The organism is Nocardioides ginsengisegetis, assembly GCF_014138045.1.
GTDB lineage: Bacteria > Actinomycetota > Actinomycetes > Propionibacteriales > Nocardioidaceae > Nocardioides > Nocardioides ginsengisegetis.
In genome coordinates this window covers 2,041,109-2,095,764 of sequence record NZ_JACGXA010000001.1, presented here as the reverse complement: position 1 = coordinate 2,095,764, position 54,656 = coordinate 2,041,109, and the positions used below count along the sequence as shown (strand labels likewise).

The 54,656-nt window shown below is 71.8% G+C and carries 62 protein-coding genes (2 of these 62 running past the window's edge); 42 read left to right on the top strand and 20 right to left on the bottom strand.

Features of this window, described 5'->3' with window-relative positions:
• The 10 genes from FB382_RS10075 to FB382_RS10030 all read left to right on the top strand — a co-directional run.
• Positions 1-22, top strand: the 3' portion of a protein-coding gene (locus tag FB382_RS10075; RefSeq protein ID WP_182538835.1) for an MCE family protein. The gene continues 1,286 nt to the left of window position 1, outside the view; 22 of the gene's 1,308 nt are visible here — the last part of the coding sequence; its start codon lies beyond the left edge, outside the window; its stop codon occupies positions 20-22.
• The gene (locus FB382_RS10070; protein ID WP_182538833.1) at positions 19-1,287 is read left to right on the top strand and encodes an MCE family protein; all 1,269 of its coding nucleotides are present in this window, start codon (positions 19-21) and stop codon (positions 1,285-1,287) included. Before FB382_RS10075 ends, FB382_RS10070 begins: the two co-directional genes overlap by 4 nt.
• A complete protein-coding gene (locus FB382_RS10065; RefSeq protein ID WP_182538831.1) occupies positions 1,284-1,778 on the top strand; it encodes a hypothetical protein in 495 nt (164 codons plus the stop codon). Before FB382_RS10070 ends, FB382_RS10065 begins: the two co-directional genes overlap by 4 nt.
• A 3-nt stretch (positions 1,779-1,781) precedes the next feature.
• Positions 1,782-2,465, top strand: coding sequence for a hypothetical protein (locus FB382_RS10060; protein ID WP_182538829.1), 684 nt, complete (start codon positions 1,782-1,784; stop codon positions 2,463-2,465).
• Positions 2,466-2,522: 57 nt separating this feature from the next.
• Positions 2,523-3,488, top strand: coding sequence for an NAD(P)/FAD-dependent oxidoreductase (locus FB382_RS10055; protein ID WP_343055550.1), 966 nt, complete (start codon positions 2,523-2,525; stop codon positions 3,486-3,488).
• A gap of 1 nt (position 3,489) precedes the next feature.
• Positions 3,490-3,954 carry a pyridoxamine 5'-phosphate oxidase family protein gene (locus FB382_RS10050; protein WP_182538827.1) on the top strand — a complete coding sequence of 155 codons (465 nt, stop codon included), beginning with the start codon at positions 3,490-3,492 and terminating at the stop codon, positions 3,952-3,954.
• Positions 3,955-3,980: 26 nt separating this feature from the next.
• Positions 3,981-4,172, top strand: a complete 192-nt coding sequence (locus FB382_RS10045; RefSeq protein ID WP_182538826.1) for a ferredoxin — start codon at positions 3,981-3,983, stop codon at positions 4,170-4,172.
• Positions 4,172-5,071: a 3-oxoacyl-ACP reductase gene (locus FB382_RS10040; protein ID WP_182538825.1), complete on the top strand. Its 900-nt coding sequence runs from the start codon at positions 4,172-4,174 to the stop codon at positions 5,069-5,071. Before FB382_RS10045 ends, FB382_RS10040 begins: the two co-directional genes overlap by 1 nt.
• Positions 5,072-5,082: 11 nt before the next feature.
• The gene (locus tag FB382_RS10035; protein ID WP_182538824.1) at positions 5,083-5,838 is read left to right on the top strand and encodes a glucose 1-dehydrogenase; all 756 of its coding nucleotides are present in this window, start codon (positions 5,083-5,085) and stop codon (positions 5,836-5,838) included.
• A gap of 118 nt (positions 5,839-5,956) precedes the next feature.
• Complete coding sequence (locus FB382_RS10030) at positions 5,957-6,244, top strand: GIY-YIG nuclease family protein (protein ID WP_182538823.1); 288 nt, start codon at positions 5,957-5,959, stop codon at positions 6,242-6,244.
• 74 nt (positions 6,245-6,318) lie between these two features.
• Here FB382_RS10030 and FB382_RS10025 read toward each other — a convergent pair whose 3' ends face one another.
• Entirely contained in the window at positions 6,319-6,921 is a 603-nt protein-coding gene (locus tag FB382_RS10025; protein ID WP_343055549.1) for a TetR family transcriptional regulator, read from the bottom strand.
• Between the two features lie 144 nt (positions 6,922-7,065).
• On the opposite strand from FB382_RS10025, the gene FB382_RS10020 reads away from it, so the two are divergent.
• From FB382_RS10020 to FB382_RS10010, 3 genes are read left to right on the top strand one after another with little or no spacing between them, the layout of a single operon-like run.
• Entirely contained in the window at positions 7,066-8,328 is a 1,263-nt protein-coding gene (locus tag FB382_RS10020; protein WP_182538820.1) for a glycosyltransferase family 4 protein, read from the top strand.
• The gene (locus FB382_RS10015; RefSeq protein ID WP_182538819.1) at positions 8,315-9,031 is read left to right on the top strand and encodes a methyltransferase domain-containing protein; all 717 of its coding nucleotides are present in this window, start codon (positions 8,315-8,317) and stop codon (positions 9,029-9,031) included. Before FB382_RS10020 ends, FB382_RS10015 begins: the two co-directional genes overlap by 14 nt.
• On the top strand, positions 9,024-10,157 hold the full coding sequence (locus FB382_RS10010) for a glucosidase family protein (protein WP_182538817.1): 1,134 nt from the start codon (positions 9,024-9,026) through the stop codon (positions 10,155-10,157). Before FB382_RS10015 ends, FB382_RS10010 begins: the two co-directional genes overlap by 8 nt.
• On the opposite strand, the gene FB382_RS10005 is transcribed toward FB382_RS10010, so the two are convergent.
• Positions 10,150-10,803 (bottom strand): class I SAM-dependent methyltransferase, encoded by a 654-nt coding sequence (locus tag FB382_RS10005; RefSeq protein ID WP_182541451.1) that lies wholly within the window; start codon positions 10,801-10,803, stop codon positions 10,150-10,152. The genes FB382_RS10010 and FB382_RS10005 overlap by 8 nt on opposite strands.
• A 62-nt stretch (positions 10,804-10,865) precedes the next feature.
• Between FB382_RS10005 and FB382_RS10000 the strand changes: the two genes are divergently transcribed.
• Positions 10,866-12,956: an acyl-CoA dehydrogenase family protein gene (locus FB382_RS10000; RefSeq protein WP_182538816.1), complete on the top strand. Its 2,091-nt coding sequence runs from the start codon at positions 10,866-10,868 to the stop codon at positions 12,954-12,956.
• A 13-nt stretch (positions 12,957-12,969) separates the two neighbouring features.
• Here the strand turns inward: FB382_RS10000 and FB382_RS09995 are convergent, their stop codons facing one another.
• Complete coding sequence (locus tag FB382_RS09995; RefSeq protein ID WP_125036314.1) at positions 12,970-13,188, bottom strand: hypothetical protein; 219 nt, start codon at positions 13,186-13,188, stop codon at positions 12,970-12,972.
• A 25-nt stretch (positions 13,189-13,213) separates the two neighbouring features.
• On the bottom strand, positions 13,214-13,420 hold the full coding sequence (locus tag FB382_RS09990; RefSeq protein ID WP_182538815.1) for a hypothetical protein: 207 nt from the start codon (positions 13,418-13,420) through the stop codon (positions 13,214-13,216).
• Between the two features lie 157 nt (positions 13,421-13,577).
• Here FB382_RS09990 and FB382_RS09985 point away from each other — a divergent pair, with 157 nt between their 5' ends.
• Positions 13,578-14,774: a ScyD/ScyE family protein gene (locus tag FB382_RS09985; RefSeq protein WP_182538814.1), complete on the top strand. Its 1,197-nt coding sequence runs from the start codon at positions 13,578-13,580 to the stop codon at positions 14,772-14,774.
• 7 nt (positions 14,775-14,781) lie between these two features.
• On the opposite strand, the gene FB382_RS09980 is transcribed toward FB382_RS09985, so the two are convergent.
• Complete coding sequence (locus FB382_RS09980; protein WP_182538813.1) at positions 14,782-16,032, bottom strand: alpha/beta hydrolase; 1,251 nt, start codon at positions 16,030-16,032, stop codon at positions 14,782-14,784.
• A gap of 45 nt (positions 16,033-16,077) precedes the next feature.
• Here FB382_RS09980 and FB382_RS09975 point away from each other — a divergent pair, with 45 nt between their 5' ends.
• Complete coding sequence (locus tag FB382_RS09975) at positions 16,078-17,496, top strand: WS/DGAT/MGAT family O-acyltransferase (protein ID WP_182538812.1); 1,419 nt, start codon at positions 16,078-16,080, stop codon at positions 17,494-17,496.
• A 55-nt stretch (positions 17,497-17,551) separates the two neighbouring features.
• Positions 17,552-18,937, top strand: a complete 1,386-nt coding sequence (locus tag FB382_RS09970; protein WP_182538811.1) for a pyridoxal-dependent decarboxylase — start codon at positions 17,552-17,554, stop codon at positions 18,935-18,937.
• 9 nt (positions 18,938-18,946) lie between these two features.
• Here FB382_RS09970 and FB382_RS09965 read toward each other — a convergent pair whose 3' ends face one another.
• Positions 18,947-19,858, bottom strand: coding sequence for an alpha/beta fold hydrolase (locus FB382_RS09965; protein ID WP_182538810.1), 912 nt, complete (start codon positions 19,856-19,858; stop codon positions 18,947-18,949).
• 34 nt (positions 19,859-19,892) lie between these two features.
• Here FB382_RS09965 and FB382_RS09960 point away from each other — a divergent pair, with 34 nt between their 5' ends.
• Genes FB382_RS09960 through FB382_RS09940 form a run of 5 tightly spaced genes read left to right on the top strand, consistent with a single transcriptional unit; the run spans position 19,893 to position 25,019 of the window.
• Positions 19,893-22,091, top strand: a complete 2,199-nt coding sequence (locus tag FB382_RS09960; RefSeq protein WP_343055548.1) for an acyl-CoA dehydrogenase family protein — start codon at positions 19,893-19,895, stop codon at positions 22,089-22,091.
• Entirely contained in the window at positions 22,088-23,014 is a 927-nt protein-coding gene (locus FB382_RS09955) for a bifunctional MaoC family dehydratase N-terminal/OB-fold nucleic acid binding domain-containing protein (RefSeq protein ID WP_220481316.1), read from the top strand. Before FB382_RS09960 ends, FB382_RS09955 begins: the two co-directional genes overlap by 4 nt.
• A 17-nt stretch (positions 23,015-23,031) precedes the next feature.
• The gene (locus FB382_RS09950; protein ID WP_182538808.1) at positions 23,032-23,403 is read left to right on the top strand and encodes a hotdog family protein; all 372 of its coding nucleotides are present in this window, start codon (positions 23,032-23,034) and stop codon (positions 23,401-23,403) included.
• Positions 23,400-24,563 carry a lipid-transfer protein gene (locus FB382_RS09945; protein ID WP_182538807.1) on the top strand — a complete coding sequence of 388 codons (1,164 nt, stop codon included), beginning with the start codon at positions 23,400-23,402 and terminating at the stop codon, positions 24,561-24,563. The genes FB382_RS09950 and FB382_RS09945 overlap by 4 nt, the downstream gene beginning before the upstream one ends.
• A gap of 24 nt (positions 24,564-24,587) precedes the next feature.
• Positions 24,588-25,019 carry a hypothetical protein gene (locus FB382_RS09940; protein WP_182538805.1) on the top strand — a complete coding sequence of 144 codons (432 nt, stop codon included), beginning with the start codon at positions 24,588-24,590 and terminating at the stop codon, positions 25,017-25,019.
• Positions 25,020-25,275: 256 nt separating this feature from the next.
• On the opposite strand, the gene FB382_RS22540 is transcribed toward FB382_RS09940, so the two are convergent.
• Positions 25,276-26,787 (bottom strand): DUF222 domain-containing protein, encoded by a 1,512-nt coding sequence (locus tag FB382_RS22540; protein ID WP_182538803.1) that lies wholly within the window; start codon positions 26,785-26,787, stop codon positions 25,276-25,278.
• A gap of 161 nt (positions 26,788-26,948) precedes the next feature.
• Between FB382_RS22540 and FB382_RS09930 the strand changes: the two genes are divergently transcribed.
• The 4 genes from FB382_RS09930 to FB382_RS09915 all read left to right on the top strand — a co-directional run bounded on the left by FB382_RS09930 (position 26,949) and on the right by FB382_RS09915 (position 29,583).
• Entirely contained in the window at positions 26,949-27,449 is a 501-nt protein-coding gene (locus tag FB382_RS09930; protein WP_182538801.1) for a SigE family RNA polymerase sigma factor, read from the top strand.
• A gap of 83 nt (positions 27,450-27,532) precedes the next feature.
• Positions 27,533-28,663: a hypothetical protein gene (locus FB382_RS09925; RefSeq protein ID WP_182538800.1), complete on the top strand. Its 1,131-nt coding sequence runs from the start codon at positions 27,533-27,535 to the stop codon at positions 28,661-28,663.
• Between the two features lie 105 nt (positions 28,664-28,768).
• Complete coding sequence (locus FB382_RS09920; protein ID WP_182538798.1) at positions 28,769-29,158, top strand: hypothetical protein; 390 nt, start codon at positions 28,769-28,771, stop codon at positions 29,156-29,158.
• A gap of 20 nt (positions 29,159-29,178) precedes the next feature.
• On the top strand, positions 29,179-29,583 hold the full coding sequence (locus FB382_RS09915; protein ID WP_182538796.1) for a hypothetical protein: 405 nt from the start codon (positions 29,179-29,181) through the stop codon (positions 29,581-29,583).
• Here FB382_RS09915 and FB382_RS09910 read toward each other — a convergent pair whose 3' ends face one another.
• Both FB382_RS09910 and FB382_RS09905 read right to left on the bottom strand, forming a co-directional pair.
• Complete coding sequence (locus FB382_RS09910; RefSeq protein ID WP_182538794.1) at positions 29,584-30,954, bottom strand: NAD(P)-binding protein; 1,371 nt, start codon at positions 30,952-30,954, stop codon at positions 29,584-29,586.
• On the bottom strand, positions 30,951-31,865 hold the full coding sequence (locus FB382_RS09905; protein ID WP_182538792.1) for a DMT family transporter: 915 nt from the start codon (positions 31,863-31,865) through the stop codon (positions 30,951-30,953). The genes FB382_RS09910 and FB382_RS09905 overlap by 4 nt, the downstream gene beginning before the upstream one ends.
• A gap of 77 nt (positions 31,866-31,942) precedes the next feature.
• On the opposite strand from FB382_RS09905, the gene FB382_RS09900 reads away from it, so the two are divergent.
• From FB382_RS09900 to FB382_RS09875, 6 genes are read left to right on the top strand one after another with little or no spacing between them, the layout of a single operon-like run.
• Positions 31,943-32,851: a LysR family transcriptional regulator gene (locus FB382_RS09900; RefSeq protein ID WP_182538790.1), complete on the top strand. Its 909-nt coding sequence runs from the start codon at positions 31,943-31,945 to the stop codon at positions 32,849-32,851.
• Between the two features lie 9 nt (positions 32,852-32,860).
• Positions 32,861-33,292, top strand: coding sequence for a nuclear transport factor 2 family protein (locus FB382_RS09895; protein WP_343055547.1), 432 nt, complete (start codon positions 32,861-32,863; stop codon positions 33,290-33,292).
• A 34-nt stretch (positions 33,293-33,326) separates the two neighbouring features.
• Entirely contained in the window at positions 33,327-33,791 is a 465-nt protein-coding gene (locus tag FB382_RS09890) for a phage tail protein (RefSeq protein WP_182538788.1), read from the top strand.
• Positions 33,791-34,129 (top strand): YciI family protein, encoded by a 339-nt coding sequence (locus tag FB382_RS09885; RefSeq protein WP_182538786.1) that lies wholly within the window; start codon positions 33,791-33,793, stop codon positions 34,127-34,129. Before FB382_RS09890 ends, FB382_RS09885 begins: the two co-directional genes overlap by 1 nt.
• Before the next feature lie 32 nt (positions 34,130-34,161).
• Entirely contained in the window at positions 34,162-34,959 is a 798-nt protein-coding gene (locus FB382_RS09880; protein ID WP_182538784.1) for an SCO6745 family protein, read from the top strand.
• A 48-nt stretch (positions 34,960-35,007) separates the two neighbouring features.
• Entirely contained in the window at positions 35,008-35,577 is a 570-nt protein-coding gene (locus FB382_RS09875) for a GNAT family N-acetyltransferase (RefSeq protein WP_246377135.1), read from the top strand.
• A 7-nt stretch (positions 35,578-35,584) separates the two neighbouring features.
• On the opposite strand, the gene FB382_RS09870 is transcribed toward FB382_RS09875, so the two are convergent.
• Positions 35,585-37,240 (bottom strand): bifunctional 3'-5' exonuclease/DNA polymerase, encoded by a 1,656-nt coding sequence (locus tag FB382_RS09870; RefSeq protein WP_182538782.1) that lies wholly within the window; start codon positions 37,238-37,240, stop codon positions 35,585-35,587.
• 153 nt (positions 37,241-37,393) lie between these two features.
• Here FB382_RS09870 and FB382_RS09865 point away from each other — a divergent pair, with 153 nt between their 5' ends.
• Positions 37,394-37,666 carry a hypothetical protein gene (locus FB382_RS09865; RefSeq protein WP_182538781.1) on the top strand — a complete coding sequence of 91 codons (273 nt, stop codon included), beginning with the start codon at positions 37,394-37,396 and terminating at the stop codon, positions 37,664-37,666.
• 78 nt (positions 37,667-37,744) lie between these two features.
• On the opposite strand, the gene FB382_RS09860 is transcribed toward FB382_RS09865, so the two are convergent.
• The 5 genes from FB382_RS09860 to FB382_RS09840 form a co-directional block, all read right to left on the bottom strand.
• Positions 37,745-38,500, bottom strand: coding sequence for a hypothetical protein (locus FB382_RS09860; RefSeq protein WP_220481314.1), 756 nt, complete (start codon positions 38,498-38,500; stop codon positions 37,745-37,747).
• 13 nt (positions 38,501-38,513) lie between these two features.
• A complete protein-coding gene (locus tag FB382_RS09855; protein ID WP_182538780.1) occupies positions 38,514-38,876 on the bottom strand; it encodes a DsrE family protein in 363 nt (120 codons plus the stop codon).
• Positions 38,877-39,010: 134 nt separating this feature from the next.
• Entirely contained in the window at positions 39,011-40,582 is a 1,572-nt protein-coding gene (locus tag FB382_RS09850; RefSeq protein ID WP_343055546.1) for an HD domain-containing phosphohydrolase, read from the bottom strand.
• Positions 40,583-40,645: 63 nt separating this feature from the next.
• On the bottom strand, positions 40,646-43,048 hold the full coding sequence (locus tag FB382_RS09845; RefSeq protein WP_182538779.1) for a hypothetical protein: 2,403 nt from the start codon (positions 43,046-43,048) through the stop codon (positions 40,646-40,648).
• 52 nt (positions 43,049-43,100) lie between these two features.
• A complete protein-coding gene (locus tag FB382_RS09840) occupies positions 43,101-43,445 on the bottom strand; it encodes a hypothetical protein (protein WP_220481313.1) in 345 nt (114 codons plus the stop codon).
• Between the two features lie 49 nt (positions 43,446-43,494).
• Between FB382_RS09840 and FB382_RS09835 the strand changes: the two genes are divergently transcribed.
• A complete protein-coding gene (locus FB382_RS09835; RefSeq protein WP_182538776.1) occupies positions 43,495-44,253 on the top strand; it encodes a class I SAM-dependent methyltransferase in 759 nt (252 codons plus the stop codon).
• A gap of 3 nt (positions 44,254-44,256) precedes the next feature.
• Here FB382_RS09835 and FB382_RS09830 read toward each other — a convergent pair whose 3' ends face one another.
• Together FB382_RS09830 and FB382_RS09825 are read right to left on the bottom strand one after the other, a co-directional pair.
• Positions 44,257-44,544, bottom strand: a complete 288-nt coding sequence (locus FB382_RS09830) for a DUF1905 domain-containing protein (protein ID WP_182538773.1) — start codon at positions 44,542-44,544, stop codon at positions 44,257-44,259.
• Between the two features lie 27 nt (positions 44,545-44,571).
• Positions 44,572-44,973 (bottom strand): carboxypeptidase-like regulatory domain-containing protein, encoded by a 402-nt coding sequence (locus FB382_RS09825; protein WP_182538771.1) that lies wholly within the window; start codon positions 44,971-44,973, stop codon positions 44,572-44,574.
• Between the two features lie 49 nt (positions 44,974-45,022).
• Here FB382_RS09825 and FB382_RS09820 point away from each other — a divergent pair, with 49 nt between their 5' ends.
• The 4 genes from FB382_RS09820 (at position 45,023) to mraY (ending at position 48,260) form a co-directional block, all read left to right on the top strand.
• Positions 45,023-45,523 carry a 2'-5' RNA ligase family protein gene (locus FB382_RS09820; protein WP_182538769.1) on the top strand — a complete coding sequence of 167 codons (501 nt, stop codon included), beginning with the start codon at positions 45,023-45,025 and terminating at the stop codon, positions 45,521-45,523.
• A gap of 13 nt (positions 45,524-45,536) precedes the next feature.
• Positions 45,537-46,415 (top strand): phosphotransferase, encoded by an 879-nt coding sequence (locus FB382_RS09815; protein ID WP_182538767.1) that lies wholly within the window; start codon positions 45,537-45,539, stop codon positions 46,413-46,415.
• Between the two features lie 136 nt (positions 46,416-46,551).
• Positions 46,552-47,019: a YcxB family protein gene (locus tag FB382_RS09810; protein WP_182538765.1), complete on the top strand. Its 468-nt coding sequence runs from the start codon at positions 46,552-46,554 to the stop codon at positions 47,017-47,019.
• Between the two features lie 155 nt (positions 47,020-47,174).
• Positions 47,175-48,260: a phospho-N-acetylmuramoyl-pentapeptide-transferase gene (gene mraY, locus FB382_RS09805; protein ID WP_182538763.1), complete on the top strand. Its 1,086-nt coding sequence runs from the start codon at positions 47,175-47,177 to the stop codon at positions 48,258-48,260.
• Between the two features lie 28 nt (positions 48,261-48,288).
• On the opposite strand, the gene FB382_RS09800 is transcribed toward mraY, so the two are convergent.
• The gene (locus FB382_RS09800; protein ID WP_182538761.1) at positions 48,289-48,708 is read right to left on the bottom strand and encodes a VOC family protein; all 420 of its coding nucleotides are present in this window, start codon (positions 48,706-48,708) and stop codon (positions 48,289-48,291) included.
• Positions 48,709-48,776: 68 nt separating this feature from the next.
• On the opposite strand from FB382_RS09800, the gene FB382_RS09795 reads away from it, so the two are divergent.
• Entirely contained in the window at positions 48,777-49,709 is a 933-nt protein-coding gene (locus FB382_RS09795) for a hypothetical protein (protein WP_182538759.1), read from the top strand.
• 9 nt (positions 49,710-49,718) lie between these two features.
• On the opposite strand, the gene FB382_RS09790 is transcribed toward FB382_RS09795, so the two are convergent.
• Positions 49,719-50,567: a MaoC/PaaZ C-terminal domain-containing protein gene (locus FB382_RS09790; RefSeq protein ID WP_182538757.1), complete on the bottom strand. Its 849-nt coding sequence runs from the start codon at positions 50,565-50,567 to the stop codon at positions 49,719-49,721.
• A complete protein-coding gene (gene kstD, locus FB382_RS09785) occupies positions 50,567-52,246 on the bottom strand; it encodes a 3-oxosteroid 1-dehydrogenase (protein ID WP_220481312.1) in 1,680 nt (559 codons plus the stop codon). Before kstD ends, FB382_RS09790 begins: the two co-directional genes overlap by 1 nt.
• A gap of 35 nt (positions 52,247-52,281) precedes the next feature.
• Between kstD and FB382_RS09780 the strand changes: the two genes are divergently transcribed.
• The 3 genes in view from FB382_RS09780 to dmpG are tightly spaced (at most 7 nt apart) and all read left to right on the top strand, a layout consistent with a single transcriptional unit that may run on beyond the window.
• Positions 52,282-53,070, top strand: coding sequence for a 2-keto-4-pentenoate hydratase (locus FB382_RS09780; RefSeq protein WP_182538755.1), 789 nt, complete (start codon positions 52,282-52,284; stop codon positions 53,068-53,070).
• Between the two features lie 7 nt (positions 53,071-53,077).
• Positions 53,078-54,004, top strand: coding sequence for an acetaldehyde dehydrogenase (acetylating) (locus tag FB382_RS09775; RefSeq protein WP_182538752.1), 927 nt, complete (start codon positions 53,078-53,080; stop codon positions 54,002-54,004).
• Positions 54,001-54,656, top strand: the 5' portion of a protein-coding gene (dmpG, locus tag FB382_RS09770; RefSeq protein WP_182538750.1) for a 4-hydroxy-2-oxovalerate aldolase. It continues 403 nt past the right edge of the window; the window shows 656 of its 1,059 coding nt (coding positions 1-656); it begins with the start codon at positions 54,001-54,003; its stop codon lies off the right edge, out of view. Before FB382_RS09775 ends, dmpG begins: the two co-directional genes overlap by 4 nt.

The window sequence follows — 54,656 nt, the reverse complement described above, 5'->3', positions numbered from 1 at the left end:
CCTCTACGGGGGTGCGGCATGACCCGCGGCGTGCGCATCCGGATCGCGGCGTTCCTCGTGCTGAGCGCGGTCGGCATCGTCTACGTCACCGCGTCCTACCTCGGCTTCGTCGACAAGGTGCTCGGCCGCGGCCTGAGCGTGCACGCGACGCTCCCGACGTCCGGCGGCCTGTTCGAGGGCAGCGAGGTGACCTACCGCGGTGTCAAGATCGGCAAGATCAGCGCGATGCACACCACGCGCGACGGCGTACGCCTCGACCTCGCGCTCCACGACGGCACCCGGCTGCCCCTGGACTCGCCGATGTACGTCCACAACCTCTCCGCGGTCGGCGAGCAGTACCTCGACTTCGAGCCGCCGGACGACGAGGGCCCGTACGCCGCGAACGGCGACACGCTGGCCGGCAGCCAGGACTCGCTGCCCGTCGACGAGGCCGACCTGCTGGTCGAGCTCGACCAGTTCGTCGGGTCGGTCGACAAGAAGAACCTCCAGGTGACCGTCAAGGAGCTCGGGGACATGTTCCGCGACACCGGCGGCCCGCTCCAGAAGCTCATCGACAACGGCGGGAAGTTCGTCGACGAGGCCGCCGCCCACGAGGACGAGACGATCTCGCTGCTCGACCACGGCCTGACGGTGCTGCGCACCCAGCGCGACGAGGGCGAGAACATCAAAGCCTTCTCCCGGGACCTGCGGCTGATCACCGACTCGCTGCGCCGCAGCGACGGGGACCTGCGCACCGTCCTGCAGGGCACGCCCGGCACGGCCCGCGAGATCGACGCGCTCCTCAAGGACCTCGGCCCGACGCTGCCGGTGCTGCTGGGCAACGCGGTCAGCATCAACACCGTCGTCGTCTCGCACCTCGCCGGCATCGAGCAGCTGCTGGTTACCTTCCCGCGCACCATCTCCAGCGGCTTCACCGGCACGCCGCCCGACGGCTACGGCCGGGTCAACCTCCAGTTCTCCAACAAGGTCCAGCCCTGCACCGACGGCTACAAGCCCAAGTCGCAGTGGCGGCGCGGGGACCAGCTCAGCGACTCACCGATCTACCCGGCCCAGTGCAACAGCCCCGCGCCGTACAACATGCGCGGCGGGAAGTACGCCCCCGGCGGCCCGAACAACAGCTCCGTCGGGCGCGCCTACCGGGCTTCCTACGACCCCAGCACCGGCATCGTCTACGGTGCGGTGGACAAGGACGGCAGGCCCGTCCGGTTCCGTGATCAGGGGAACCTGTCCGTCCTGGGAGGGGATTCGTGGAAGTGGCTGCTCGTCGGCCCCGTGGTCAGTCCGTGAGGCTGAACCTCGGGCTCTACGCCCTCGCGCTGGTGCTCGCGTGCGCGGCCGTCGTCGGCGGCGTGCTGGTCTACCGGACCCACGACACCTCGGTGACCGACAGCGCCGAGCAGGAGCGGTACGCCGCGGTGATGGCCGCCGCGCGGGCGGAGGCGGAGGCGTTCATCAACATCCGCTACGACGACGCGCAGGCCAGCATCGACAAGGTCGCCGCCGGAGCCACCGGGTCCTTCCGCAAGCAGTACGCCACCTCGACCAAGGGCGTCATCCAGGTGCTCCAGCAGAACAAGTCGGTCATGGACGGCTCGGTCCTGTGGGCCGGCGTCGTCGCCGTCGACCAGGACAGCGCGACCGTGATCGCCGCGACCTCGGGCACGGTCGCCAACGTGCAGACCGGCAACAAGCCGGTCGCCCGGAACTTCCGGCTCAAGCTCGACCTGGTCCTCCAGGACGGCCAGTGGCTCACCTCCAACCTCGAGTTCGTGGGCTGAGCCATGGCCCCCACCAACGACCCCCGCAAGCGTCCCGTCGTCGGGTCGCGCAACCCGACCGCCCGGCCGCGCAAGGTCGCCTCCGGTGTGCCCGCGCCGCCCGACGCGCGCGTTCCCGCACCGGCCCCGACCCCGGCGCCGACCGCGGCTCCCGCTCCGCCGTCGACGACGCCCGGCCTCCTCGGCGGCTTCCGCACCACCGTGGCGCTGGTCGTGGCGATCGTGCTGCTGGCCGCCGTGGTGCTGGGGGAGTCGTGGTACCTCTGGGGCCGCAGCGAGCCCACCGTGTCGGCGTCGCACCCGGTCATCACCGGCGAGATGGCCCACCGCGCTGCGGTGGAGGCCGCGTCGCAGGACGCCGAGGACATCCTGTCCACGTCGTACAAGAACTACGACGAGCAGGTCGCCCAGGCCACCAGCGAGATGACCGACGGGTTCGCGAAGGAGTACACGCAGACCGTCGGGCAGATCAAGGGCGACTTCGTGGCGGCCAAGACCGAGCTGCAGGTCAAGGTCGTGGCCGCGGGCGTGGTCCGGGCGTCCTCCGAGCAGGTGCAGGCGCTGCTCTTCCTCAACCAGTACGTCACCAAGCCGGGCACCAAGACGGCGTTCACCCCCTACCGCGCGCTGGTGACCGTGGTGCACACCGAGCACGGCTGGCTCGTGGACAACATCGAGACGCAGTAGAAAACTAGAACACGTTCCACTATGGTGGAGGCGTGTTCATGGGGAAGGATCGCCAGCGTGCCTGACACCGACCTCCTGATCATCGGCGCCGGCCCCACGGGGCTCTTCGCCGCCTACTACGCCGGCTTCCGCGGGTTCCGCGTCGCGGTCGTCGACTCGCTGCCCGAGCTGGGCGGCCAGATCACCGCGATGTACCCCGAGAAGCAGATCCTCGACGTCGCCGGCTTCCCGACCGTCAAGGGCCGCGACCTCGTCGAGGGGCTGGTGAGCCAGGCAGCGACGGCCTCGCCGGAGTACTTCCTCGACAGGACCGCCACCACGCTCACCCACCACGGCGACACCGTGGTCGTGGGCCTCGACGACGGCACCGAGATCACCGCCAAGGCCGTGCTGATCACCGCCGGCATCGGCAAGTTCAGCCCCCGACCGTTGCCCGCGGGCGACGGATGGCTGGGCCGCGGCATGGAGTTCTTCGTGCCCAGCTTCGCGCCGTACGCCGGCAAGGACGTCGTGATCGTCGGCGGCGGCGACTCCGCGTTCGACTGGGCGCTGCACCTCGAGCCGGTCGCCAAGTCGGTGACGCTGGTGCACCGCCGCGACGCGTTCCGGGCGCACCAGCGCACGGTCGACCAGGTGACGAGCTCGTCGGTGCGGATCGTGACGAAGGCCGAGGTCACGGCGCTGCGCGGCAACGGCGTCCTGGAGTCGGTGGACATCACCGTCGGCGACGAGACCACGACGTACCCCGCCCAGGCCGTGGTGGCCGCGCTCGGCTTCATCGCCGACCTCGGGCCGCTCCAGCAGTGGGGGATCGAGGTCGAGAAGCGGCACGTGGTCGTCGGACCGTCGATGCGGACCAGCCTGGAGCGGGTCTTCGCGGCGGGCGACATCACGGAGTACCCCGGCAAGGTGCGGCTCATCGCCGTCGGCTTCGGGGAGGCCGCCACCGCCGTCAACAACGCGGCGGTCGCCATCGACCCCAGCGCCCACGTCTTCCCGGGCCACTCCAGCGAGGGGACCTGACATGTCGGGACGCGACGGCGTGCGGATGGACGACCAGGAGGTCGCCGACCTGCTCGAGGACAACCTCAAGGTGCAGGTGGCCAGCATCGGCCGGGACGGTGCGCCGCACCTCTCGACGCTGTTCTACGTCGTCCGGGACGGCTGCATCGCCTTCTGGACCTACGCCGCCAGCCAGAAGATCCGCAACCTCGAGCGCGACCCCCGCGTCAGCGCCCTCGTCGAGGACGGCACCGACTACTTCGAGCTCCGCGGCGTCTCGATCACCGGCAAGGCCGAGATCCTCCGCGACCACGACTCGATCTTCGAGATCGGCTCGGCCGTCGCGGTCCGCATGGTCGGCGCGACGAGCCTCGACGACCTCGGCGAGCTGGGCCGGTCCATGGTCGAGAAGCAGGCCACCAAGCGCGTCGCGGTGGTGATCCGTCCGGACCACGTGGCGACGTGGGACCACCGCAAGATGGCGTGAGAGATCCCCGGAGAGAAGGAGCACCCATGAAGATCAAGGTCGACTTCGACCTCTGCGAGTCCAACGCCCTCTGCGAGGGGCTGGCGCCGGAGGTCTTCGAGCTCGATGACGACGACTTCCTCCAGCTCAAGACGGAGGAGACGACCGACGAGAACGTCGAGGCCGTGCGTCGCGCGGTCGCCGCGTGCCCGCGGGCCGCGATCTCGCTGGAGGACTGATGGCCGACCTGCTCTCCCTGGACGGCAAGGTGGCCGTCGTGACCGGGGCCGGCGCCGGGCTCGGCCGGGCCGAGGCGCTCGCGCTGGCGGACGCCGGCGCGCGCGTCGTGCTGGGCGACCTGCCCGGCGCCGCCGACGAGGCCGCCGAGGAGATCCGCTCGCGCGGCGGCTCGGCCATGGTCGTCACCGGTGACGTGGGGGAGCGGGCCACAGCGGACGCGCTCGTCACAACCGCGCTCGACCTCGGCGGGCTCGACATCGTCGTCAACAACGCCGGCATCACCCGCGACAAGATGCTCTTCAACATGACCGACGAGGAGTGGGACCTCGTCATCCGGGTCCACCTGCGCGGCCACTTCCTGCTGTCCCGCAACGCCGCGGCCCACTGGCGGGCGCGGTTCAAGGAGACCGGGCAGCCCGTCTACGGCCGCGTGGTCAACACTGCGTCCGAGGCGTTCCTGAGCGGCCCTCCCGGCCAGGCCAACTACGCCGCGGCCAAGGCCGGCATCGCCGCGCTCACCGTCTCGACCTCGCGGGCCGTCGGGTCCGCCGGCGTACGCGCCAACGCGATCTGCCCGCGCGCCCGCACCGCGATGACCGCGCAGGTCTTCGGCGAGGACGAGTCCGGCCTCGACGTCGACCCCTACTCGCCCGACCACGTGGCCCCGCTCGTCGCCTACCTCGCCTCGCCCGCCGCCGACCACATCACCGGCCAGGTCTTCGTGGTCTACGGCGGGATGGTCGCGGTCGTCGCCGCCCCGGTCGTGGAGCAGCGCTTCGACAAGCCCGGCTCGACGTGGAGCCTGGCCGACCTCGACAAGCAGCTCGGCGGCTGGTTCGAGGGGCGCGACCCCTCCCGCGGCTTCGCGGCCGACTCGATCATGCAGCTCACCATCTGAAGGGGAACCCCATGGGTCGTCTGGACAACAAGATCGCGATCGTCACCGGCGGTTCGCAGGGGCAGGGCGCGGAGATCTGCCGCGCCTTCGTGGCCGAGGGGGCGAAGGTCGCCATCGCGGACATCGCCAAGGAGCCCGGCCAGGCGCTCGCCGACGAGCTGGGTGACGCGGCGTTCTTCGCCGACCACGACGTGAGCGACGAGTCGTCGTGGATCGCGCTCGTGGGACAGGTCGAGGAGAAGTTCGGCCCGGTCAACGTGCTGGTCAACAACGCCGGCATCCTGCGCTTCGGCGAGATCGAGCGGATGGAGGTCGAGGAGTTCGAGCTCGTCTTCCGGGTCAACCAGCTCGGCTGCTTCCTCGGGATGAAGTCGGTGGCCCGGACGATGCGCAAGAACGGCGGCGGCTCGATCATCAACGCCTCCTCGATCGAGGGGCTGGGCGGCATGGCCGCCTGCGCGGCGTACTCCGCGACGAAGTTCGCGATCCGCGGCATGACCAAGGTGGCCGCGATGGAGCTCGGCCCCAAGGGCATCCGGGTCAACTCCGTGCACCCCGGCATGATCGACACCCCCATGACGCGGGTGCACGGCGGCGACGCCGCGATGGAGTACGGCGCCTCGAAGATCCCGCTCCGCCGCGTCGGCCTCCCCGTCGACATCGCGCCGCTCTACGTCTACCTCGCCAGCGACGAGAGCGCCTACGTCAACGGGGCCGAGATCGCGATCGACGGTGGGGTCACCGCGACGCACGCGTTCGGGGGCTGAGCGCTTCCGCTGGTTGAGGTGCGAGGTTGCGCAGCAACCGAGCCTCGAAACCCGGTGAGTTGTCCACAGGGGCGGACCGGCCGAGGTTGGGGACTCGCCTGCCGGGCATGGATCCTCTATGCCCTGGACCTACATCCTCGAGTGCGCTGACGGTTCGTTCTACGTCGGCAGCACCTGGGACCTCGATCGTCGAGTGGCCGAGCACGACGCGGGTACGGGCGCGGCCTACACGCGGCGGCGTCGACCAGTACGTCTGGCGTGGGCAGCCGAGTTCGCCAGGATCGACGAGGCGTACCGGTTCGAGAAGCAGGTCCAGGGGTGGAGCCGGGCCAAGCGTCTCGCGCTGATCGAGGGTCGGCTCGACGACCTGCCCGAGCTCGCCAGTCGCCCGCAGCGGCGGGGTTGAGGCCGACCTTCAGCTCACCGGGTTTCGAGGCTCAGGCGCCAGCGCGCCTTCGCACCTCAACCAGCGAGCGGGGCTCAGTCGCGGAGGAGGAGGCGTACGGCGACCTCCATGTGCTGGGCGGTCTCGGCGGCGGAGGTGCGGCCGGTGACCCACCCGACGAGGGCGGAGAGCCAGACGTCACCGATGACGCGGGCGATCGCGATGTCGTCGTCGGTGACCTCGGTGCGGTCGGGGTCCATGGCGCGGGTCAGCATCGAGGTGAGCAGCATGCCGACGGTGTGGATCTCGGCCTGGACCGAGGCGTCGGCGAACATGAACGCCCGGGTCAGCGCCTCGGTGAGGTGCTGGTCGCCCTGCAGGCCGCGGGTGGTCTTGCGCATGACGAAGATGACCCGCTCGGCGGCGGTGTCGCCGGGGATCGTCTTGTCCTTGAAGGAGGCGTCGGCGCGCTCGAACTCGCGGCCGAGCGCGGAGACGAGCAGGTGGATCTTGGAGGGGAAGTAGCGGTAGAGCGTGCCGAGCGCGACGTCGGCCTGCTCGGCCACGGCCCGCATCTGGACGGCGTCGAAGCCGCCCTGGGAGGCCAGGCTGATGGTCGCGTCCAGGATGCGCTTGCGGCGGTCGCGCTGGGCGGCGGACCCGAGGTCCTCGGCCGTCAGCGAGTTGACGGTGCTCACGTTGTCTCCCTGTGTCCCCATGTCGTGTCTGCGGGCGGATGTCTGCCCGTTGACCAAGAGAACTAGGCTAGCAAGCGGTGGGCCATAATAGGAACACGTTTCACTTCGTCCGACCCGGGCGTGTCCACAGAAAGGTCGAGACGATTGCGTATCGCTCTCCTGTCCTACCGGAGCAAGCCGCACTGCGGCGGACAGGGCATCTACGTCCGTCACCTCAGCCGTGAGCTGGTCAACCTCGGACACACCGTCGAGGTCTTCTCCGGACAGCCCTACCCCGAGCTCGACCCGGGCGTGACGCTCACCAAGGTGCCCAGCCTCGACCTCTACCGCGAGCCCGACCCCTTCCGGGTCCCCAAGCTGCGCGAGTTCCGCGACCTCGTGGACGTGGAGGAGTTCCTCACCATGTGCACCGCCGGCTTCCCCGAGCCCAAGACGTTCAGCACCCGCGTCGCGCGGCTGCTCAGGGACCGGGTCGACGACTTCGACATCGTCCACGACAACCAGGTCCTCGGCTACGGCATGCTCGACATCGAGAAGATGGGGCTGCCGCTCATCACGACGCTGCACCACCCGATCACCTTCGACCGCCGGATCGACCTCCAGGCGGCGCCGTGGCGCAAGAAGCCGTCCGTACGCCGCTGGTACGGATTCCTGCGCATGCAGGGCAAGGTTGCCCGCAAGGCCCGCAAGATCATGACGCCCTCGGAGGCCTCCAAGCGCGACATCGCCAAGGACTTCGGCGTCGACCCCGCGCGGATGCAGGTCATCCTGCTCGGCGTCGACGACGGGTTCGTCCCGCCGACCGTGCCGCGGGTGCCGGGCCGGATCCTCGCCATGGCCAGCGCCGACGCCCCGATGAAGGGCATCGCCACGCTGCTGGAGGCCTTCGCCAAGCTCCGCACCGAGCGCGACGTCGAGCTGCTGCTCGTCACCAAGCCGACGCCCGGCGGCCGCACCGAGAAGCTCATCGACAAGCTCTCGATCGCCGACTCGGTCCGCTTCGTGCACGGCATCAGCGACGCCGACCTCGTCGACCTGATGGGCTCGGCCGAGGTGGCCTGCGTGCCGTCCCTCTACGAGGGCTTCTCGCTCCCGACCGCCGAGCTGATGGCCTGCGAGACCCCGCTGGTCGTCTCGCGCGCCGGCGCGATCCCCGAGGTCGTCGGCCCCGACGGCGAGTGCGCCGACCTGGTCACGCCGGGCGACGTGTTCGAGCTCGAGGCCGCCATCGCCGCCCTGCTCGACGACCCCGAGCGCCGGGCCGCCATGGGCGCGGCCGGCCGCCGCCGGGTGCAGGAGATGTTCAGCTGGCGCGCCGTCGCCGCCACCGTCGCGGCGGCGTACGACGAGGTGATCGCCGACTACCACGCCGAATCCAACGAGGAGAAGACCCGTGCTGACCGTTGACTTCGACCGCCTGGGGCTGCGCCCGGGCGACCGTGTCCTCGACATGGGCTGTGGCGCCGGGCGCCACGCGTTCGAGATGTACCGCCGCGGCGGTGACGTGATCGCGTTCGACCAGGACGCCGACGAGCTGTCCGGCGTGCGCGACCTCTTCGTCGCGATGAAGGAGGCCGGCGAGGTGCCCGAGGGTGCCGAGGCCGACGTCAAGGAGGGCGACGCCCTCGCGCTGCCCTTCGCCGACGAGGAGTTCGACCGGATCGTCGCGGCCGAGGTGCTCGAGCACATCCCCGCCGACATCCAGGCGATCGAGGAGCTCGTCCGGGTGCTGCGCCCAGGCGGCACGATCGCGGTGTCGGTGCCGCGGTGGTTCCCCGAGATCATCAACTGGAAGCTGTCGGAGGACTACCACAACACCCCCGGCGGCCACATCCGGATCTACTCCGACAAGGAGCTGATCGGCAAGCTCGCCAACGCCGGGCTGGAGTTCGAGGGCAAGTCCTACGCCCACGGCCTGCACTCGCCCTACTGGTGGATCAAGTGCGCGGTCGGCGTGAAGAACGACGACCACCCGCTCGCGAAGGCGTACCACAAGCTCCTGGTGTGGGAGATCATGAAGCAGCCGAAGGCGCTGCAGGTGGCCGGCAAGGTGCTCGACCCGGTGATCGGCAAGAGCATGGTCCTCTACTTCAAGAAGCCCGATGCCTGAGGTCCCCTGGGTCGACGGCATCCTGAGCGCCGAGCAGGTCGCCGAGACCGCCGCGTCGATCGCGGCCATGCAGGAGCCGTCCGGCGCCGTCCCGTGGACCGTCGGCGAGCACACCGACATCTGGAACCACGTCGAGGCCGCCATGGCGATGCTCGTCGGCGGCCAGGTCGAGGCCGCCGAGCGCGCCTACGCCTGGGCCCCGACGCTCCAGCGGGCCGACGGTTCCTGGCCGATGAAGATCGTGGCCGGCGAGGTCGAGGACGAGCGCGGCGAGGTCAACATGTCGTCGTACTTCGCGGTCGGCCTGTGGCACCACTGGCTCGTACGCCGTGACATCACCTTCCTGCAGCGCTACTGGCCCTCGGTGCGCGCCGGCCTCGACTGGGTCGTGTCGCTGCAGCTGCCGTTCGGCGGCATCGCCTGGTCCCAGCAGTGGGTCGACGGGCGACCGGGGCCGGCCGAGGAGGGCGCGCTGCTGGCCGGTTCCTCCAGCATCTACCAGTCGCTGCGTGCGGGCGTGGCGCTGGCCGATCTGCTCGACGACCCGCAGCCCGAGTGGGAGCTGGCCGGCGGCCGGCTCGGCCACGCGATCCGCGAGCACCGCGACCTGTTCATGGACAAGTCCACGTTCTCGATGGACTGGTACTACCCCGTCCTCGGCGGCGCCGTCCGTGGCCCCGACGGCCTGGACGGCCTCGAGCTGCTCGCGCCGCGCTGGGACGACTTCGTCGTGCCCGGCCTCGGCATCCGCTGCGTCGACACCAACCCGTGGGTGACCGGTGCCGAGACCTGCGAGCTCGTGATGGCGCTCGACGCGCTGGGTGACCAGCGCCGTGCGCTCACGCTGCTGGCGGAGATGCAGCACCTGCGCTCCGAGGAGGGCAAGTACTGGACCGGCTGGGTCTACCGCGACGCCACCAACGTCGGCGAGCAGGCCGACGTCAACTGGCCGCCGGAGTGGACGACCTACACCGCGGCCGCGGTGATCCTGGCCGTCGACGCGCTGGGGGAGACCCACGGCCACGCGACCGAGGGGTCCGGGATCATGCGCGGCACCTCGCTCGCGCCGCACTTCTCCGAGCTCGCGCTCGAGTGCGGCTGCGAGTCGGCCGACCTGCTCAGCTGACCGCGTCGCCGGCGTCGCCGCCGGTCCGGCGCAGCACCCGGAGCGAGCCGACGACGTCGACCTCCTCGAAGTCGCCGCTGGCCAGCGCGCGCAGGTAGACGTCGTACGGCGGCCGCCCGCCGTTCGCCGGGTCCGGGAACACGTCGTGGATGACGAGCAGCCCGTCGGACATCAGCCACGGCGCCCAGCCGGTGTAGTCGTTCTGCGCGTGCACCTCGGCGTGCCCGCCGTCGATGAAGAGCATCGACAGGGGAGTACGCCAGTGGGCGCTGACGGTCGTGCTCCTCCCGACCACCGCCACGACCTGGTCCTCGAGCCCGGCGAGGGCGATGGTGCGGCGGAAGACCGGCATCGTGTCCATCAGGCCCAGCTCGACGTCGACGAGGGTCGCGTCGTGGTGCTCCCAGCCGGCCTGGTTCTCCTCCGAGCCGCGGTGGTGGTCGACGGTGAACACGACCGCCTGCGGGCCGCCGGCCTCGCGCGCGGCCGCGCCGAGGTAGATCGCGGACTTGCCGCAGTAGGTGCCGACCTCCAGCACCGGGCCGAGCCCGACGCTGGCCGACGCGTGCCGGAACAGGGCGAGCCCCTCGTCGTGCGGCATGAAGCCCTTGGCGGCGCGGGCGTGCTCGAGCAGGTCGGCGGGCATGTTGGTCACGGCCCGAGCCTAGTAGTATTGGAACACGTTCTAGTTCTCACGTGAGGGGTCGCATGTCGATCGGTATCTCCGACGAGCACGTCGAGCTGGCCGCGAGCCTGCGCCGGTGGGCGGCCGGCATGCGCGGCGTCGACGCGGTGCGCGCCGCCGAGGACGACCCGGCCGCGACCTTCGACGAGGTCTGGAAGGGCGCCGTGGCGATGGGCGTCCCGGCGATCGGCCTGCCCGACTGGGTCGGCGGCGGTGGCGGCACGTTGCTCGACGTCGCGGTGGCGCTCGAGGCCTGCGCGCACGAGATGCTCCCCGGCCCCCTCCTCGGTACGTCGATCGCCGCGACGGTGCTCGGCAACGACTTCGGACTGAGTGAGGCCATCGCCGAGGGCGCCGTCGTGGCGATCGGCCTGTCGGGACCGGACGGTCCCGTGTGGGACGCGCCCGGCGCGACCCACGTGCTGATCGAGGGCCCGAACGGCTGGGTGGTCGCGCCGGGGACGTCCGTGACCGTGCAGCCGACCCGCGGCCCGGACCTGTCGCGCCGGTTCGGCACCGTGGCCGCCGACCTCACCGAGTGCATCGCCCTGCCCGAGGTGACCACCGACCTGGTCCGTCGTGTCGCCGTGACCCTCGCCGCGGCCGAGGCGTCGGGGATCGTCCGGTGGTGCCTGGCGACCGCGGTCGAGCACGCCAAGACGCGTGAGCAGTTCGGTCGCCGGATCGGGTCCTTCCAGGCCGTCAAGCACCTGTGCGCGGAGATGCTGGAGACCGTGGAGGCGGTGACGGCGGCCGCCTGGGACGCGGCGTCGGCGGGGCAGCAGGCGATGGCGGGGGCCGAGGACGAGCAGTGGGCCTTCGCGGTCGACGTCGCGGCCGTGGTCGCGCTGGAGGGCGCCGTCGCGGTGGCCAAGACCTGCATCCAGGTCCTGGGCGGCATCGGTTTCACCTTCGAGCACGACGCCCACCTCTACCTGCGCCGGGCGCTCTCGCTGCGCGCCCTGGTCGGGGGTGCCGACGAGGCCGCGGCACGGCTGGCCGGCCGGGCAGTCGCCGGGATGCGGCGCTCCGTCGCGGTCGACCTCGACGGTCGCGACGCCGACATCCGCGGAGGGGTGCGCGAGTCCGTGGCCACGGTGGCCGCGGCGGCGCCGGAGGACCAGCGCGACGCCCTGGTCGCGGCCAGGCTGCTGATGCCGCACTGGCCCGAGCCGTGGGGCCTCGGCGCGGACGCGGTCACCCAGATCGTCATCGACGAGGAGCTCGCGGCCGCCGGGGTCACCCGCCCCGACCTGGTCATCGCCGGCTGGGCCGTCCCGACGATCCTCGAGCACGGCACCGAGGCGCAGCGCCGGAAGTTCGTCACGGCCTCGCTGCGCGGCGAGGTGGTGTGGTGCCAGCTGTTCTCCGAGCCCGAGGCCGGGTCCGACCTCGCCTCGCTGCGCACCCGCGCGGTCAAGGTCGACGGCGGCTGGAAGCTGAGCGGGCAGAAGGTGTGGACCTCGCTGGCCCACCGCGCCGACTGGGCCATCTGCCTGGCCCGGACCAACCCGGACGCCCCGGCCCACCGGGGGATCAGCTACTTCCTCGTGGACATGCGCTCCGAGGGGATCGACGTACGACCACTGCGCGAGATCACCGGGGACTCGCTGTTCAACGAGGTCTTCCTCGACGACGTGTTCGTGCCGGAGGACTGCCTGGTCGGGAAGGTCGACGACGGGTGGCGCCTGGCGCGCACCACGCTGGCCAACGAGCGCGTCGCGATGGCCACCAGCCGGCTCGGCACCAGCATCGAGCGCGCCGTCGAGCTGGTCTCGGACGGGGCGACCGGCGCGCAGCTGGTCGCCGTGGGCCGCTGCGTCGCGCTGGCCACGGTCTGCTCGCTGCTCGGCGTACGGTCCACGCTGCGCTCGCTGGCCGGCCAGTCTCCCGGCCCTGAGTCGTCGGTCGCGAAGCTGCTCGGGGTCCGCAACCGCCAGGACGCCGCCGAACTCGTCGTCGAGCTGCACGGCGACCGGGTCGCGCTCGGCGATCGCGACGTCGCGGCCGACGTGTGGGAGCTGCTCAACACCCGCTGCCTCTCGATCGCCGGCGGCACCACGCAGATCCTGCGCAACGTCGCGGGCGAGCAGATCCTCGGGTTGCCGCGGTAGGCGTCGAGTGGGCCTAGAGCCTCGACATCTTGCGGTAGGGGCTCGTGACGCGGACGGACTGCCGGCCGAAGTCGACGGTGACGGCGCCGGGCTCGACCCCGACCACCTTGCCCATCCCGTAGGAGTCGTGGGAGACGAGGTCGTCGACCGCGAACAGCTCGATCGGGGCCTCGACGTCAGGCTTGAAGGGACTGCTGGCGAGATGTCGGGGTTTCGCGCGTGAGGATGTCATCACCTCGAGTATGCCCCTCCGTGGCTCATCGGCCTGCGTTCGGGGACGTCGCGGCGGCAAACCTGTCCACGACGGGGTAGGTCGTCACCCGGACCGGTCGTCCGGAGAAGTCGCCCGCGTAGTAGCCGTTGTGCCGGTGTGCGGACCGCGTGAACGTGCCTGACTCCTGCTCAACGGGGATGTAGGCGGCCATGACGAGCTCCTGGGTGTGGTGGGTGGCTGGTTCCTCCACGGTGCTCTTTCGACGGGTTCGTCGGACCGGCACAATGGCCGGGTTTCGGCCGGCGCCCTGGCTCGACGCCGGCCCACCCGTACCCCAACGTTGGGGATGACCGGCAGGGGTGCCGCGACAAGAGTGATGGGTTGTCGTCCTTGGGGAGGAGCAGGTCATGACCCTTCGTCGTCTGGGCAGTCGTGCAGTGACATCGATGGTGGCTGTCGCCACGCTCGCAGCGAGCGGGCTGGTGCATGCCGGGGCCGCGCAGGCCGATCCGTCCGTGTCGATCACCCCGGTGCTCACCGGGCTGGGTGCGCCTCGCGGGATCACGTTCGACGGCAGAGGCGCCATGTACGTCTCGGAGTCCGGCGTCGCGGGCGCCGGCCCCTTCGGCATGACCACCACCGGCAAGGTGAGCAAGTACAAGCAGGGTTCGACCACGCCGGCGTGGACGACCGGCTTCAACTCCCTGTACGCGTCGGAGGACCCGTCCGCGCCCCCCGACGTGCTCGGACCCGAGGGGCTCAGCTCGCTGGGCGGCGGCTGCATGACGAACGGCCACGGCAAGCGCCACGGGTGCCAGCTGCTGATGATCGCCAGCGAGTCGACCCCTGGTGTGCTCGCGGCGAGCGGCGGGACCGTGAACGACCCGCAGGCCGGGCACCTCTACCGGCTCAACGGAGCCACCGGCGCCGCGACCTCGACGTCGGACGTCGGCTCGCAGATGTACCAGTGGACCGGCGATCACGCGAGCCTCTTCGAGGACTTCCCGGACTCCAACCCCTTCGGTGTGCTCGTCACCAGGGGCGCAGGCCACGGCACCCGCACCTTCGTCGCCGACGCCGGCGCCAACACGATCAGCGAGATCATGCGGGACGGCACGGCGCGAGTCGTGGCCTACACCCCGAACGAGGACTTCGGCGCGTTCCGCGACTCCACGCCCACCTGCATCGCGCAGGGCCCGGACGGCTTCCTGTACGTCGGCACGCTCGACTTCGTCTCGAACCTGTTCGTGCCTCCCGGCACCGGTGGCCTCTCCAGCGTGTGGCGGGTGGACCCGAACGCCAACTACCCGACGGTGCCCACGGTGTGGGCGACCGGGCTGACGACCATCACCGGGTGCACCTTCGACCGGCAGGGCAACTTCTGGGCCGCCGAGATGTTCGCCGGAGGCGCCGACGCGACCCCGCCCGGGGACGTCGTCCGGATTCCGTTCGCGCACCCCACGACCCAGACGCACTTCGGGGCCGGCCGGCTGCTGCTGCCCGGCGGCATCGCCCAGGGTCCCGATGACGCGATGTACGTGACCGTCGGCTCGGCCGCGCCCGGGCTCAGCGGCGGGGTGATGCGGGTGGCCGTCGACCACTGAGGGGGCATCAGTCGGGAGCGGGGGAGCCCGCCTGCTCGCGGCGGTAGATGTTCCAGTGCCAGTGCAGGTAGCGGTCGATCGCGCGGACCATGTGGGCGCTGCGGATCGAGGGGAAGATGTCGAAGGCGTGCTGGGCGCCCGGCAGCTCGGCGTAGACGACGGTCCGCTTGGACACCTGGCGCAGCCGCTCGACGAACAGTCGCGCCTGGCCGACGTCGACGAGCGAGTCGACGGTGCCGTGGATGACGAAGAAGTCGGGGGCGTCGCGGGTGACCCGCAGGATCGGGGAGGCCGCCTCGAACGCCTCCGGGTCGTCGCTCCAGCGCTTCTGAAGGATCCGCGGCGCGAGGAACCGGTCGCGCATCTGCTCGGCGTTGCGCAGCCCGGTCGAGCCGGCGAAGTCGTAGACGCCGTAGTGCGGCACCGCGCACTGCACGCTGGTGTCGGCGTCCTCGAAGCCGGGCTGCCACTCCGGGTCGTTGGCGGTCACGGCGGCGAGCGCCGAGAGGTGCCCTCCGGCGGAGCCGCCGGTGATGGCGACGTACGACGGGTCGCCGCCGTAGGACGCGATGTTGTCCTTGACCCAGGCGATCGCGCGCTTGACGTCGACGATGTGCGCCGGGAAGGCGTCGCGGGGGGAGAGACGGTAGTTGATCGCCACGACCACCCAGCCCTTGGCCGCGAGGTGCTTCATGAGCGGGATCGCCTGCTCGTCCTTCTTGCCGATCGTCCAGCCGCCGCCGTGCACCTGCAGCAGCACCGGTGCGTCGGTCAGGTCGCCCTCGGCCGGGCGGTAGATGTCGAGCAGCCCGCGCCGGCCGTGGTCGGGGGCGTAGGCGATGTCCTTGTCGACGCGGACCGCGAGGTCCTTGAAGCGGAACGGGTTGACCAGCTTGCGCCACGGGGTCGCGAGCTCGGCCGGCGTGGGCTTGGCGTCGAGCTGCTCGACGTAGTCGAGGCCCAGACCCTCGACGAGTGCGTCCTCGGCGGTGGTGCGCACCCGGCGGCTCTGGTCGATCAGGAAGCCCAGCCCGGCGGCGGTGGCGCCGGCCAGGACCAGGCCGGTGCGGCTCCGCTTCTTCCCGCGCGTGAGGTGGACGGCGGTGTCGGCCGCGGTGACCGCGAGCAGGTGCGGGGCCAGCTCGCCGGTCATCCAGCCGGCGAAGAAGGACGGGATGCCGGCCCGGTAGCCCGGCACCGGGCGGATCGCGTTGGCAGTCAGGGCAGCCGCCACGAGGCGTCGGCGCAGGAAGGACATGTCCGAATTCTAGAACACGTTCCACAAGCGGTTAGGATGCGGCCCATGGACCGCCTCTCCGGGCTCGACGCGAGCTTCCTCTACCTCGAGACGCCCGCGCAGCTCATGCACGTGTGCGGGCTGATCGTCCTGGACCCCTCGACGATGCCCGACGGCTACTCCTTCGAGTCGATGCAGGCCGAGATCGACCGCCGGGTCAGCGACGTGCCGGCGTTCACCCGCAAGCTGCGCCGGGTGCCGCTGGGCCTGGACCACCCGATCTGGGTGCGCGACCGGCAGTTCGACATCGAGCGCCACGTGCACCGCCTCGCGCTGCCCGAGCCGGGCGGCTACAAGGAGCTCGTCACGCTCGCGGGCCACCTCGCCGGGCAGCCGCTGGACCGCTCGCGGCCGCTGTGGGAGATGTGGGTGATCGAGGGCTACGAGGGCGACAAGGTCGCGGTCTTCTCCAAGATGCACCACGCGACGGTCGACGGCGTCTCCGGCGCCAACCTGATCTCCCACCTGTGCAGCCTCGAGGCCGACGCCGAGCCGCTGGCGCTCGGGCCCAAGCAGGAGTACGGCCGGGAGCCGGGCCGTCGCGAGCTGCTCAGCCGCGCCATCGTCAGCAACGTGGCCCACCGCCCGATGACCGCGGTCAAGCTGCTGACGCCGTCGGCGCAACTGATCACCAGGACGGTCGGCCGGGCTCGCACCGGCACCGCGATGGCGGCCCCCTTCACCGCACCGCGTACGTCGTTCAACGGCACCATCACCGGCCACCGGGCGATCGCCGTGGCCGACATCAGCCTCGACGACATCCGCGAGATCAAGTCCGCCACCGGCACCACCGTCAACGACGTGGTGCTGGCCGTCGCCGGCGGCGCCCTGCGCTCCTACCTCGACGCCCGCGGCGAGCTGCCCGACACCTCCCTGCTGGCCACGGTGCCGGTCTCGGTGCGCGAGCAGTCCAAGCGCGAGGGCGGCGCCAACAAGGTCTCCGCGCTCTTCGCCAAGCTCGGCACCGACGTCGAGGACCCGCTCGAGCGCCTCGAGGAGATGTCCCGCAACAACCGCAACGCCAAGGACCACCACCAGGCCATCAGCGCCGACTCCCTGCAGGACTGGGCGGAGTTCGCCGCGCCGCGGACCTTCGGCCTCGCCGTCCGGGCGTACGCCGGCCTCCGGCTCGCCGAGAAGCACCCGGTCGTGCACAACCTGGTCATCTCCAACGTGCCCGGGCCGCCGATCCCGCTCTACTTCATGGGGGCGCAGATCCTGGCGCTCTACCCCCTGGGGCCGGTCTTCCACGGCGCCGGGCTGAACATCACCGTGATGTCCAACCACGGCCACATGCACGTCGGGATCATCGCCTGCCGCGAGTCGCTGCCGGACGTGGACGACCTGGTGCAGCGCTTCCCGGCCGAGCTGGCGGCCCTCAAGGCCGCGGTCATCGCCCAGCAGACCGCCAAGCAACTGCGCTAGCGACCCCCAAACCGGGGATGACCGCTGCGGCGGGACGCGGCGTAGCGTCGTCGGTGTGCAGGATGCCCCCGACATCTTCGCGCGAGTCGCGCAGCACGCTGCGCTCTTCCGCGCCGGCCTGCGCGAGCGCCGTGTCGCCCCCGACGGCGACGCCGCGCGGCTCGCGAAGGCCTTCGGCGACCCGTTGCCGGACGCCGGCAGCAACCCGGTCGCGGTGGTCGACGCGCTGGTCAGGGCCGCCGAGCCGGGGCTGGTGGCGACGGCGGGGCCGCGCTTCTTCGGCTTCGTGATCGGCGGCAGCCTGCCCGCGGCCACCGCCGCCGACATGCTCACGAGCGCGTGGGACCAGTGCGCCTTCAACGCGGTGCTCTCGCCGGCCGCGATCGCGGCCGAGCGGGCCGCCGGGAGCTGGCTCAAGGACCTGCTCGGGATCCCGGCGTGGTCGTCGGTGGGCTTCGTCACCGGGGCCCAGGAGGCCAACACCGTCGGCCTGGCTGCGGCGCGCCACCACGTGCTGGCCGTGGCCGGCTGGGATGTCGCGCGGCGCGGCCTGCTGGGCGGCCCGGCCGTGCGGGTGGTCGCGAGCGCCGAGCGGCACGCCACGATCGACCGGTCGCTGCGGCTGTTGGGCCTCGGGGACGACTGCGTCGAGGAGGTCGCCACCGACGCCAACGGCGCGATGGACATGGTCGACCTCGCGCGGGTGATGGGCGCCCGCGACGACGGGCCGACGATCCTGTGCCTGCAGGCCGGCAACGTGAACACGGGTGCCTGCGACGACCTCGTCGCCGGCTGCGACGTCGCCCGGCAGTACGACGCATGGGTGCACGTCGACGGCGCGTTCGGGTTGTGGGCCGCGGCCAGCCCCACGACCAGCCACCTGGTGCGCGGGCTCGAGCGAGCCGACTCGTGGGGCTGCGACGGGCACAAGTGGCTGAACCTGCCCTACGACAGCGGCTTCGCCTTCTGTGCCCACCCGCAGGTGCACGCGGCGGCGGTGTCCTACACCGCGTCGTACCTCTCGGGGTCGGGGGAGGTCGAGCCGGGCGGAGCCGACCTGACGCTGTCGTCCTCGCGACGCGCGCGGGGCTTCGCGGCCTGGGCCGGGCTGCGCGAGCTGGGCCGCGACGGGGTGGCGGAGCTCGTCGAGCGGCCGTGCGCGCTGGCCCGGCGGTTCGCCGACTCGCTGTCGGCGCGCGGGGTCGAGGTGGTCAACGACGTGGTGCTCAACCAGGTGCTGGTGTCGTTCGGGTCCGACGCGACCACCGACGCGGTCATCGCCGGCGTTCAGCGCGAGGGCACCTGCTGGATGGGCGGCACGACCTGGCGCGGGCGGCGGCTGATGCGGATCTCGGTCTCGAACTGGTCGACCACGCAGGAGGACGTGGACGCCTCGGTCGACGCGATCATGCGGGTTCGCGCGCGGTTGCGGTCGTCCTGACGGCCGACGTCAGGCCCGGCGCCGCCGGAAGTCGCGGCGGCGGGCGTGGACGGTCGTGCAGGCCTCGACCAGCGCCGGCACGAACTTCTCCGCCTCCAGCACGCAGGCGGCGTGGCCGGCGTCGATCTCGTGGACGGTGGCGCCGGGGATCCGGCGGGCGATGGCCAGCTGGTTGCTGGGCGGCAGCACCTTGTCGTGGAGCGTGACGACGACGGCGGTCGGCACGTCGATGCGGTGCAGCCACGGACGCGAGTGGTGCCGGCCGAGCGCGGCGACGGCCTGGCCGACCGCCCACGGGCTGGTGCTGCGGAACTCCGCCATCGCCCACTCGTGGATGTCGCTCGGCTCGACGAGGGCCTTGGTCGCCGCTCGGGCAGCGCGCGCCGCCGTACGTGACCGGGAGAACCCGCGGAGGCCGAGCATGGTCAGCTCCATGCCCTGGTGGAAGGCGCGCTCGGAGGGGGTGGAGCGGAAGCGGTCGGTGGTCGCGCACAGCACCAGGCCCTCGACCAGGTCGGGGTGCTGGCGCCAGACGCGCTGGGCCACGATCGAGCCCATGGAGTAGCCCGCGACGACGACCTGGTGCAGCCCCAGGACCTCGATGAGCGAGGCGACGTCGTCGGCGCAGTCGTGGAGCGAGAACGCGTCGGAGGAGATACCGCGGCCGTGCCAGCGCTGGTCCAGGGTGACGACGCGGAAGCGCTCGGAGAGCGGCCGGATCGCGGGGTACCACGTCAGCAGCCCCGTGCAGCCGACCGCGTGCAGCAGCACCACGGTGGGGGAGTCGGGGCGCGGGCCCGGCGTGTCGGTGACGTACGTCGACCCCCGGCCGGGCAGCTCGACCATCCGGCCCCGCGGGACCTGGGCCCAGGGCATGTACACCTGCCGGCGCAGCAGCGCGCGGGGTGAGAAGCAGGTCATGCGCCCAAGAGTAGAACAGGTTACAGTTTCTTTCGTGAGCCACCCCGCAGCGTCAGGAGTCGCCGTGGACCCGTCCGAGTCGGTCGAGGCCGTCCGGCGCGTCGTCACCGATGCCCTGGACCGGTCCGCGGACTGGTCCGCACTCGCCTCCGCCGGCCTGCTGGCCCTGGCCGTGCCTACCGAGCAGGGCGGCGAGGGACTGGGGCTGGCCGAGGTCGCCGTATTGCTGCGCGAGACCGGCGCCCGGGCGGTGCACCTGCCGGTCTGGGAGACGCTCTGCTGCGGCGCGCTGACGCTGGCCGCGCACGGCACCCCCGACCAGCGTGCCGCCTGGTTGCCCGGTGTCGCCGACGGCTCGGTGCTGCTGGCGCCGGCGGTCCGTGAGGCCGGCGCCGGGATCCCCGAGCGCCCGGCCGCCCGGGTGAGCGGTGGGCGGGTGACCGGACGCAAGGTCGCGGTGACGTACGCCCAACGGGCCCAGCGGCTGCTGGTCCCGGCCGTGGACGAGGACGGACGCACGGTCGTCGCAATGGTCGACCCGCAGGGGCCCGGCGTCACCCTGCTGGCCAGCGGCGGCTCGTCGGCCCGGCAGCCGCTGCACACCGTCGTGCTCGACGGGGCACCGGCCGAGCTGCTCGAGGGGGACGCAGCGACCACGCTGCGCCACCTCGCGATCGCCGGCCTGTGCCTCACCGCCGCGGGGGTCGTGGCGGGCGCACGCGACCTGACCGCGTCGTACGTCAAGGGCCGTGAGCAGTTCGGCCGCAAGCTGGCGGAGTTCCAGGCTGTGGCCCAGCAGGTCGCCGACGTGTACATCGCCTCGCGGACGATCGACCTGGCCGCCGCCAACGCCGCGTGGCGGATCGGCGCGGGCCTGGACGTGACCGACGACCTCGCCGTGGCGGCGTACTGGACGGCCACCGAGGGCCCGGCCGCGCTGCGCACCTGCCACCACCTGCACGGCGGGATGGGCGTCGACGAGACCTACCCGCTGCACCACTACTTCTCCTGGATGGCCGACATCGCGCACGCGCTGGGCGGCGCCGTCGAGGACGTCCACGTCGAGGACCCGGCGGCGAAGAACCTCGAGCTGACGGCCGAGCAGCGGGCGCTCAAGGCGGAGCTGCGCGACTACTTCACCGGCCTCGCCTCGCACGAGGAGCACGTCGACATGGGCCGCGACCGGCATGGCGAGACCTACCAGCGGGTGATCCGGCAGATGGGCGCCGACGGCTGGATGGGGATCGGCTGGCCGACGGAGTACGGCGGGCACGGGCTCGGCGAGGTCGAGCAGACGATCTTCGCCAACGAGGCGCAGCGGGCCGACGTCCACCTCCCCGCCGTCACGCTGCAGACGGTCGGTCCGACCCTGATCCGCTACGGGACGCCGAAGCAGAAGGCGATGTTCCTTCCCCGGATCCTCAAGGGGGACGTGCACTTCGCGATCGGCTACAGCGAGCCCGACGCCGGCACCGACCTCGCCTCGCTGCGGACCACCGCGCGGCGCGACGGTGACCACTACGTCGTCAACGGGCAGAAGCTCTGGACGACCGGTGGCCACCAGGCCGACTACCTGTGGCTGGCCGTGCGGACCGACCCGGACGCGCCCAAGCACCGCGGCATCTCGATCCTGATCGTGGACACCACCGACCCCGGCTACAGCTGGACACCGATCATCACCGCCGACGGTTCGCACCACGTCAACGCGACGTACTTCAACGACGTCCGGGTGCCCGCCGACATGCTGGTCGGCGAGGAGAACCAGGGCTGGAAGCTGATCACCACCCAGCTCAACCACGAGCGGGTCATGCTCGGCCCGGCCGGGCGGCTCGAGGGGCTGCGGGACCGGGTGGCCGAGTGGGCGGCCAAGGCGGGTGTCCTGGAACGGCCGGACGTCGTCCAGGTGCTGGGGCGGGTGACCGCGGTGTTCCGCGTCAACGAGCTGCTCAACTGGGAGGTCGCGCGAGCCGCCGAGGGCGGCGAGATCTCGGTGGGTGACGCGTCGTCGTCGAAGGTCTTCGCCTCCGAGCAGGTGCAGCACCTCGCCGCCGACCTGGCCGGCGTCGTGCACCGCTACGGCGACCCGAGCGACGAGGAGACCGGCCAGCTGATGGACTACCTCGACGCGCAGGCCAAGCGGAACCTCGTGCTGACGTTCGGCGGCGGGGTCAACGAGGTGCAGCGCGAGCTGATCGCGATGTTCGGGCTGGGGCTGCCGAAGGTGCCGCGATGAGTCTCCACGACCAGGTGATGGCCGAGGCCGCGCGCATCCAGGGGCTCGGGGAGACGGCCGGGCGCGAGGCCCGCGACCCGGTCAACCAGCCGACGATCAACAACTGGCTCGAGGCGATGGGCAACACCAACCCGCGCTTCGCAGCCGGGTCGGGCCGGGGCGAGGCGCCGCCGTCGATGGCGCAGGTGTGGACGATGTACGGCCTCGGTGGCAAACCTCCGGCCGACGACCCGCTGCACGGGATGATGAACGTCCTCACCGACGCCGGCTACACGGCCGTCCTCGGCACCAACTGCGAGCAGGAGTACGTCCGCTACCTGCGCGTCGGCGAGCAGGTCCGCGTCACCACCGCCCTCGACTCCGTCGTGGGCCCCAAGCAGACCGCGATGGGCGAGGGCTACTTCGTGACCTCTCGCAGCACCTGGTACGTCGGCAGCGAGGTCGTCGCCACGATGTTGTTCCGGGTCCTGAAGTACAAGCCCCGTTCGGTGGTTGAGGAGCGAGCGCCAGCGAGCGTCTCGAAACCCGAGACCTTCGTCCTGCGCCCGATGCAGAACCGCGACACGGAGTTCTTCTGGGACGGCACGGCGGCCGGGGAGCTGCGCATCCAGTCCTGCAACGCCTGCGGCGCGCTCCGCTTCCCGCCCGGCCCGGCCTGCCCGGACTGTGGAGCGCTGGACCGCGGCCACGTGGTGGCGTCCGGGCGCGGCACCGTCTTCTCGTACGTCGTCCACCGTCACCCGCCCGTGCCGGGCCGCGACCTGCCGATCCTGATCGCCGTGGTCGACCTCGAGGAGGGCGTCCGGATGGTCGGCGAGCTGGTGAACGTGGAGCCCGACGACATCAAGATCGGGATGCCGGTGACGGTCGACTTCCGCCGCATCGACGACGACCTGACCCTGCCGGTCTGGAGGACCTCGTGACGCCGTTGGTTCTTGGGGTGGGAGACGTCCTGGCCCCGTGGGAGCTGCCGATCACGCCGACGCTGGTGGTGAGCACCGCCATCGCGACCCGCGACTTCCAGGACGTGCACCACGACCGCGACCTCGCGCAGGGGCACGGGAGCAAGGACATCTTCCTCAACATCCTGACCTCCAACGGCCTCGTGGAGCGCTACGTCACCGACCGGCTCGGCCACGACATCGACGTGCTGGGCATCGCGATCCGGCTCGGGGCGCCTGCCCACCCCTACGACACGTTGACGTTCACCGGCACGGTCGCGTCGGTCGAGGACGGCGTCGCGACGATCGACGTACGCGGTGCCGTGTCGCTGGGCGACCACGTGACCGGGACGGTACGGGTGCGCGCATGAGCCTCTACCGCAAGGCCGCGATCGTCGGGATCGGCGCGACGGAGTTCTCCAAGGAGTCGGGCCGGTCGGAGCTCCAGCTGAGCGTCGAGGCGGTGCGGCACGCGCTGGCCGACTGCGGGCTGACGCCGGCCGACGTCGACGGTTTCACGACGTTCACGATGGACACGTCCTCGGAGATCGCGGTGGCGCGCGAGCTGGGCTGCGGGGAGCTGCGGTTCTTCAGCCGGATCAACTACGGCGGCGGGGCGGCGTGCGCGACGGTCCAGCAGGCCGCGATGGCGGTGGCGACGGGCGTGGCCGACGTGGTGGTGGCCTACCGGGGCTTCAACGAGCGGTCGGGGTCGCGGTTCGGGCAGTTCTCGGTCGCGGCCGCCCAGCAGGTCAACACCAACGGTCTCGACAACGCGTGGACCTACCCGATGGGGCTCGGCACGCCCGCCGCGACGGTGGCGATGCAGGCGCAGCGCTACCTGCACGACTACGGCGCCACCTCCGAGGACTTCGGCCGGGTCGCCGTCGCCGACCGCCGGCACGCCGCCACCAACCCGGACGCGTTCTTCTACGGCAAGCCGATCACGATCGAGGACCACCAGGCCTCGCGGATGATCGTCGAGCCGCTGCACCTCCTCGACTGCTGCCAGGAGTCCGACGGCGCGGTCGCCCTCGTCGTGGTCTCGGCCGAGCGGGCGCGCGACCTGAAGCAGAAGCCGGCGTACGTCGCCGCCGCGGCGCAGGGGAGCGGCGCCGACCAGTTCGTGATGACGTCGTACTACCGCCAGGACATCGGCATCCCCGAGATGGGCGTGGTCGGCCGCGAGCTGTGGCGCCAGTCCGGCATGGGCCCGGCCGACATGCAGACGGCGGTGCTCTACGACCACTTCACGCCGTACGTCCTCATGCAGCTGGAGGAGCTCGGCTTCTGCGGCCGCGGCGAGGCGCCCGGCTTCATCGCCGACGGCGCCATCGAGATCGGTGGCCGCCTGCCCGTCAACACGCACGGCGGGCAGCTCGGCGAGGCCTACATCCACGGCATGAACGGCATCGCCGAGGGCGTCCGGCAGGTGCGCGGCACGGCCGTCAACCAGGTCCCCGACGTCGAGCACGTGCTCGTCACCGCCGGCACCGGCGTGCCCACGAGCGGGCTGGTGCTGGGGGTCTAGGTGCACCGCTTCCTGCCCCTCTCCGTGCTCGGCGTCCTGGTCGCGGCCGCGATGACCGCCGGCATCACCGACGACGGAGCCGACGGGCTGCCTGAGCTGTCGGAGGCCCAGATCAGTGCTGCCCGGGAGCAGGGCGTGATCATTGAGGTCGACCATGACCGGGGACCCGTCGATGAGGCCATGGCTGCGAGGCTGCTGGCCGCTGCGCATGTCCGGGGTGACCCGAAGCGGCACCAGGTGCTCGCCGTGTCGCGGGGTGCCTTCCGTTACGCGCAGGACGAGGATGCGGCCAGGTCCGACGACGCGTGGCTCGTCGCCGTCAGCAACGTGGCAGCAATCTGCTTCGGCGGTGACCTGTGTCCGCACCCTCCGGACCTGGGCACTGAGGTCGTGGCCCTCACCGCGGACACCCTCGATCCGATCGGTGACTACTGGGTCTTTCCCAGCTCCGACTAGGAACTCGCTGGAGGCCGCTATCGTCCGACAGGCCATGAAGCCGCTGACCGTTCTGTGTGTCATCGCCTGGGCGAGGATCCGCGGCACCTACTGGCATGCCGAGCGAGAGCTGAACCAGGCAACGGCAACCCACCGCAGGGCTGGGGGAATCCCTGTCAGGCGGGCCGGCTGACGTTCCAGTCCCGGACCACGGCGACCTTCAGCTCCTCGGCCGGAGAGGTGGTCTTCCACCGCACGTCGCGGTCGAGGCCATCGTTCATCTGTTCGTGACGCGATCCGCACTCAGTGTGATCTGTCCGGTGTCGAACTGGTGCTGGAGACGGACCAGGGCGCGGTCGAGGGGGTCGGGGCTGAGCCATGCCTGGGCGTCGGTCTCGGTGATGTCGTGGGTGCCGGCGGCGTCGACGAGGCGGTGCAGTCCGTGGGGGGTACGCCAGAGTGTCTCGCCGGTCTCGGTGGTGGCGACCCGGTAGCCGAGGTGGGTCTTGGCGCGGTGTGCGGTCCGGGAGAGTGGTCGGCCGGTGTGGCTGGTGGTCTGGCCGGGTGGGCCGGTGGGTCGGTAGGGCACGGGGTGGTCGAGGTCGACCTTCCGCGAGACCCGGGTGGCGTGGGGGAAGGAGTCGAGGGGTTGTCGGAGGTGGATGCGTTCCTTGATGGCCTCGGGGTGCTCGTAGGCGCAGCTGGAGACGAGCTGTTTGAGGTCGATGACCGGCTTGATGCTCACTCGGGTGTGGGCGAGGAGTTCGGTCAGCTGGGCGAGGGCGACCGGGCCGATGCCTTCGACCCGGGCCACGCCGCTGGCAGTCCCGCTGACGGTGCCGGTGAGGGCGGCTTCGTGGAGGTGGACGTAGAGCACGGAGTCGGGGCGGAACCGGTCGGGCTTGGCCGACTTCAGGGCGTCGAGGAGGTCGGCGGGGAACGCGAGCGCCCGCGGGACCGAATCGGTCTCGTCCTCGACAGGCTCGGCGTCCTCTGGCTGCTCGGTGTGTTCGAGGAGGAGTTGGAGGAGCTCGGCGGGTCGGGCGAGCCAGCCGAAGGCCAGGGAGCGGAGCAGGTCGCGGGGCGCGTCGGCGTGCTCGGGGCGGGTGGCGAGGATGTCGGCGACTCGGGTCACGACGGCGTCGACGTAGGCGGCGTCGCCGGCGTTGATGCGGGCGATGACGTGCCGCAGCCCGACCGCGTCGGTCCGCGAGAGGGACACGTAGCGGCGGTGGCGGGCTTCTTCGAGGCGGGTGGCGTGGGTGTCGGGGTCGGCCTCGATGATCTTGGCCTCGACCAGGGCGATCACTCTCGCGGGGGACTGGGAGCCGATGGCCCGGGCGACGGCCTGGTCGACCACGTCGACCGCGGCCAGGGGCAGGTCGCGGGTCAGGACGGCAACCTTGCGGGCCAGCCAGGGCTCGGCGCGGCCGGTGCGGGTGACAGTCCAGGTCTGGGGGAGTCGGTGTCGCAGGTCGAGCGCGTCGGCGGCGGCTGCGCGGGCGGAGAGGGTGTGGACGCCGCGGGCGATGCCGAGCTCGCACAGTGACAGCTCCCGGACCCGCGGGGTGCCCTCCCCACCGAGGTCGACCAGGCGGTCCGAGCCCGGCGGCGACGGGATCGTCGGGTCCGGCCGCGGGTCGTCGCGGGGATCACTGGAGTGAAGGTCGCACCAGTGCAGCACCAGGAGCAGGTCCTCGACCTCGGCCCGCCGCCGCCGCGTGACCACGTCCCCGAGCAGCGCGAGCGTGTCGCCTGCGTCGAGGTCGGTCACCGGGAGCTGAGCCATGCCTCATTGTATTCGAAGAGAGATTCGAAAACAAGCAGACGTGGCGAATGGAACGAAGTTGGGAGGACGCTGATGGCCGGGCAACGTTTTTGGTGGGCCAGCACGTCTTGGTAGCGAATCTCGATGTGTAGTGGCATGTCAGGGCCGAAGGTCGTGATCGCATGGCGGAGGAGTCGGACTTCGACGCATTCGTGGAGGGTCGTTCCCCGGCCTTGTTGCGCTCGGCATATCTGCTCGTCCAGGACGAGGGCCTGGCTGAAGACCTGCTGCAGACTGCGCTCGTCAAGGCGTGGTTCGCCTGGGGGCGGATCCAGGAACCCGAGGCGTATGTGCGCCGCATCATGGTGACCACGTCCGCGTCCTGGTGGCGTCGGCGTTGGCATCGCGAGACGCCGACCGAAGTTCCCGGTGAGCGGCACGTGGCGGCCGGGGGTGAGGAGGTCGAGAACGCACAGGACCTGTGGAACGCGATCGGTCACCTCCCGCGGCGGCAGCGTGCCGTGGTGGTGCTGCGCTACCTGGAGGACCGCAGCGAGGTGGAGACCGCTTCGTTGATGGGCTGCTCGGTGGGCACGGTCAAGAGCCAGTGCGCGAAGGCGTTGGTCAAGCTCCGCTCGGACGTGGCGCTCGCTTCGGACGTCGAGGAGGGAAGCCGGTCATGAACGGCGAAGACCTGAGGATCCTGGCCCACCGGGCGGACTCTGTCCGGGGCCGCCCGGTCGACCAGCGCCTCGACGAGGTGCACGTGGGGATCCGCTCGGCCCGCCGCCGGCGCGTGGCCGGCGCGGTCGGCGGGACGACGGCAGCGGTCCTGGCGGTGGCCTTCGGTATCGCGGCATTGACGGGCGCCACGTCTCCGAACACGAACGACGGACCGCCACCGGCGAACTCGGGCACTCCCACGCCCACCATCAGTGCGAGCAGCACCCGTCCGATCGTCTACAGCGACGACGTTCTGTCCGACCACTGTCGGGGGAACCCGATCGGGTGCATCGGGATCCTTCATGTGGGCGACCGCGAGGTGCGGATCGACCAGGCACTGTGGACGGTGCGGGGCTGGCCGTTGGGTGTCACCGACGCTGGTGTCGTCTATGCACACGACGACGGCAGCGTGTGGTTCACCGATGGCGGCTCGCCGCGCCGGATCGCCACGCAGACGTGTGCCGGGACGAGTCCGACCAGCGTGGGCGGTCTCGCCACCGGGGACGCCGGTCCGTGGGCCGCCTGGTTCGACTGCACACCGACGCACCGGGGGGACCTGGTCGTCTTCGACACCAGCGCCGGCCAGGAGGTCGCGCGCGCACCGATCCCGCCGTGTCGATCGGCGGCCCTGCCCTGCACCGTCGACGCCATCATCGGTGAGCACGTGTACGTCAAGGACGACCTGCTTCGGCTCGACGTCAGGACCGGCACGGTTGTCGCGGCGACTCCGCAGATGTACGACGAGGATCTCCGCAGCCACCCACGCGCCTTCGTCCTCGGCGACTCCTGGCGCACCGGCACACCTGTGGCAGGGCTGGACTTCGATGTGGTCGGCTCGCGGCTGGTTCCCACCGACCCCCAGCCAGGCCCGGAGCCTCGACGAACCCGCGCATTCGACATCGCCACCGGGCGGCCAGTGGAGTTCCGCCTCCCCAGCGGCTACCACCCCGACCCCACCCCGACATTCCATGGCAACGACGTCGCGGGCTACGTCACCGTGTTCACGGCGTTCGAGTGGCTCGACGATGACACCGTCGCGCTCACGCAAGAAGGTGAGGAGTTGCCGAACCGCGACATCATCACGTGTCGGCTCAGCGATGGGCACTGTGACGTCGCCGTCACGGCGGGCGCACCCGACCGGTGGCGCATCGTGATCGGCGAAGCCCTGCCCTGATGACGCGGTCCCACTGCCGCCACGCACTCATCAATCTGGTGGATCAGCGACGGCGGCGACGGGCATAGCCTGATTTCGTCATCCGACATCGAGGAGGTGACGTCGATGAGGCGGTTCGTCCCGGTTGTCGCCCTGGCCGTGCTCGCCACGCTTCCGGGCACCACGTCGGCCGGCGCGCAGCCCGCCGATCTGGCGAAGGCCAACACCTACCGCACGTGGACCGCGTGCGACGAGCACCCCGATTCCAAGCACTCGAGCAGCTGTCCCAAGGAGGGCGTCAAGGGTCTCTTCTTCAAGAGCGTCGACGCCCACGTGACCTACAAGGTCTGCGTCATCTTCCCCCAGGGCAAGAAGCTCTGCGCGAGCCACCAGGATGCCCCGAAGGGCAAGGTGGCGATCAACACGATCACGTCCAACAAGATCGGCGTGCACACCATCAACTGGTTCGTGGGCGGGAACAAGGTCGCGACGCGTCACCTCACCATCCACAACTGACCGCCCCTACATTCATGGGCATGACCCGTCGCGTCGCCATCGCCATCGTCATCGGCGTGGTGCTGGTCGCGGCCGTCGTGGGCGCGATCGCCCTGCACCGCAACGGCGGCGACGCACGACCCGCCGGCCTGTCGGTCACCTGGGGCGGCAGCGAGGGCCACCCCACGTGCACGTACGACGACCAGCAGCAGACTGTCCGGTGCACGCTCATGATCGGCGGCACGGCGTCCGGGAGTCAGGCGGTGACCGTCACCGTCACGGCGTACGCCGACGAGAACACCTCCCGACCGGTCGGCTCGGCCAGCGGCACGGCGCACGTCGAGGGGACCGTGCACCAGCCGCTCGTCGTCACGGTCCCGGTCAGGCGGGCACCGCACGTCGACGAGGACCAGGTGGCCGCCTGCACCTTCGAGGTGACCTACTGATTACGCGGACAGCTCGGCCAGTCGCGCCAGCGCGGGACGCACGTGGGAGGCGAGGCGCGCCCGGGCGTCGTCCAGCGCCGGCGATCCCGGGTGGTCGGGCGGGGTCCGCGCCGGGTTGAGCGGCACCCGGTCGGCCCACGCCTTGATGTCGGGCTCGGAGGAGAAGGACATCACCGCCTGGGTGCCCCGCAGGTTCATCCGGGCCCAGTCGGCCATCGAGTTGCCGTAGCCCGTGGGCGGGCACAGGCGGTTCTTCTCGTCGTCGTCGTGGCGGGTCGCCTCGACGTACCCGACTAGGGCCGCGCCGAAGCACGGGAAGCCGGCCCGGATCGCCTGGAGCGTGATGCCCTGCGGACGCCAGACCGGGACGAGCGGGGGGTACTTCAGGCCGTCCGCCGCGCAGTGCACGACCAGGGCGTCGTGCGCGACGCCGACCGAGGTGTCCGCGAACGTGAGCTTGCCGCGCTCGACGGCGTCGAGGTGCCCGTGGCGTACGACGTTCTCGATCGTCCGGAGCTGGTCGAGCTCCCACGTGGCGAGCGTGGGCGCCTTGGCCATCGTGGGCAGCACCGTGCGGTCGATGCGCAGCATGATCCCCGCGTCCTCGAGCCGGAGGAACAGGTCCTCGAGCGACGCGGCCTCGGTGGCGGCCTGCATCGTGTCGGCGGCCATGGCGGTGAAGATCGCGGGGTCGGGCTGGACCACGGCGCGGTTCATCATCCAGGGCTCGCGGGACCGCACCCAGCAGATCGCGTCCGGGTCGACGCCGCGCGCGAGAAGCCAGATGCAGGCGTCGGTCGCGGTCTTGCCGGAGCCGACGACGACGTACTGGCTGGGGGCGTCGTCGAGGCGGGCGAGGCCGTTGACGGGCAGCACGCGGGCGTCGGCGGCGACGTCGAAGGGAGGCGGCTTCTCCGCCGGGATGCTGGGCGCCAGGTAGCGGGCGTCGACGACGCGGCAGGTCTCGGGCACCTCGAAGCGCTCACCGGAGATGCGGGAGGTGAAGGTGCGGTCGCCGAGGTGCTCGGTGTTGGGGAAGAACTCGACCTTGCCCGACTCCTCGAACCGCTCGAGCATCCGCGCGTAGTAGACGCAGATCTCGGCCTGGGAGGCGCGCTCCTGGAGGCCCTGCTCGGGCCCGCGCTGCTGCAGCTGGCCGCCGCCCAGCAACGTCGAGGCGACGCCGTAGAAGGCGGAGGCCTGGTGCAGCCGGACGAAGGGGTAGGCCTCCAGCCAGTGGCCGCTGACGCCGTGGCGCCGGTCGATGAGGGCGACGCGTACGTCGGCGTGGTCGATGAGCGCGTCGGTGAAGGCCATCCCCATGGCGCCAGCCCCGACGACGAGGTAGTCGGCGTCGATCGTCCGGGTCACAGCTCCACGGTGACACCGGCGACGGGTGGCGTCCATGGTTCGTTCGTGCCGGGACTCGTGGTGCGCGCCGGCCACTGGACGAGCGCCACGGTGCCCAGCACCAGGGCGCCGCCGACGGCCTGCAGCAGCGACAGGGACTCGCCGAAGACCAGGGCGGCGCCGCCGACCGTGACCACCGGCTCGACGATCGACAGCAGCGAGGTGACGGTCGGGCCCACGTGGGCGAGGCCGAGGAAGAACAGGATGATCGCGGCGACCGTGCTCACCAGCGCGATGAGGACCAGCCAGAGCCACCCGCGGGCCGCGAACCCGAGGTCGGGCGCGCCGTGGAGCGCCGACCAGCCGAGGAGCGTGCCGAACGCTCCCGTGCACACCAGGGCGGCGAAGGCCAGCGGGTCGGTCGACACGACGCGGTCCCCGACGAGGATGTAGCCGGTGTAGACGACCGCCGAGCCGAACGCGCAGGCCGAGCCGACCAGGCCGAAGCTCCCCGAGGCCGCGCCGCCCAGGACCAGCGCGACACCGGTCAACGCCATCACCAGCGCCGCGCCCCGCCTGCGCGACGCGCGCTCCCGTCGCGTCACCACGGCCATCACCATGACGAGGAGGGGATAGGTGCAGAAGAGCAGGGCGACCTGCGAGGCGTCGATCCGGGTGAGGGCGACGAAGTAGAGGCCGGCCTGGGCGACGTACCCGACCCCGCCCATCAGGAGGCCGGTGACGATCGCGCGCGGGCCCAGGCCACGGAACCGGCCGGTGAGGGCGGCGATCGTGAGCAGTACGGCGGCGGCGAGCCCGAACCGGACGAGGAGCAGGGCGTCGACGTCGACCCCGTCGTCGTACGCGAGCTTGGCGAAGACGGCCATCACCCCGAAGCCCACGGCGGAGAGCAGGCAGGCGATCGGTCCCATGGTCACCATCCTCGGCGCCACGAACGTTCAGGTCCAGCGCGGCTTTCTTCATCGATCTGTTCAGTTATTCTTCATGGATGATCGACCTCCACCGGCTGCGCCTCCTCCGGGAGGTCCACGTGCGGGGCACGCTGCACGCCGCGGCCCGCTCGCTGGGCTACTCACCCAGCGCGGTCTCCCAGCAGCTCGCGGTGCTGGAGCGGGAGGCCGGAGCGGTGCTCCTCACCCGTGTCGGTCGCAACGTACGGCTCACGGAGGCGGGCCAGGTCCTGGTCAGGCACGCGGACTCGCTCCTCGAGGGGGTGGAGGCCGCCGAGGCCGAGGTCGCGGCCGTGGCCGCCGGCCGGCTCGCCGGGACCGTCCGGATCGCGGCGTTTCAGTCGGCCTTCCTGCAGATCGTCGCGCCCACCATCCGAGCCCTCAGTGCGCAACACCCGGGCATCAGGCTGGAGGCGACCGAGGCCGACGTCGAGCAGTCCGTGCCCGCGCTGCGCCTGCACCAGCTCGACGTCCTGCTCGGGGACGAGTACCAGGACCAGCCGCGGGTCCTGCACTCGCAGTTCCAGCGGGACACGGTGCTGCGCGAGCCCGTCAACATCGTCCTGCCGGCCGGCCATCCCGAGGCGTCGTCGCGGCACATCACGCTCGCCCGCCTGGCCGACCTGCCGTGGGCTGCTTGCCAACCCGGCACGGGTCATCACGAGATGCACCTGCGCGCGTGCCGGCAGCTCGGCGGCTTCGAACCCGACCTCCGCTACACCTCCGACGACCTCCTCATCCTGCTCGAGATGGTCCGGACGGCGGGCGCGGGAGCGCTGCTCCCCGACCTCGTGATCGACGCCGACGCCCCCGGGGTCGTCGTCCGGCCCTTCGACGCCCAGGGCGTCGAGCGCGAGATCTTCCTCCTCACCCGGCAGAACCGGAGCCCCACCATCGAGGCGGTGACGGAGGGGCTGCTGGCCGCCCGCGGCGGGTCCGGAACCTAGGCTGCGATCGTGCGCGCTGACGAGGGTGGGATGGCCGGTTCCGACGAGGCCGAGATCGAGGACGTCGTACGCGCGTTCTTCGCGGCGTTCACGTCCGGTCCCGACACTGCCGCCCGCCTCGACACGTTGAGGGACCTCTTCCTGCCGGGGGCGGTGATCGTCAGCACCGGGGGCCGCGAACCGTCGCTGATGGACGTCGACGCGTTCATCGCTCCCCGGGAGGCGTTGCTCTCCGGGGGCACGCTGGTCGGCTTCCGCGAGTGGGCCGTAGGTGGTCGCACGGACGTGTTCGGCGACGTCGCCCACTGGTTCGGCAGCTACGCCAAGGAGTGGGAGCAGGACGGGCAGTCCTTCGGCGGGCGGGGGATGAAGTCCCTGCAGCTCGTCCGTACGCCGCAGGGCTGGCGCATCAGCGCCGCCGCCTGGGACGACGAGCGCTAGCGTGGCGGCACAGACCCTGAACCGGAGGTTTCCCATGTCGTACGTCGTCGACTTCCAGGACGTGTCCACCGTCGGGCTGGAGTCGTCTCCCGTGGCCGACGCGCTGGCCGGACTGCGGGCCAACGAGGCGCGCTACTTCACGAACAAGTACTCCCACGTCTTCACCGTCGAGCCCGCCGACGAGGCCACGGAGGTCGTCGACTGGGTGCACCGGATCCTCGCCGACGAGCGGGACCTCGTCATCGCGTCGAAGCCGCTCGAGGCGACGCAGTTCGAGGTCGAGGGCATCAGGTGGGCCTACGTGTTCTACGAGTCCGGCCTGTCGATCAACGTCCTGTGGACGCTCGAGGAGGGCGGCAAGCGCGCCGTAGGGTTCAAGCTTTCCGACGGGATGGACGTGCCGGAGGAGCTCGAGACCCGCTTCAAGTTCGCACGCCAGAAGTCGAAGCTGGCCGGCACCATCCGCGGCTCCTACTTCGTCATCAAGGGCGACTACTGATGACGCGGTACCTGATCTCGTTCGACGACGGCTGGATGGACTTCACGCCGGAGGAGCTGCCCGACATCGCCGCGGCGGCCAACGCGGTGGTGAAGGAGGCCGAGGCTGCTGGCGTGTGGGTGTTCGGCGCCGGGCTGGAGGCCCAGCGGGCAAGCATCGTGGCCACCGACGGGACCGTCACCGACGGGCCGTTCCCGGAGACCAAGGAGGTCATCGGCGGCTTCGCGGTGGTCGACGTCGACACCCGTGAGGAAGCCCTGGAGTGGGCCGCGAAGATCGCCGCCGCCTGCCGCTGCTCGCAGGAGGTCCGCGAGGTCCTGTCCGACCCCGGCCAGTGACCGGGACGGAGCGGGGAGCGTTCGCCCGCCGCATGTTCGGGCTCGTGGAGCCGATCGGCATGGTCACGTTCTCCGACGCGCCGCACGAGGAGCTCATGGCGCTCGGGTTGCGGAACTACTGGGACGGCTACTTCGCCGGACGTGCCGCGCCGCTCGGCCGGGTGCCGGCCGAGGTGGTGCACGCGCTGTTCTACAACTTCGCGCCGGGCGAGGTGGCCCGCCACATCCCGCGCGTCTGGGACATCACCACCCCCGAGGCCGCGCTGGCCGCGCGCGAGCGGGGCTGCGCTCGGGCACTCCGGCAGGGCCTCGGCGAGCTCGCCGACGGGCCGGGCCTCGTGCGCGCCGCGGACCTGCTGACCACGGCAGGAATCAGCGCGCCGACCGAGGGCCGGGCGCTGTACGCCGCCCTCCGCACGCTCCCGATCCCCGACGACCCCGTCGCCCGGCTCTGGCACGCCGCCACCCTGCTCCGCGAGCACCGCGGCGACGGCCACGTCGCGGCCCTGGTCACCGAGGGCATCGGCGGGCTCGAGTGCCACGTCCTGCACGCGGTGTCCGTGGGCATCCCGGGGGAGAAGTTCGGTCGGGTCCACCACCTGCCCGCCGGGCAGATCGCCGCGGTCATCGAAGGCATGCGCGCCCGGGGCATCCTCGACGCCGAGGGCTGGCTCACCGACGCCGGCCGCGCGACCAAGGAGCGGGTCGAGGCGCTGACTGACGAGCTCGCCGCGCCGGCGTACGACGTCCTGGGCGCGGCCGAGCTCGAGCAGCTGGTCGCCGACCTCGAGCCCATCGCGGCGGCCCTCGAGGGTGCCGACGGGGGATAGGCGGCGAACGCCCGTCGGATGTCCGTGGCGGGTGCCAGACTCGGCGGCGTGAGTGAGGGACGCTTTGACGTGAGGCCGCTCGACGAGTCGACGTGGCCCGCCTTCGCCGCCCTGGTGGAGGCCAACAACGGGATCTTCGGTGGCTGCTGGTGCATCGGCTTCCACCCCGAGGGCTGTGCGCCGTCGGCGCAGGTCAACCACGACCGCAAGAAGCAGCGGGTCCTCGACGGGACCACGCACGCCGCGCTGGTCTTCGACGGCGACGACTGCGTCGGGTGGGCCCAGTTCGGGGCGCCGGACGAGGTCCCCAAGATCAAGAACCGGCCGTCCTACGAGAAGGACCTGGTCGAGCTCCCGGACTGGCGGATCGCCTGCTGCTACGTCGGCAAGGGCCACCGGCGACAGGGGGTCGCCACGGCCGCCCTCGCCGGGGCGCTGGAGCTGATCGCGGCGCGTGGCGGTGGCCGGGTCGAGGGCTACCCCGAGGACGCGGCGGACGTGTCGGCCGGCTTCCTCTTCCACGGGGCGCTGTCGACCTACGACCAGGCGGGCTTCACGCGCGAGCGCAAGATCGGCAAGCACCGCTGGGTCGTGGCCCGACAGGTCGATCCGGCCTAGGGCTGCCTCACGCCTCGACCGGGGCGCCCGGCTTGCCGGCGTCGGCGTAGGACTGCACGATCGAGACGTTGAGCGGGAAGTCGATGGCCAGGTCGCGGAAGAGCAGGCCCGCCGCGGTCGCGGCCGCGGCGTTGGTCTCGGCGGCGACCCGGTCGGCGAGGTTGACCGGCGTGTGCACGACGACCTCGTCGTGCAGGAAGAACACCAGGTGCGGCCGGGCGTCGAGGGGACCACTGTCGCCCAGTCGCCAGAGCCGGTTGCGCAGGTCGGCGATCCAGCACAGCGCCCACTCCGCGCCGGTGCCCTGGACGACGAAGTTGCGGGTGAAGCGGCCGTAGGCGCGGCGGTAGCGGGCCTGGCTGTCGGGGTCGGCCGGCGGATCGTCCGGGTCGCGGTCCCAGGCGTCGCCCAGGCTCGGGGAGCCGCGGCCGAGCAGGGTCCGCACGACCTGGCCGCGCTCGCCCGCACGGGCCGCGTCCTCGACGAGGCCGAACGCCGCGGGGTAGCGCCGGGTCAGGCCGGCGACCATCCGGCCCGACTCGCCGCTGGTGGCGCCGTACATCGCGCCGAGCAGGCCGAGCTTGGCGTCCTTGCGGCTCGCGACCGCCCCGTCGTCGACCATGCCCTGGTAGAGGTCGGTGCCGCGGGCCGACCGGGCCAGCGCCCGGTCGCGGCTCATGCCGGCCAGCACCCGCGGCTCGAGCTGCGCGACGTCGGCGACCACGAACACCCAGCCCTCGTCGGCCACCGCCGCCGGCCGGACCTGGACGGGGAACGACAGCGCGCCGCCGCCGTTGGAGGACCAGCGGCCGGTCGAGGAACCCGCGGGTTGGTAGGACGGATGGAAGCGCCCGCCGCGCACCCACTCGTCGATCCACGCCCAGCCGTTGGTGGAGAAGAGGTGGGCGAGCTTCTTGTAGCGCAGCAGCGGCTCGACGGCGGGGTGCTCGAGGGCGCGCAGCGACGACGCCCGGGTGTCGGTGACCTCGAGCCCGGCCCGGCGCAGCGCCGCCAGCAGCTCGGGACGGGAGTCGGGGTTGAGGCCGGGGGAGTCGAGGAGCGTCCGGACCTCGGCGGCCTGCGCCTCGAGCAACGCGGGCCGGGCGCCGCGCGGAGGTCGTGGCCCGAGGAGGTCGGTGAGCAGCCGCTCGTGGACGTCGACCCGCCACGGCACGCCCGCGTGCGTCATCTCGGCCGCGACCAGGGCGCCCGACGACTCGGCGGCGAGCAGCAGCCCGAGCCGTGTCGCCTCGGTCGAGGCGGCCACCGCGGCGAGCTGGCGGGCGTCCTCGAGGTCGGCGCGGAGGTGCTCGGCGGTGTCGTCGATGGAGAACAGTGCGGGGTCGGACGCCACGCTCGGTCCGAGCCGGTCCCAGTGGTCCGACTGCTCACCCACCAGCAGCTGCCGGTCCACGGCCGGCGCCCGGCGCAGGAGGTGGTGGCCCAGCCGCAGGTCGTGGCAGCGCTCGACGCGGATGCCGGCGGCCAGGAGGGGTGGGTACCACCGGGCGGTGTCGTCCCACACCCAGCGCGGTGCGACGGCCGCCGACTCGCGCTCGGCGACGTACACCGCGAGGTCGGCCAGCGGCAGCTCCCGCTCGCCGTCGGCGTCGGTGGCCCGCACCCGCTCGCCGGGCAGGCGCGAGAGGCAGACCCGTGTCATGGGGACACCCTGACACCCGGCGCCGACACAGGCGCGCGACACAGGCGTGCGACACGGTGGCGCATCTGGGCCATGGGCAGGGCGCGGCCCCGGGGCTAGCGTCGAGTCGCAGGGCTCGACGCCCGGTCGGCCCTGGACGCCCGAGGAGGAGCGATGCCGACGTTGCTCGGTCACCACGACGTGAAGGACCAGGACCACTGGCTGGCGTCCCCGAAGCGCGAGGAGTTCTTCGGGCCCCTCGGTATCACCAACATCCGCACCTTCGTCGATCCCCAGAACCCCACCCACGTCGCCGTCCTCATGGACGTGCCCGACATGGAGACCTTCCAGGCCGCCATGGAGGCGGAGGGTGCCGCCGAGGCGATGGAGTACGACGGGGTGCTGCCCGAGACGCTGGTGATCCTGGTCGAGGCCCAGCCCGCCTGACGGCGGCTCACTGCTTCGTGGCAAGCAGGCTGATGCTGGTCACCCGGTACGACGCGCTGGCGCCGCGAGCCAGGTCGGTCATGGGGCGCTCCTCTCGGGGGTCGCTCGGGCGTCCTGCCGAGCGGTGTCGAACTCGTCGCGATCACGGATCGGCCACATCGCCTGCCCGATGGCCAGCACCCCGCGCGCCGGCAGCGGCACGCCGCCGATCTCGGGGCACTCATCCAGGCGGGTGGGGCTGCCCAGGTCGACGCCGTCGAGGACCGCGCTCGACGTGCGGACGAGATACATCCGCTGGGGCATCAGGAGACCGGCGTGCCCACTCGGCATCACCCCGGACATCTGCAACCGGCCCATCCCCAGCCCCTGCGCCACCAGCTCACGGGTCCGCACCAGTGCACGTGGTCGCCAGCTGGAGACCGGCATCGCGGCGCTGAGCGGGTTGAGCAGCGCCATCAGCGGTGACCGTGCCACGGTCAAGGTCCAGTCCAGCGTCGGCTCGTCCATGCTGACGCGCAGGGTGCGCGGTCCGGTCCACTCGAGGCCGATCCGGCTGGCCCCGACGTGGGCGCAGGCGGGCCCGTAGTAGCGCGGGCACGCATGCTCGACGCGCGGCGCGTCGGCGTGGATCGACCAGCGACCCTCAGGGTCGCGGTGCCAGACCGTCCGGTACGGACCGAAGGAGCTCTGGGGGAACACCCGGAGCGCCAGCACGTGGCCCGAGTCGAACGGCAGGCCGAAGACGCCCCAACCGCGGACGTACTCGTGGTCGGGCCAGGGTGCCTCGCCGCAGTCCGGGTGGATCGCGCGGGTGAGGGTGGCCGGGCTGCGCATCGGTCGCCGGCCCTCAGTAGCTGAACGTGACGGCTGGATCGTCGCCGATCCAGTTCCACATCGGGACGGTTCCGTTGAGCTCGGCACCGGAGATGAGCTCGCCGGCCGGGAGCTGCTTGGCGTTGAAGCAGACCGGGCAGACGTAGTAGCTGCCACCGGCCGCCTCGAACCGCTTCATCAGCTCGCTCAGCGGCGGGCACCCCTCGCAGGCCGTCCCCGTGGCGACGCCCGGCAGCGCCAGGCGCACCGCCTCCTTGGTCAGGAAGAACAGGGTCTCGCGGCCGGTCTCGGCGGCCCCGACGGCCACCAGGAAGGCCACCGTCACCTTCTCCGCATCCTCCAGCCCCGTGCTGAGACTGATCACTGCTTTGCCCATCGCTGCTTGCCTCCTCGGATCGCATCTGACGCCTGTCCGGGCGTCCAACGGCCACGCTAGGAGCGCGGCGAGGCCGCGTCGTCGGGCAAACTCCCTACGAATCCGGAGGAGATCCGGGCCGAGGCCTCCGGGGGCTAGGAGCCCGGACTGTCGTCGAGCTCGCCGAGCAAGCCGTGTCGAAGCGCGAAGAGGGTCGCGGTGGAGCGGCTGGACGCGCCGGTCTTGGCATAGATGCGCTCGATGTGGGTGCCCGCGGTCTTGCGCGAGATCCCGAGCCGGCCCGCGACGTCGCCGGTGGCGGCGCCACGGGCGATCAGGCCCAGCACCTCGATCTCGCGCGGGGTGAGGCCGGCGGGTCCGACCACGCGTCGCCGGGTCCCCGCACCCGCTGCGGTCAGGACGGCGTCGGCGGCCGCCTGGTCGAGTCGTCCTGCGGCGATCTCGCTGCGGATCACGCCGGTCGCCTCCTTGAGGGTGCGGGCGGGGCGATGGGACCGGGGCTCGACCAGCTCGCGGAAGGCGCAGGCGGCCGCCAGGATCCGGGCCGGCAGGGGGATCGCCTGGCCACTCACGCCGCGGTGGTAGCCACTGCCGTCCATCCGCTCGTGAGCGAGTCCGGCGATGGCGCCCAGCCGGGCCAGCGCCGGGGGACGCGCCAGCACCCGCTCGGTGAAGTACGACGCAGCGCGCAGCCGCTCCTGCTCGGTCGCCGTGAGCGGGGTCGGCTTGTCCAGAATCGCACTCGGAACACCGTGCAGCCCGACGTCGTGGGCCAGACCCGCCCGGTAGACCATCCTCACGTCGCCGGCGGGCAGCCGCAGCAGCCGGGCTGCGCCCGCAGACAGGTCGGCCACGCCGCGTGAGTGGCCGGCACGGGCAGCGCAGCGCAGGTCGGTGAAGTCGGCCAGGGCCACCAGGGCTGCGTCGAAGTCGTCGTCGCTGAGCCGGCAGGCAAGACCCGGCTCCCGCAGGAAGAGCTCATGGGCGTCGTACTCGTCGGCGGGGCCGGGCAACAGGTCGACCGCGGCCGAGCAGAACGCCTGGACCAGTGCCGGGTCGAACTGGCTGCCGGAGCGGGCCTTCGCGACCTCGACCGCCGCGTCGACACCACGGCGCCGGTGGTGCACCTCGACCACGTCGGCGACGTGGAAGAGCCGGACGACCAGCGCGATCTCCTCGCCGCGGACGCCCCGCGGGACTCCCTGGCCGTCCCAGCGCGCGAAGAACTGCCGGACGGCCTCGGAGGTCTCCGGGGGAAGACCGAGCTGGTCGGACAGCGTGGAGGTGACCAGACAATGACCCTGGATGCCTCGCATCACCCGGCCGCCACCGGTGGCCGCCAGGGTGGCGACCGCCCGCAGGCGTCCCGGCAGCGGCTGTCCTCGGCCGGCACGGCCGAGGAAGAACGCCATCCCGGAAAGGCCGCCCAGGTCCGCCTCGTAGCTGTCCGCCCGGAACGCGATGTCGTCACCGAAGCTGGCGGTCACCTCGGGACCGTCGGCCACGCAGCCGACCCACGAGAGCATCGCGGTGTGGAAGAGCGCCGGCTGCTCGCTGTCGGGGAGCCCGACCCGGCGGCCGAGCCGTGACGCGATCTGCCAACTCCGCAGCAGGTGTTCCATGGGCTGGCCCAGACCGAGGTCCGTGGCCAACGAGAACGCAGCCAGCAGCTCCGCAAGGGTGACGCCGGAGTCGGGCTCTTCCACACATCCAGCGTAGGGACGAGTCGGCCCGTGCGGTGGCGAAAGCCGCTCGGGGATCTCCTCCGGTCAGCCGAGGGTGCGTCGGGCGGTCGCGACGAGCTTGCCCCCGTCGTACCAGCACACCTTCAGCTCGTGGCTGCCCCGGGAGGCCGGCGCGGCGAGGTCGAAGCGCATGCCGTCGTGGAGCGTGACCACGCTGGCGGAGTCGACCTGCTTGCCGTCGAGGTAGGCGACCACGCGCTCGCCGCCGGTGACCGGGCAGCCGTCCGCGCCGATGCCGGGGACGTTGGGGCAGGCGTCGTCCTTGTCGAAGGTCGTGTCGTCGTCGCTGTCGGGGCACCCGCCGCCGGCGCTCGGGCCCTTGGCCGACGGGCAGTTGTCCGCGATGTCGGGCACGTGGTCGTCGTCGCGGTCGGCGACGACGGTGGTGCGCTTGATCGTCAGCGTGTAGTCGGTCGGGTCGTAGATCTCCTGCGGGTCGACCGTGACCGTGAGGTCGCGGCGGGCCCAGGGCACGAGCACCTGGATCTTGTTGGGGTCGTCGGTCTTGACCTGCTCCTGCGAGGAGCCGCCGCCGACGACCAGGCCGAGCGACGCGTCGCCGGTCCAGGTGAGGGTGGCCAGCACCGTCGCCTGCTGGTCGATCGGGACGTTGAGGTAGTCGCGGCTGTCGACCGTGCTGATCAGCCCGACGCCGAGCGTCGAGTCGGCGGGCAGGAACGAGCCCGACCCGATCTTGTACGACTTGGTCGTGACCCGGTCCGCCACGGGGGCGTCGCGCGTCTCCGGGCCCTGCTTCGGGCCGGCCAGGTCGAGGTCGAGCTTGTTCGGCGCGAGGTCGTCGTTGGCGACCCAGTCGTTGGAGCGCGTGTGGTAGCCGGTGACGGCATAGACGTTGTACGGCGCGGTGATGGCCTGGTCGGCGAGGTAGTCGCGACGCACGTGGAAGGTCACGGTGTTCTTGGTGGTGTCCCAGGTCGCGGTGCCCTTCGGCAGGTAGTAGCCCGTGCCGTTGTCCATCACGACCGGCTTGTCGTCGGTGCCGCCGGTGGGCACGAACGAGTCGAGCCGCCGTCCGTCGATGGTGAGGCTGTAGGCGACCGGCGAGGCGCCGTCGACCACGGGCCACACATGGCTGGCCTTGATGACCGCGTCGACGGCGGTGCGGGTGACCTTGACGTGCACGCCCTCGAGGTCGGTGACGGGGGAGTAGGAGTCACCCGTCGGGTCGTCCGACCCTCCGTCGTACGCCGTGGGCTGCTTGCCCAGCGGCACGCGGGCCGCCACGCCGGAGACCCGGACCCGCCCGTCGGTCGTGGAGATGTCGCCCAGGGTGAGCTTCGGGCGGGTGGTGGCCACCGGCTTGGGCATGAAGTCGCCCTCGGCGCCCGGCACGAGGCTCTGGTCGGCCTGCGGGCAGTCGGCGGGGTCGCCGGTCGGGGACGCGTAGTGGTGGTCGGCGGGGTTCTGGACCTGGAAGGAGTTGGCCCCGTCGCCGCGCTTGTCGTTGGGGACCAGGTGGTCGTGGCCGTCGACCTTGTGGTCGCCGTTGACGTCGAGGTAGTTGCTCATCCGCAGTGCGAAGCCCTCGACGTCGAGCGTGGAGACGCACTTGTTGATCAGGGGCGGATCGGTGCTGTAGGCCATGATGTCGTTGGTCGGCGTCGGGCCCCACGGACCGTCGGCGCCGTCGCCCACGTGACCGAGCGTCAGGCAGTGGCCGAACTCGTGGCTGACCAGGTCGAAGAGCGGGAAGAAGTCGCTGGCGCCCGTCGCCGGGTCGACCGCGCCGTTGACCGCGAAGCAGACGTTGCCACCCACGCCGCCGCAGTCCTGGACGTAGGTCCCGCCGGGCTCGCCGTCGTGCTGCTCGAAGCCGGGCCGGGACTGCCAGGCGCCCATGCTGAAGGGGTTGCTGACCTGGGTGCACGGGACGCCCTGGTCGTCGACGAGGCCGAGCTGGCCCGCGAATGACGTGGGGTCGATGCCGATGCCGATGCCGCCGGCCGGGTTGGAGACGACCACGACGATCTCGGGGTCGACCAGGTTGATCGGGTCCTTCGGCGTGCCGTCGTCGTTCACCGGGACCTCGTGGGTGCGCACGTCCATGGTGAAGCCCTTGACCAGCCACGGCAGGCCCATCTGCTGGGCGAGGTAGTGCAGCCCGTCGTCCCACATCTGCACGGCCTGCGAGGCGACGCGCATGTCGCGTTCGGCGGCTGGCGAGACCGGGATGAGGACGTCCACGTCGACCTTGGGCGAATCGAGCGCGTTCAGCCCGACCTTCATGTGGTAGCAGTGGTTGTCCGGGTTGATCGGGTCGCGATCGGTGATGCAGCCGGCCGGCACGCTGCCGTTGCCGAAGTGGGGGCGGAGGTAGGTCTCGGACGGGGAGCCCTGGGCGGGGGCGAGTCCCAGCACCGCGAGACCCAGCACGACCAGCGGCACGACGGCACGACGCGACTTCATGCCGCAACAACGACGCCGATCTGGCGCCGTTACGCGGGTTTGCGTGCCTGGATCAGACCGGTCGCCGGCTTGCCCGGTGGACGGCGGCGACCGCCAGGACCGCGATCACGGCGGCGCTGACGAGCCGGGGCGGGACGGTGCCGCGGGTCCGGTGGCCCAGGAGGGCCCGGTTGCACTGGCTGGAGAGCACCGACCCGTTGCTCTGGTGGGACAGGGCCGAGCCGTTGGACTGGTGGGAGAGGAGCGAGGTCGTCGACATCGCCGAGCCGATCGAGCCGGCCGACGCGAATGAGCCGATGCTGGCGAACGACGCGACGGACGCCGCGCTGCCGATCGACAGGACCGAGTCCTGGGACAGGATCGAGAGGACGGAGTTCTCCGACCAGAGGGACCACACGGCCGAAAGCCTAGCGACGTAAGGCATTGCCGGGTGTGAGGATCGGGGCATGACGGGACGTGCGCTGAGCTTCGGGGCCGTGGCGGCCGACTACGAGCGGTTCCGTCCGGGATATCCCGACGAGCTGGTCGACGCGGTGCTGGCGTACGCCGACGGCGAGGTCCGGACCGCGCTCGAGATCGGCGCCGGCACCGGCAAGGCGACGCGGGCGTTCGCCGCCCGCGGGATCGCCGTGACCGCCACCGATCCCGATGCCGCGATGCTGGCCGAGCTGCGCAGGCACGTGCCGGCGAGCGTCCGCACGGTGCGGGGCGCGTTCGAGGAGCTCGACCCGGGAGCGACGTACGACCTGGTGTTCGCGGCCGCCGCGCTGCACTGGACGCGGCCCGAGGGCCGGTGGGAGCGGGTGGCCGGGCTGCTCGGTCCGGGCGGCACGTTCGCGTCGTTCGGCGGGCAGGTCTGCCTCGCCGACGACGCGCTGGAGGACGCGGTCCGCGCGGCGCGCGAGCCCTGGTTGGCCGATGACTCGATCGCCCCACCCGACGGCTCGCCACCCGCGAGCGCGATGCAGTGGCCGGGCACCGAGCTGCTGGAGACGGACCTGTTCGCCGACGTACGCCAGATTCGGATCGAGCGGTGGATGACCATGTCGGCCGCGGACTTCGTCAGCCACCTGTCCACGATCTCGGCCTACCTCGAGCTGGCGGCCGACGACCGGGCTCAGGCGTTCGAACGGATCCTGGCGGTGCTGCCGGAGACCGTGGCCATCGTCGCCGACCTCGACCTGCACCTCGCCCGGCTGGCCTGAGGCCTAGGTGCGACCGACGTCCAGGCCGACGGTCAGCTCCTCGCCGAGGTCGATCCCGGCCTCCTTGCGGACCTTGTCCCGGAGCGGCAGGAGGTAGACGCCGTCCTTGGGGAACAGCGCGGTCGTGAACTCCGTGTCGTGGATGCGCACGGTGACCGGCACCTGGCCCCAGTATTCGAGCCCCTTGGCGGCGAACTTGATGTCGTCGCTCTCGTCCTCGGGGATGCGCACGAAGTAGTAGGGCGCCGGGCCGCGCCACTCGATGACGGGGCCCTCGAACTCGAAGTCCATGCGGCGAGTATGGCCGCCGCCCCCGGTTCAGCGGATCCCGCTGTCGACGACGAGCCGGACCCGCACCGGCGCGTGCCGGAGCACGACGCGCTCCGTGGCGGTCGAGGCGTAGCCGCCGGCGTTCGTCGCGGTCACGGTGTAGTGACCGGGCGCCAGGTCGAGCCGGAAGGTCCCGTCGGCCGCGGTCCGGACCTCGTAGCGCTCGCTGCCACGCGTGGCCACCACCGAGGCGCCCGGCACCGGCGTGGGCGGGCAGCGCTGGCCGACGCGCTCGACCGGGCACGACGGCGCGCTGACGACGCGGCCCAGCAGCGGCGTGCTCGGGACGACCGGGTCCCGGGGCTGGGGGTCGGACGCGCACCCGGCGGCAAGCCCGATCAGCAGCACGCACACGGCTGCGAGCCGAGCCACGAAAAGGCGGGAGCCCATGGGGTGAGTATGGATACGTTCGGGGCATGACGGAACGGCCCGCGCACTGATGCCGCGCCTGCACGCCCTCGAGCTCGTCCCCGACGAGGCCGGGCGCGAGTCCGTCCTGCGTGACTGGCAGGCGCTGCGCGACGCCGGGCTGCCCTCCCAGCTCGACCACAAGGGGATGACCAACACCCCGCACGTCACGCTGGTCGCCGCGCCCGCCCTCTCCGAGCACGCCCTGGACCAGGCGCGCGACCTGCTCGGTGCGTTGCTCCCGGTCCGGGCGCGTACGTCGGGCCTGCTGCTCCTCGGCGGCCCGCGGGTCACCGTGGCGCGGGCCCTGGACGTGGACGACGAGGTGGTGCACGCCGTGCTCCGCCTCCGGGCCCTGGTCGACGGCCCGCAGCACGACAGCTGGCTGCCGCACATCTCGCTCGGCCGGCGGGTGCCGCGCGCCGAGGTCGGCCGCGCGATCGAGGTGCTCGGCCACCGCGACGTCGAGCTCTCGCTGACCGGCCTGCGGCGCTGGGACCCCGACAACGGGACGGTCACCCCGTTCCCGTGAGGAGACCGTGCTCGTGACGGACCTCGCCGAGCTCCTGGCGCACCACTGGGGGATGGCGGCCGCCCGCGTGCGACCGTTGGGTGGCGGCATGAACTCCGAGACGTGGCTGGTGGACCACGAGGGATCGACGTACGTCGCCAAGGCGGTCGCGCCGGGCTGGGCTGCGGCCCTCGCGGCCGGGTGCGACGTGGCCACCATGCTGGCCGCGGCCGGGTTCGTCACGGGGCGTCCGGTCCCGACGCGTGCGGGCGACCTCGTCCTGGTCGAGCCTGCTCTTGCGCTGCTGGAGCACGTGCCCGGCCGCGAGCTGGACGGTGCGACGGATGACGAGCAGCGGTGGATCGCCGGCACCCTGGCCGGTGTCCACGCGGCCGGAGGCCCCCGCATCGGGCCGGGCGCCGCCACCTTCGCCCCGGAGTGGGTCTCGCCGGACGCGCCCGGCGTCGAGGGCCATCCGTGGCTCGCCGCGGCCATCGAGACCGTGCGCGCCGAGACCGACCCGCTGACCGTCACGTGGTCGGTGCTGCACACCGATCCGGCGCCCGAGGCATTCGTGCACGACGACAGGACGGGCGTGACCGGCCTGATCGACTGGGCGGGCGCACGGCGCGGCCCGGTCCTCTACGACGTCGCATCGGCCGTGATGTACCTCGGCGGACCCGAGAGCGCGTCGGCGTTCCTCGACACCTACCGGGCCGACGGACCGCTGCCGGACGAGGAGATGCGGCACCTCGACGCGTTCCGGCGCTTGCGGCAGGTGGTCCAGGGCGTCTACTTCGCCGGGCGGCTGGCGGCCCACGACCTGACCGGCGGCATCGACGTGGCCGAGAACCAGAAGGGGCTCGACGACGCCCGGCGGCGCCTCGCAGCTCTGGGCGTCGACACCACCTGACGTACGACCTCAGGGCGAGGCGTGTGGCGCTGCACGATCGGAGCCATCGCGCGTGGGATCCTCGGGGCGCCCACCAACTCCGCGCGCACGGTCCTCGGCCGAGGCCCGGATCGTCGAGGAACCAGAAGGAATCTGCGTGGTCGCGCTCGACCGTCACTTCGTCGTCACCGATGCCCATGTCCGCCGGGCCACACGGGCCGCCTTCATCGCGTGGCACCACATGCTCCGACCCTGGCGACGGTACGGCGCCTACCTCCTGCTGGGAGTCGTCGCCGCGTGGGTCCTGGCCGACCGTACGGTCCTCCTCCTCGTCCCGGCGGCCCTGGCCGGTGACGTGGTCATCCGCTATCGAGCCACCGCCCGCGATGCCAGCTCACAAGAACCTGTGGGCACGACGATCGCGCTCGGATTCGGCGAGGACGCCTTCGCCTACAAGACCTGGACGCAGTCGGGCGAGGTCCCCTACTCCGCCGTGCAGAAGGTCGTCTCGACGAACGGGTGCAGCGTGATCGTGGCGCTCTCGGAGCACATCTTCTGGGCGCTGCCATCCGAGCTGATCCCGGCTGAAGCCCTCGCGCGGATGTCGACGGCGCCGCGCTTGTAACGCCGGGTCACTCACTGTTCCCACGGTGTTGCAACACCGTGGGAACAAGCCCTCACCCGGCGTTACAAGCGGCTTCGGCGGCGTGGGTCTGACCACCGACCCGTCGGGCGGCCTAGGTTGGACGTTCTGCCCACTCACGACAGAACGGACCCGGGTTGAAGGCCATCCTGCTGAGCGGCACGTGCGCGCTCGTGGTGTCGTTGTTCCTCACGCGCTGGGCGATCGGCCAGTTCGCCAAGTGGGGGCTGGGGCAGCTGATCCGCGACGACGGCCCGACGACGCACCACACGAAGCGCGGCACCCCCACGATGGGCGGCGCCGCGGTCGTGGTCTCGGTGCTGGTCGGCTACGCCACGTCCAAGCTGGTGACGTCGGAGGAGCCCTCGCGGTCCGCCCTCCTGGTGCTCTTCCTGCTGGTCGGCATGGCCGGGGTGGGGTTCCTCGACGACTTCATCAAGGTCAGGATGCAGCGCAGCCTCGGCCTGCGGAGCCGGGCCAAGCTGATCGGGCAGACGGTGGTCGGCCTCGTCTTCGGCGTCCTCGCCCTCCTGGACGGGTCGGGCGACGGGCAGGCGGCTGTCTCCCACCGGATCTCGCTCGTGCGCGAGGTCGGCCCGGCCCTCCCGTGGGTGCTCGTCATGGTGCTGATCTGGTTCATGGTCAACGGCGCGAGCAACGCCACGAACCTCATCGACGGTCTCGACGGCCTGCTCACCGGCAGCGCCGCGATGGTGTTCTCGGCGTACGTCTTCATCGGCATCTGGCAGAACAACCACGCCTGCGGATCCGCGGGCGGCGCGATCGGCGTCTGCTACGACGTGCCGGCCGCGCTGGACCTGGCCACCCTCGCCGCCGCGATGACCGGCGCCTGCTTCGGCTTCCTGTGGTGGAACGCCTCGCCCGCGAAGATCATCCTGGGTGACACCGGCTCCCTCGCCCTCGGCGCAGCCATGGCCGGGCTGGCACTGGTGACGCGGACCGAGCTGCTGCTGGTCGTGCTCGGCGGCCTGTACGTCGCCGTCACGGGCTCGGTGATGATCCAGGTGTCGTGGTTCAAGCTCACCCGCCGCATGACCGGGACGGGCCGACGGGTCTTCCGGATGACGCCGCTGCACCACCACTTCGAGCTGCTCGGCTGGGAGCAGGTGACGGTGGTGATCCGCTTCTGGATCGTCGCGGGCATCTCCGTCGCCGCGGCGCTCGGGATCTTCTACAGCGACTGGCTGGGCGGCCTGCACTGACCGCCGCCGGGGCTGCCGGCCATCGGGCTCAGCGGGCGGGGTTCTTGACCTCCTGCAGCGCCCAGGTGTTGCCGTCGGGGTCGTCGAACCAGACGAACGTGCCGTAGTCGCGCCGGGTCGGGTCCAGGCCCGGCGTCTGCCCGGTCTCGGTGAAGTGGTGGGGGCCGGTGTTCTCGACGCCGCGCTCCTCGAGGAACGCGTGCGCGGCCTCGATGTCGTTGACGACGAGCTGCGCGCCCTTGAGCGTGCCCGGCGGCTGGCCGCCGCCGAGGCCGGTGCCGAAGACGATCGAGCACGCCGAGCCGGGCGGCGTCACCTGGACGACGCGGAACGACTCGCCCGCGGTGTAGTCGCTGTCCAGGCGGAAGCCCAGCTTGTCGACGTAGAACTCGCGGGCGCGCTCCACATCCGCGACGGGGGCCACGACGACCTCGAGCTTCCAGTCCATGCCATCTCCTCTGAACAGTCCGTGTAGGTGGGCGCCACTCTGACAGATGGTTCTGACAGGCTGGTGCCATGACGGCCGTCGCCGACAACGCGCCCCGCTTCCGCGAGAACACCGACCACGTCGAGTCGTGGTTCGTCCGCGCCAACGACCCCGCCTCGCCGCGTGCGGTCTGGCTCAAGCGGACGGTCCTCTGCCGGCGCGACGGCACGACGGTCACCGAGGCGTGGATCAGCGTCTTCGACGGCACCCGCACCGCGGCGTACCGCCGGGAGGAGCGGCTCGGCCTCGACCTCACCGCCGGTGGCGGCCGGAGTGCGGGGACGCTGGGCGACGTCTCCTGGGACCTGGCGTTCACGCGGGACCCCGGGCCGCTGGGGGAGCCGATGAGCCTGCTGCCGAGCGCGCGGATGGTCGACGCGCCGTTCCCGAAGAACAAGCTGCTCTCGCCGTTCCCGGTCGCGACGTTCGCCGGCGGCCTGCGGTGGGGCGCCGAGACGTGGGACCTCGACGGCTGGGTCGGCATGGAAGGGCACAACTGGGGTGCGGCGCACAGCCCGGAGTACGCCTGGGGCCAGTGCGTCTTCCCCGAGCAGGGTGCCGTCGTGGAGGCCGCCTCGGGCCGCATCGAGCTCGGCTCCCGGACCTCGCCGCTGTTCTCGATGCTGGTCGTCCGGGTCGGCGACGTGGAGCACCGATTCGACCGGATCGTCGACCGCTGGCGCCAACGACCGGACCTGGACTTTCCCCGATGGACGCTCGGGATGCGTGGTCGCGCGGGTCGCGCCCGCCTGGAGATGACCGCCGACCCGGCCGCGATGGTGTGCCTGGGCTACGACAACCCCGCCCGGCCGCGGTCCTACTGCCTCAACTCCAAGACCGCGCGCGTGCGGCTGAGCGTCGAGCCGCGCAGGGGCGCGCCCTTCGAGCTGACCAGCGAGCACGGGGGAGCGCTGGAGTTCCTGCGTCCCGACCCGGTCGCCGAGGTGCAGCCGGTCGTCTGACCGGCGCGGTCAGACCGGCGTCAGCACGCAGTCGGCCAGGACGGGCGAGCCGTCGCGCTCGCCGCCGGCGACGGTCGCGGTCACCACGATGCCGGCGTCGGTGTGCCAGGCCCGGACCCGGATCGTCTCGCCGGGGAACACGACGCCCGCGAACCGTGCGGTGAAGGCCCCGACCCGGGACGCGTCGCCGCCGAGCAGGGCGTCGGTGACGGTGCGCAGCACGATCCCGTAGGAGCACAGGCCGTGCAGGATCGGCGCGGGGAAGCCCGCCGCCTTCGCGAAGTCCGGGTCGGCGTGGAGCGGGTTGCGGTCGCCGCAGAGACGGTAGAGCAGCGCCTGCGTGGGCGTGACGTCGTACGTCGTGTCGGCGTCGGGCGCGTGGTCGGGGACCACCACCGCGGTGGACTCCCCGCGCGGCCCGCCCCAGCCGCCCTCGCCGCGCACGAAGATCGAGGACCGCACGGTCCACAGCTCCTCGCCCGTGGGTGAGGTGGCCACGCCCTCCTGCCAGATGACCGACGCCTTGCCCTTGTCCCAGACCTCGCTGATCCGGGTGCGGAGGGTGGCCGAGCCGGAGGTGGGCAGCGGGCCGGCGACGGAGATCGACTGCGAGCCGTGCACGACCTGGGCGAGGTTGATGTCGCAGCCGGGCAGGTCCAATGGCGGCGGGTCGGTCATGTGGAAGGTGGGCGCGAGGATCCCGAACGACGGCAGCACCTGCAGCGCCGGGCCCTCGAGCGTGTACGAGAGGTCGGACGCCCCGATCGCCAGGTGGTAGAGCAGGACGTCGCTCTCCGTCCACTCGAACGTGCGGTCGGGGAACTGGGCGCCGACGGCCACGGCGGGGTCGATGGGCATCAGGTGGTTCCCTTCGCGATGTCCTCGGCGGCGAGGTAGCCGAACGTCAGGGCCGGGCCGATGGTGGCGCCGGGACCGGCGTAGGTGTGGCCCATGACGGCCGAGGAGCAGTTGCCGGCGGCGTACAGGCCGGGGATCACCGACCCGTCGGGCCGCAGCACCCGAGCCCGCTCGTCGGTGACCAGCCCGCCCTTGGTGCCGAGGTCGCCGGGCACGATCTTGACGGCGTAGAACGGGCCTTGGTCGATGGCGTGGAGCGAGGAGTTCGGGGTGACCTTCGGGTCGGAGTAGTACTGGTCGTAGCCGCTCTCGCCGCGGTGGAAGTCCTCGTCCACGCCGGAGACGGCGAAGCCGTTGAACCGCTCGACGGTCTCCCGCAGCGCCGCGGGCGGCACCGAGATCTCCGCGGCCAGGTCCTCGAGCGTGGCGCCCCTGCGGACCACGCCGTGTTTGTACCAGTGGCCGGGGAAGGGCTGCCGCGGCGACAGCCCGGCGAAGAGGTAGCGGTTGCGGTAGCGCTGGTCCATCACCAGCCACGACGGGACGTGCGGGACGCCGGTGGCCTCGCCGCGGTAGATCTCGTGGACAGCCTCGACGTAGGGGAGCGCCTCGTTCATGTAGCGGCGGCCCGCGGAGTTCACGATGATCGAGCCCGGCAGGTTGCGCTCGGCCAGGCAGAACCACGGCCCCGACGGCAGCGGGATCGTCGGCCCCCACCAGGCGTCGTCGAGCAGGTCGGTCGCCGCGCCGGCCGTGATCCCGGCGAGGATGCCGCCGCCGGTGTTGTTGGCCGAGCCGGTCGTCCAGTCGATCGAGGTCGGCTGCGGCTGCCACTTCTCGCGCATCTCGAGGTTCTTCTCGAAGCCGCCGCTGCCGAGGATGACCCCGCGTCGGGCGCGGACGACCCGCGTCGAGCCTCCAGCGGTCACCCGGACGCCGACGACGCGGCCGTCCTCGATCACGAGGTCGTCGAGCTCGGTCTCGTAGTGCAGAGGCACCCCGGCGTCGACGAGCCCCTGCCGCAGCCCGATCGCGAGCGCGTTGCCCATGGCGTACATCTTCTGGCCGCGCAGCAGGCTGACCAGCCGCATCACCAGCACCCGGATCATCGTCAGCGGCCCGCGGAGCGTGCGCAGCCCGAGGCTGATCTTGCGGAAGTCCGCCTGGGTGACGATCAGGTTGGCCGGCGCCTTGGTGTACGCCGGGTGCAGCCGCTCCAGCTCGTCGCCGAGGAAGCGCGCGTCGATCGGGACCGGCTCGACGCTGCGGCCCTTGAGCCGCCCACCGGGGGCCTCGGGATGGTAGTCGGCGTAGTCCGGCACCCAGGCGAACCGCACCGGCGTCCGGTCCCGGATGAAGTCCATGACCTCGGGGCCGCGGTCGACGTAGGTGTCGCGGCGGGTCTTGGGCACCACGTCGCCGACGATCGCGTCGAGATAGCGCTTGGACTCGGCCGGCTCGTCGGCCTGCCCGGCCTCGCGCAGCGCGTAGTTTCCGGGGATCCAGACCCCGCCGCCACTGCGGGCGGTGGACCCGCCGAACCACGCGCTCTTCTCCAGCAGCACGGTCTCCAGGCCGTGCGACGCGGCGGCCAGCGCGGCCGTCATCCCGGCGCCGCCGGCACCGACCACGACCACGTCGACCTCGGCTGGCAGAGGGCCGGGGGAGGGGGTGCTCATGGCGCAAAACTGTAACAGGTTCTAGCATGGTCGCCATGCTCTCCGACGAGGTACGCCGAGACGTCGCCGCGGCCCTGGCCGTCGCCGAACGCGACCGGCGGCCGATCCCGCCGCTGCGCGAGACGCACCCCGGGATCGACGTCGTCGACGCCTACGAGATCCAGCTGCTCAACATCCGCAGGCGGCTCGCGACCGGGGCGACGGTGCGCGGCCACAAGGTCGGTCTCTCCTCGGAGGCCATGCAGCAGATGATGGGCGTCGACGAGCCGGACTACGGCCACCTGCTCTCCGACATGGCCGTCTCGCAGGACCGCCCGGTCAGCGCCGGCCACTACTGCTTCCCGCGGGTCGAGGTCGAGGTCGGCTTCGTCCTCGGCGCGGACCTGCCCGGCGAGGGCTGCACCGAGGACGACGTCCTCGCCGCGACCGAGGCCGTCGCGCCGGCCATCGAGCTGATCGACAGCCGCATCACCGACTGGGACATCCGGATCTGCGACACCATCGCGGACAACGCCAGCTCGGCCGGCTACGTGCTCGGCCCGGAGCGGGTCGGGCCCGCCGACCTCGACCTGCGCGCCATCCAGGCGCGGCTGCTCCGCAACGGCGAGCAGGTCGCGGCCGGCCGCTCCGACGCCGTCCTCGGCAACCCGGTCACCGCCGTTGCGTGGCTGGCCCGCAAGGTCGCGACGTTCGGCGTGACGCTCCAGGCGGGGCACGTGATCCTGCCGGGAAGCGTGCACCGCGCGATCGACGTACGTCCCGGCGACGACTTCGAGGCGGTCTTCGACGGTCTCGGCAGCGTCCGCCTCTCGTTCACGGACTAGGAGTCCCATGGTCTCGACAAGCTCGACCACCGAGCGGCTGACCGCCGCCATCGTCGGCCCCGGCAACATCGGCACCGACCTGATGTACAAGCTGCTGAGGTCCGACTCGATCGAGCCACGCTGGATGGTCGGCGTCGACCCCAGCAGCGAGGGGCTCCGGCTCGCCTCCGCGCTCGGCCTGGAGGCGACCCACGAGGGCGTCGACTGGCTGCTCAAGCAGGACGAGCTGCCCGACCTGGTCTTCGAGGCGACGTCGGCCTACGTGCACCGGGAGTACGCCCCTCGCTACGAGGAGGCGGGCATCCGCGCGGTCGACCTGACGCCCGCGGCGGTCGGCCCGGCCGTCATCCCGCCGGTCAACGGCGAGGCCCACGTCGGCGCGATGAACGTCAACATGATCACCTGCGGCGGCCAGGCCACGATCCCGATGGTGGCGGCGGTCTCGCGGGCGGCGACGGTCTCGTACGCCGAGATCGTGGCGTCCGTCGCCAGCGTCAGCGCCGGCCCGGGCACGCGCGCCAACATCGACGAGTTCACCCGCACGACGAGCCGGGGCGTCGAGGAGATCGGCGGAGCCCAGCAGGGCAAGGCGATCATCATCCTCAACCCGGCCGACCCGCCGATGATCATGCGCGACACGATCTTCTGCGCCGTGCCGCCCGACGCCGACCGGGACGCGATCGTCACGTCCGTGCTCGCGATGGAGAAGGCCGTGCAGGCCTACGTCCCGGGCTACCGGCTGCTCCAGGAGCCCCAGATCGACGACCCGTCCCCGGCCACCCGCGGCCAGACGAAGGTCAGCATCTTCGTCGAGGTCGAGGGTGCCGGCGACTACCTCCCGCCGTACGCCGGGAACCTCGACATCATGACCGCCGCCGCCACGCAGGTCGGCGAGAACATTGCTCGATCCCTGGCAGCAAGGAGCATGGCGTGAACAACCTGGCCCGGACCTGGTCCGACGACCTCGACCTCCGCCTCACCGACACCTGCCTGCGCGACGGGTCGCACCACAAGCGCCACCAGTTCACCGCGACCGAGGTGCACGACATCGTCGAGGCGCTCGACGCCAGCGGCGTGCCGGTCATCGAGGTGACCCACGGCGACGGGCTGGGCGGGTCGAGCTTCAACTACGGCTTCTCGCGCACGCCCGAACAGGAGCTGATCCGGATCGCGGCCGAGACCGCGAAGCACGCCCGGATCGCCTTCCTGATGCTGCCCGGCGTCGGCACCAAGGACGACATCCGCGCGGCGCAGGACAACGGCGGCCAGATCTGCCGGATCGCCACGCACTGCACCGAGGCCGACGTGTCCCGCCAGCACTTCACGCTGGCCCGCGAGCTCGGCCTGGAGACCGTCGGCTTCCTGATGATGAGCCACACCCAGCCGCCGGAGGTGCTCGCGCAGCAGGCCCGGATCATGGTCGACGCGGGCTGCCAGTGCGTCTACGTCGTCGACTCGGCCGGCGCGCTGGTCATGGAGCAGACCGCCGACCGGGTCGCCGCGCTGGTCGCCGAGATCGGCCATGAGGCCACCGTCGGCTTCCACGGCCACGAGAACCTCGGCCTCGGCGTCGCCAACACCGTCAT

Excerpts from the sequence above, each read along its gene's own strand:
- FB382_RS10070 (WP_182538833.1), top strand. The coding sequence starts at position 19 with ATGACCCGCGGCGTGCGCATCCGGATCGCGGCGTTCCTCGTGCTGAGC.
- FB382_RS10060 (WP_182538829.1), top strand. The coding sequence starts at position 1,782 with ATGGCCCCCACCAACGACCCCCGCAAGCGTCCCGTCGTCGGGTCGCGC.
- FB382_RS10050 (WP_182538827.1), top strand. The coding sequence starts at position 3,490 with ATGTCGGGACGCGACGGCGTGCGGATGGACGACCAGGAGGTCGCCGAC.
- FB382_RS10045 (WP_182538826.1), top strand. The coding sequence starts at position 3,981 with ATGAAGATCAAGGTCGACTTCGACCTCTGCGAGTCCAACGCCCTCTGC.
- FB382_RS10040 (WP_182538825.1), top strand. The coding sequence starts at position 4,172 with ATGGCCGACCTGCTCTCCCTGGACGGCAAGGTGGCCGTCGTGACCGGG.
- FB382_RS10035 (WP_182538824.1), top strand. The coding sequence starts at position 5,083 with ATGGGTCGTCTGGACAACAAGATCGCGATCGTCACCGGCGGTTCGCAG.
- FB382_RS10030 (WP_182538823.1), top strand. The coding sequence starts at position 5,957 with ATGCCCTGGACCTACATCCTCGAGTGCGCTGACGGTTCGTTCTACGTC.
- FB382_RS10010 (WP_182538817.1), top strand. The coding sequence starts at position 9,024 with ATGCCTGAGGTCCCCTGGGTCGACGGCATCCTGAGCGCCGAGCAGGTC.
- FB382_RS10005 (WP_182541451.1), bottom strand. The coding sequence starts at position 10,803 with ATGCCCGCCGACCTGCTCGAGCACGCCCGCGCCGCCAAGGGCTTCATG.
- FB382_RS10000 (WP_182538816.1), top strand. The coding sequence starts at position 10,866 with ATGTCGATCGGTATCTCCGACGAGCACGTCGAGCTGGCCGCGAGCCTG.
- FB382_RS09995 (WP_125036314.1), bottom strand. The coding sequence starts at position 13,188 with ATGACATCCTCACGCGCGAAACCCCGACATCTCGCCAGCAGTCCCTTC.
- FB382_RS09985 (WP_182538814.1), top strand. The coding sequence starts at position 13,578 with ATGACCCTTCGTCGTCTGGGCAGTCGTGCAGTGACATCGATGGTGGCT.
- FB382_RS09980 (WP_182538813.1), bottom strand. The coding sequence starts at position 16,032 with ATGTCCTTCCTGCGCCGACGCCTCGTGGCGGCTGCCCTGACTGCCAAC.
- FB382_RS09975 (WP_182538812.1), top strand. The coding sequence starts at position 16,078 with ATGGACCGCCTCTCCGGGCTCGACGCGAGCTTCCTCTACCTCGAGACG.
- FB382_RS09965 (WP_182538810.1), bottom strand. The coding sequence starts at position 19,858 with ATGACCTGCTTCTCACCCCGCGCGCTGCTGCGCCGGCAGGTGTACATG.
- FB382_RS09955 (WP_220481316.1), top strand. The coding sequence starts at position 22,088 with ATGAGTCTCCACGACCAGGTGATGGCCGAGGCCGCGCGCATCCAGGGG.
- FB382_RS09945 (WP_182538807.1), top strand. The coding sequence starts at position 23,400 with ATGAGCCTCTACCGCAAGGCCGCGATCGTCGGGATCGGCGCGACGGAG.
- FB382_RS22540 (WP_182538803.1), bottom strand. The coding sequence starts at position 26,787 with ATGGCTCAGCTCCCGGTGACCGACCTCGACGCAGGCGACACGCTCGCG.
- FB382_RS09930 (WP_182538801.1), top strand. The coding sequence starts at position 26,949 with ATGGCGGAGGAGTCGGACTTCGACGCATTCGTGGAGGGTCGTTCCCCG.
- FB382_RS09920 (WP_182538798.1), top strand. The coding sequence starts at position 28,769 with ATGAGGCGGTTCGTCCCGGTTGTCGCCCTGGCCGTGCTCGCCACGCTT.
- FB382_RS09915 (WP_182538796.1), top strand. The coding sequence starts at position 29,179 with ATGACCCGTCGCGTCGCCATCGCCATCGTCATCGGCGTGGTGCTGGTC.
- FB382_RS09905 (WP_182538792.1), bottom strand. The coding sequence starts at position 31,865 with ATGGGACCGATCGCCTGCCTGCTCTCCGCCGTGGGCTTCGGGGTGATG.
- FB382_RS09900 (WP_182538790.1), top strand. The coding sequence starts at position 31,943 with ATGATCGACCTCCACCGGCTGCGCCTCCTCCGGGAGGTCCACGTGCGG.
- FB382_RS09890 (WP_182538788.1), top strand. The coding sequence starts at position 33,327 with ATGTCGTACGTCGTCGACTTCCAGGACGTGTCCACCGTCGGGCTGGAG.
- FB382_RS09885 (WP_182538786.1), top strand. The coding sequence starts at position 33,791 with ATGACGCGGTACCTGATCTCGTTCGACGACGGCTGGATGGACTTCACG.
- FB382_RS09880 (WP_182538784.1), top strand. The coding sequence starts at position 34,162 with ATGTTCGGGCTCGTGGAGCCGATCGGCATGGTCACGTTCTCCGACGCG.
- FB382_RS09870 (WP_182538782.1), bottom strand. The coding sequence starts at position 37,240 with ATGACACGGGTCTGCCTCTCGCGCCTGCCCGGCGAGCGGGTGCGGGCC.
- FB382_RS09865 (WP_182538781.1), top strand. The coding sequence starts at position 37,394 with ATGCCGACGTTGCTCGGTCACCACGACGTGAAGGACCAGGACCACTGG.
- FB382_RS09860 (WP_220481314.1), bottom strand. The coding sequence starts at position 38,500 with ATGCGCAGCCCGGCCACCCTCACCCGCGCGATCCACCCGGACTGCGGC.
- FB382_RS09855 (WP_182538780.1), bottom strand. The coding sequence starts at position 38,876 with ATGGGCAAAGCAGTGATCAGTCTCAGCACGGGGCTGGAGGATGCGGAG.
- FB382_RS09845 (WP_182538779.1), bottom strand. The coding sequence starts at position 43,048 with ATGAAGTCGCGTCGTGCCGTCGTGCCGCTGGTCGTGCTGGGTCTCGCG.
- FB382_RS09835 (WP_182538776.1), top strand. The coding sequence starts at position 43,495 with ATGACGGGACGTGCGCTGAGCTTCGGGGCCGTGGCGGCCGACTACGAG.
- FB382_RS09830 (WP_182538773.1), bottom strand. The coding sequence starts at position 44,544 with ATGGACTTCGAGTTCGAGGGCCCCGTCATCGAGTGGCGCGGCCCGGCG.
- FB382_RS09825 (WP_182538771.1), bottom strand. The coding sequence starts at position 44,973 with ATGGGCTCCCGCCTTTTCGTGGCTCGGCTCGCAGCCGTGTGCGTGCTG.
- FB382_RS09820 (WP_182538769.1), top strand. The coding sequence starts at position 45,023 with ATGCCGCGCCTGCACGCCCTCGAGCTCGTCCCCGACGAGGCCGGGCGC.
- FB382_RS09800 (WP_182538761.1), bottom strand. The coding sequence starts at position 48,708 with ATGGACTGGAAGCTCGAGGTCGTCGTGGCCCCCGTCGCGGATGTGGAG.
- FB382_RS09795 (WP_182538759.1), top strand. The coding sequence starts at position 48,777 with ATGACGGCCGTCGCCGACAACGCGCCCCGCTTCCGCGAGAACACCGAC.
- FB382_RS09790 (WP_182538757.1), bottom strand. The coding sequence starts at position 50,567 with ATGCCCATCGACCCCGCCGTGGCCGTCGGCGCCCAGTTCCCCGACCGC.
- kstD (WP_220481312.1), bottom strand. The coding sequence starts at position 52,246 with ATGAGCACCCCCTCCCCCGGCCCTCTGCCAGCCGAGGTCGACGTGGTC.
- FB382_RS09780 (WP_182538755.1), top strand. The coding sequence starts at position 52,282 with ATGCTCTCCGACGAGGTACGCCGAGACGTCGCCGCGGCCCTGGCCGTC.
- FB382_RS09775 (WP_182538752.1), top strand. The coding sequence starts at position 53,078 with ATGGTCTCGACAAGCTCGACCACCGAGCGGCTGACCGCCGCCATCGTC.